Annotated in this window: 30 protein-coding genes and 3 pseudogenes; 18 read left to right on the top strand and 15 right to left on the bottom strand. The window is 60.7% G+C overall.

From position 1 onward, the window contains the following. From A985_RS28890 to A985_RS0103740, 5 genes and pseudogenes are all read right to left on the bottom strand, one after another. Window positions 1–265, bottom strand: a pseudogene (locus tag A985_RS28890) (nucleoside deaminase); the annotation flags it as partial. Between the two features lie 225 nt (window positions 266–490). Beyond that, window positions 491–1,294 carry a 2,5-didehydrogluconate reductase DkgB gene (gene dkgB / locus A985_RS0103755; protein WP_017232075.1) on the bottom strand — a complete coding sequence of 268 codons (804 nt, stop codon included), beginning with the start codon at window positions 1,292–1,294 and terminating at the stop codon, window positions 491–493. Between the two features lie 186 nt (window positions 1,295–1,480). Then, window positions 1,481–2,152, bottom strand: coding sequence for a GntR family transcriptional regulator (locus A985_RS0103750; protein ID WP_026131622.1), 672 nt, complete (start codon window positions 2,150–2,152; stop codon window positions 1,481–1,483). Window positions 2,153–2,154: 2 nt separating this feature from the next. Continuing rightward, window positions 2,155–3,024 (bottom strand): hypothetical protein, encoded by an 870-nt coding sequence (locus tag A985_RS0103745; RefSeq protein WP_026131621.1) that lies wholly within the window; start codon window positions 3,022–3,024, stop codon window positions 2,155–2,157. Window positions 3,025–3,171: 147 nt separating this feature from the next. Further along, entirely contained in the window at window positions 3,172–3,786 is a 615-nt protein-coding gene (locus A985_RS0103740) for an LON peptidase substrate-binding domain-containing protein (protein ID WP_026131620.1), read from the bottom strand. Window positions 3,787–4,040: 254 nt separating this feature from the next. Here A985_RS0103740 and A985_RS0103735 point away from each other — a divergent pair, with 254 nt between their 5' ends. Further along, window positions 4,041–4,745, top strand: a complete 705-nt coding sequence (locus A985_RS0103735; protein WP_026131619.1) for an SDR family oxidoreductase — start codon at window positions 4,041–4,043, stop codon at window positions 4,743–4,745. 193 nt (window positions 4,746–4,938) lie between these two features. On the opposite strand, the gene A985_RS0103730 is transcribed toward A985_RS0103735, so the two are convergent. After that, a complete protein-coding gene (locus tag A985_RS0103730) occupies window positions 4,939–5,811 on the bottom strand; it encodes a LysR family transcriptional regulator (RefSeq protein WP_017232070.1) in 873 nt (290 codons plus the stop codon). Between the two features lie 169 nt (window positions 5,812–5,980). On the opposite strand from A985_RS0103730, the gene A985_RS0103725 reads away from it, so the two are divergent. The 3 genes from A985_RS0103725 to A985_RS0103715 all read left to right on the top strand — a co-directional run bounded on the left by A985_RS0103725 (window position 5,981) and on the right by A985_RS0103715 (window position 9,754). Then, window positions 5,981–7,306, top strand: a complete 1,326-nt coding sequence (locus tag A985_RS0103725) for an MFS transporter (RefSeq protein ID WP_017232069.1) — start codon at window positions 5,981–5,983, stop codon at window positions 7,304–7,306. A gap of 156 nt (window positions 7,307–7,462) precedes the next feature. Continuing rightward, window positions 7,463–8,653 (top strand): M20 aminoacylase family protein, encoded by a 1,191-nt coding sequence (locus A985_RS0103720; RefSeq protein ID WP_017232068.1) that lies wholly within the window; start codon window positions 7,463–7,465, stop codon window positions 8,651–8,653. Between the two features lie 6 nt (window positions 8,654–8,659). Then, the gene (locus tag A985_RS0103715; protein ID WP_017232067.1) at window positions 8,660–9,754 is read left to right on the top strand and encodes a M14 family metallopeptidase; all 1,095 of its coding nucleotides are present in this window, start codon (window positions 8,660–8,662) and stop codon (window positions 9,752–9,754) included. Window positions 9,755–10,692: 938 nt separating this feature from the next. Here the strand turns inward: A985_RS0103715 and A985_RS0103710 are convergent. Continuing rightward, window positions 10,693–12,669: a TIR domain-containing protein gene (locus tag A985_RS0103710; RefSeq protein ID WP_017232066.1), complete on the bottom strand. Its 1,977-nt coding sequence runs from the start codon at window positions 12,667–12,669 to the stop codon at window positions 10,693–10,695. A 620-nt stretch (window positions 12,670–13,289) separates the two neighbouring features. Here A985_RS0103710 and A985_RS24080 point away from each other — a divergent pair. After that, window positions 13,290–13,536, top strand: a pseudogene (locus A985_RS24080) (helix-turn-helix transcriptional regulator); the annotation flags it as partial. 15 nt (window positions 13,537–13,551) lie between these two features. Here the strand turns inward: A985_RS24080 and A985_RS28885 are convergent. Beyond that, window positions 13,552–13,918 (bottom strand): annotated as a pseudogene (locus tag A985_RS28885) (helix-turn-helix transcriptional regulator); the annotation flags it as partial. A gap of 119 nt (window positions 13,919–14,037) precedes the next feature. Between A985_RS28885 and A985_RS0103700 the strand changes: the two are divergent. The 6 genes from A985_RS0103700 to A985_RS0103675 all read left to right on the top strand — a co-directional run bounded on the left by A985_RS0103700 (window position 14,038) and on the right by A985_RS0103675 (window position 22,070). After that, window positions 14,038–14,667: a DUF6088 family protein gene (locus tag A985_RS0103700; protein ID WP_232424504.1), complete on the top strand. Its 630-nt coding sequence runs from the start codon at window positions 14,038–14,040 to the stop codon at window positions 14,665–14,667. Continuing rightward, entirely contained in the window at window positions 14,660–15,697 is a 1,038-nt protein-coding gene (locus A985_RS0103695; RefSeq protein ID WP_017232064.1) for a nucleotidyl transferase AbiEii/AbiGii toxin family protein, read from the top strand. The genes A985_RS0103700 and A985_RS0103695 overlap by 8 nt, the downstream gene beginning before the upstream one ends. A gap of 99 nt (window positions 15,698–15,796) precedes the next feature. After that, window positions 15,797–16,600 carry a restriction endonuclease gene (locus A985_RS0103690; RefSeq protein WP_017232063.1) on the top strand — a complete coding sequence of 268 codons (804 nt, stop codon included), beginning with the start codon at window positions 15,797–15,799 and terminating at the stop codon, window positions 16,598–16,600. 11 nt (window positions 16,601–16,611) lie between these two features. After that, on the top strand, window positions 16,612–17,391 hold the full coding sequence (locus A985_RS0103685) for a Hachiman antiphage defense system protein HamA (protein ID WP_017232062.1): 780 nt from the start codon (window positions 16,612–16,614) through the stop codon (window positions 17,389–17,391). Between the two features lie 7 nt (window positions 17,392–17,398). Continuing rightward, entirely contained in the window at window positions 17,399–20,896 is a 3,498-nt protein-coding gene (locus tag A985_RS0103680; RefSeq protein ID WP_017232061.1) for a DEAD/DEAH box helicase, read from the top strand. 7 nt (window positions 20,897–20,903) lie between these two features. After that, complete coding sequence (locus tag A985_RS0103675) at window positions 20,904–22,070, top strand: DUF4238 domain-containing protein (RefSeq protein WP_017232060.1); 1,167 nt, start codon at window positions 20,904–20,906, stop codon at window positions 22,068–22,070. Between the two features lie 140 nt (window positions 22,071–22,210). Here A985_RS0103675 and A985_RS0103670 read toward each other — a convergent pair whose 3' ends face one another. Continuing rightward, the gene (locus A985_RS0103670) at window positions 22,211–25,504 is read right to left on the bottom strand and encodes an NERD domain-containing protein (protein ID WP_017232059.1); all 3,294 of its coding nucleotides are present in this window, start codon (window positions 25,502–25,504) and stop codon (window positions 22,211–22,213) included. A 569-nt stretch (window positions 25,505–26,073) separates the two neighbouring features. Here A985_RS0103670 and A985_RS0103665 point away from each other — a divergent pair. Then, window positions 26,074–26,799 carry a dsDNA nuclease domain-containing protein gene (locus tag A985_RS0103665; RefSeq protein WP_017232058.1) on the top strand — a complete coding sequence of 242 codons (726 nt, stop codon included), beginning with the start codon at window positions 26,074–26,076 and terminating at the stop codon, window positions 26,797–26,799. On the opposite strand, the gene istB is transcribed toward A985_RS0103665, so the two are convergent. Together istB and istA are read right to left on the bottom strand one after the other, a co-directional pair. Next, window positions 26,770–27,552, bottom strand: a complete 783-nt coding sequence (gene istB, locus A985_RS0103660; protein WP_017232057.1) for an IS21-like element helper ATPase IstB — start codon at window positions 27,550–27,552, stop codon at window positions 26,770–26,772. The genes A985_RS0103665 and istB overlap by 30 nt on opposite strands. A 9-nt stretch (window positions 27,553–27,561) precedes the next feature. Beyond that, the gene (gene istA / locus A985_RS0103655; RefSeq protein ID WP_017232056.1) at window positions 27,562–29,085 is read right to left on the bottom strand and encodes an IS21 family transposase; all 1,524 of its coding nucleotides are present in this window, start codon (window positions 29,083–29,085) and stop codon (window positions 27,562–27,564) included. Between the two features lie 239 nt (window positions 29,086–29,324). Here istA and A985_RS0103650 point away from each other — a divergent pair, with 239 nt between their 5' ends. The 4 genes from A985_RS0103650 to A985_RS0103635 all read left to right on the top strand — a co-directional run bounded on the left by A985_RS0103650 (window position 29,325) and on the right by A985_RS0103635 (window position 32,761). Then, a complete protein-coding gene (locus A985_RS0103650; protein ID WP_017232055.1) occupies window positions 29,325–30,125 on the top strand; it encodes a hypothetical protein in 801 nt (266 codons plus the stop codon). A gap of 58 nt (window positions 30,126–30,183) precedes the next feature. Beyond that, window positions 30,184–30,759 carry a hypothetical protein gene (locus tag A985_RS0103645; RefSeq protein ID WP_017232054.1) on the top strand — a complete coding sequence of 192 codons (576 nt, stop codon included), beginning with the start codon at window positions 30,184–30,186 and terminating at the stop codon, window positions 30,757–30,759. Between the two features lie 58 nt (window positions 30,760–30,817). Further along, the gene (locus A985_RS0103640) at window positions 30,818–31,510 is read left to right on the top strand and encodes a hypothetical protein (RefSeq protein WP_198288641.1); all 693 of its coding nucleotides are present in this window, start codon (window positions 30,818–30,820) and stop codon (window positions 31,508–31,510) included. A gap of 72 nt (window positions 31,511–31,582) precedes the next feature. After that, window positions 31,583–32,761 carry a hypothetical protein gene (locus tag A985_RS0103635; protein ID WP_157211339.1) on the top strand — a complete coding sequence of 393 codons (1,179 nt, stop codon included), beginning with the start codon at window positions 31,583–31,585 and terminating at the stop codon, window positions 32,759–32,761. 184 nt (window positions 32,762–32,945) lie between these two features. Here A985_RS0103635 and A985_RS0103630 read toward each other — a convergent pair whose 3' ends face one another. Genes A985_RS0103630 through A985_RS0103620 form a run of 3 tightly spaced genes read right to left on the bottom strand, consistent with a single transcriptional unit; the run spans window position 32,946 to window position 36,773 of the window. Further along, window positions 32,946–35,141, bottom strand: a complete 2,196-nt coding sequence (locus tag A985_RS0103630) for a hypothetical protein (RefSeq protein WP_026131617.1) — start codon at window positions 35,139–35,141, stop codon at window positions 32,946–32,948. After that, the gene (locus A985_RS0103625; RefSeq protein WP_039829833.1) at window positions 35,138–36,286 is read right to left on the bottom strand and encodes a hypothetical protein; all 1,149 of its coding nucleotides are present in this window, start codon (window positions 36,284–36,286) and stop codon (window positions 35,138–35,140) included. Before A985_RS0103625 ends, A985_RS0103630 begins: the two co-directional genes overlap by 4 nt. A 46-nt stretch (window positions 36,287–36,332) precedes the next feature. After that, window positions 36,333–36,773, bottom strand: coding sequence for a hypothetical protein (locus tag A985_RS0103620; protein WP_017232049.1), 441 nt, complete (start codon window positions 36,771–36,773; stop codon window positions 36,333–36,335). A 1,332-nt stretch (window positions 36,774–38,105) separates the two neighbouring features. On the opposite strand from A985_RS0103620, the gene A985_RS0103615 reads away from it, so the two are divergent. Both A985_RS0103615 and A985_RS0103610 read left to right on the top strand, forming a co-directional pair. Then, a complete protein-coding gene (locus tag A985_RS0103615) occupies window positions 38,106–39,032 on the top strand; it encodes a hypothetical protein (RefSeq protein WP_017232048.1) in 927 nt (308 codons plus the stop codon). A 529-nt stretch (window positions 39,033–39,561) separates the two neighbouring features. Further along, complete coding sequence (locus A985_RS0103610; RefSeq protein WP_017232047.1) at window positions 39,562–41,214, top strand: hypothetical protein; 1,653 nt, start codon at window positions 39,562–39,564, stop codon at window positions 41,212–41,214. 165 nt (window positions 41,215–41,379) lie between these two features. Here the strand turns inward: A985_RS0103610 and A985_RS0103605 are convergent. Beyond that, a partial coding sequence (locus tag A985_RS0103605) for a RidA family protein (protein ID WP_017232046.1) occupies window positions 41,380–41,666 on the bottom strand: 287 nt, incomplete at its 5' end.

Here is a 41,666-nt window from a genome sequence, read left to right as displayed (position 1 = left end):
ACACGACGCGCTTCACGCGCGCATGCATGATCGCACCCGCACACATGACGCACGGCTCGAGCGTCACATACAATTCGCATTCCGGCAGACGATAGTTGCCCAACGCCTGTGCCGCCGCGCGCAGCGCCTGCATTTCGGCATGAGCCGACGGGTCGTGGCCGCCGACTGGACAGTTGTGCCCAACGGCAATCACCTGTCCGTCGCAAACGACGACGGCACCCACCGGCACCTCTCCCTGCACCATCGCGGCACGGGCCTGCTGCAGCGCCAGGCCCATGTAGGTCTCGTCGGTGGCGGGTAAATCTCGATTCATGAAACGTTGACGAAAAGCCGCCGCACGTCGCCCGCCCCATTTCGGACGCGCTACGCACAGCGCAATTGGCCGCTATCGGCAATGCGCTATTCTCGCACACGCCCCGCCACCGTCACACATCGGGCGCGCGCTCCGCAAGCCCCCGCCGCACCCGCAATCCCCCGACTCGCGCGTATTTCAGTCCCAAGCGGGCGCGAGCGACGCCGGATTGGCCTGACGCTCGTTGCGATCGAGCGTGGCGATCCGTGCCATGTCGTCATTGCTTAGCCTCAGGTCGCACGCCTTCATGTTGCTCGCCAGATTCTCGCGCTTGGTGGACGACGGAATGACGGCGTATCCCTGCTGCATCGCCCAGGCAAGCGCGACTTGCGCCGTGGTAGCCTCGTGCGCCTCGGCAATTTTCACGAGCACCGGATCGTTCAAAACTTTTCCGTACGCCAGCGTCATGTATGACGTGACGTGAACGCCCTGCGAACGCGCAAATTCCGCCAGTTTGCGGTTCTGCAAGTATGGACTCAGCTCGATCTGCAAGGTCGCCAACTCGCCCGGCCCAACAATGCCAATGGCCTGCTGCAGCAGCGCAATGGTGAAGTTGGACACGCCGATGGCACGGGTCAAGCCCTGCTCGCGGGCTTCGCGCAACGCGCCAAGATATTCCGCCATCGGCACTGCATTGGCCGGCGAGGGCCAGTGAATCAGCGTGAGATCGACCCGGTCGGTGCCGAGCTTCGAGAGACTGTCCTTCAGGCTCGGAATCAACTTGTCACGGGAAAAGTTGTCGACCCAGATCTTGGTGGTCAGATGCAACGCGTCACGCTTGACGCCCGATGCCGTCAGTGCGCGCCCGATGTCGGCTTCGTTCTCGTAGATCTGCGCGGTGTCGATCGCGCGGTATCCCAGCGCGAGCGCCTGGGTAACGGTATCGACGACGGTTTGCCCCTTCAAACGGAACGTGCCGAGGCCAAAGGCGGGAAGACTCATGAGTGCAACTCCTGTCAGATGCGTCGCGCCAAGGAAATCAACGCCCGTTGAACGGCGCGACGGAAGCGCACAGTGTCCCGGATTCGCGCACGCACAAGAAGCCCCCTCAGACGAACAAGATTCGTGCACTGAATTCACAAATAAGCGCGAATCGGGGCGTCGACCGCTGTGATCGACAGGGGCGACTCAGACAGCAGCCTGCGGGAGGAAGCTGGCGTCTTCGCGCGCCATCGCCTTGATTTCGTTACGGGTGGCGAGGATATGCGCCTCGAGCAGGGACACGACTGCCCCCACGTCGCGACGCCGGCATGCCGCGAGAATTTCGTAGTGATCGTGCTGCGGGTTCTCTTTGCCGGTCGCCTGCGACATCGCCAGATGCGAGTAGCGGTCGGTGTTCAGGCAGTAGGCTTCGACGAGCATCCGCAAACGGCGGTTGTTGGCGGGCGCCGACAGCGCAAGATGGAAACGTCGGTTGTATTCGGCCCATTCCGAGACGGCTTCGGACGCCGAGTAGTCCGCCAGGATCTGTTCCATCCCCTGGAAGTCGCGCTCCGCCATGTTGGGCACGGCAAGCTTCGCGGCATGGCATTCGAGCGCGACACGAATGTCGAGCAACTCGCACAATAGCTCGAGGTTCATGCTCGTCACGGTCGCGCCACGGTTCAGAGGGTGGGTAACCAACCCCTCCGCTTCCAATTGCCGCAACGCTTCGCGCACCGGCACCCGGCTTGCGTTGAAACGCTCAGCCAGGGCTTCCTGACGCAGTTGATACCCACCCGGGAGCACGCCGCGCAAGATTTCGTCTCGCAGCGTGTCGCGGATGGCCTCATGAAGGGCTTGGGATCTGGGTGTTCGCATACTTACTTGCCCGCTCGCGCCTCCGCCAGCGCAATGGTCAGATGGGCCACCCGCTTCTTGAGCGCATCGCGCTCGGCGGTCATGGCTTTGAGTTCCTTTGACAGACGCGTGAGTTCGTCGGTCGGCTCCGCAGTGGTATCCCACGGCGGCGTGCCGTCGTCTTCGTCAGCGATCTCGTCGTCCTTCCGCTTGCGTGGCTTGACGGGACGCGCCTCACGCACCTGACGCGCCAGCTCACGCAACTCCTGCTTGCCAGCGACCACCGCGGCCACCTGTGCCGCCTGCGGCAAGGTCGAGACGGCCGCGGCCGCGTTGATCGACACCTCCCCACGTTTGACGGCATCCACCAGCTCCGGCGCCGCCGCCGTGTGGATCTGCTCGATCTGCCCCAGCGTATTGCTCGACAATCGCGCCGCACGCGCCAACGCCGCGCGCGTGAGCGCCATCGTATGCGCGGGGATCGACGCATTGGTCCCCATTGCCTCAGCCGCATCGCTCGCCGAAGCGGCCGGCGGCGCCTCGGCTTGCGCCGGATTGTCGCTACCGGTGCGGGCTTCGAGAATGGTCTTCTTGCGCAACGCCAGCACGCCGCGCTGGTAATCGGACACGCTGCGCCGGCCCAGGTGATTGTCAATCATCCACAGGCGCACGTCGTCCATGGACTTGAACGAGAGGTTCTGCACCGTACGGAATTCGATGTTGTGCTTGCGGCAAATCGCGTAGCGATTGTGGCCGTCGACCAGCACGTCGCCCCACAGTACAAGGGCGTCGCGGCATCCCTCGGCCAGCAGGCTCTGTTCGAGCGCCGCATATTCATCAGGCGTGAGCGGATCGATGTACGCCTTGAGTTCTTCGTTGATCTGGACTGTCATGGATTTCTGTGACGATGCCGCCGCCCCCGGCGCCGCTGGCTGCGGCACGACGCGGAACGTCGGCATGGAAAGACGTTGCAGGCGGCATTATCGCCTGTCTGGCCGGCTTTGACGAAACGAACGCCCGGACCCTGCCCGGGTCGGCGCTCAGGACAGCACGCCGTGATCGGTCAGGAACGCCTGAATGCGCGACAGACGCGCCGCCGGATCGACGATGCCCAGCAGGGCCTCTTTCTCGTGCGGCGGCAGCGGCAACAACTCGGCCCATCGATCCGCGACCCAGCCGCACTCGTCCAGACGGTACGGCGGTGCGAGCGGCAATTTTGCCGCGCGTGCCGGGTCGCGCTGCAAGCCGGCAATCAGCTTGCCCAGTGTGTCGGCACTGATCTGCAAGTTATCGGGGATGGCGATGTTGACATCGTCCGGCAGCATTTGCGCTTCGCCCGTCCAGAGACCGTACTTCCCCTGCTCGACGGACGCGAGCCGAAACTTGGTCGTGCCACGGCACACGAGCTCGAGCAGCGATGGCATGGTCGCGCGCCAGTCGTCGATGCGCGCCATCGTGCCGATCATGGCGGGCTCCTCGACGCCGTCGGGCAAGCGTACCTCGCTGCCCTTGCGCAGGACGACCACACCAAATTCGGTGCCATCGGCGAGACATCGCTTGATCATGTCGAGATAGCGCACCTCGAAGATGCGCAGATGCAACACCCCAGCAGGAAACAGGGCGTTGCCAAGCGGGAAGAGTGGGATCTGGACCATGCCATATGATGACACGAAGTCACTCGCGGTATGCGCCATTGTCTTGCCAGGGCGCATAGCGCCTACCCGCTCGCAAGCGACGCAACACGATGACCGTTTGTCGCAATCCCCTGTGGCCGAGCGCGCGGCCAGCGCCTCATCGAACTAGCGAGACGGTGTGTCATCGGGGATGCGCCGAGATGTTACGCTTTCAGACGCGAATCGTAATGCGGGCTGCCGTTGTGGGCATGCCGGCGTCTCTGGAGGTTATCGGTATGACAGTGGAAAAAGTGGCGTTGATTACGGCGGGCGGCAGTGGCATGGGCGCTGCCGCGGCGCGGCGTCTCGCGGCAGATGGCTTCAAAGTCGGCATCCTGTCGTCGTCGGGCAAGGGCGAGGCCCTGGCCACGGCGCTGGGTGGCGTGGGCGTGACGGGGTCGAATCAATCGAACGAAGCGCTGGCGACGCTGGTCGAGTTGGCCGTCGAACGCTGGGGACGTATCGATGTGCTGGTCAATAGCGCAGGTCACGGTCCGAGAGCGCCGATTCTGGAGATTACCGACGACGACTGGCATCGCGGCATGGACACCTATCTGATGAACGTGATCCGCCCGACGCGGCTGGTGACACCGATCATGCAGAAGCAAGGCGCGGGCGCGATCATCAACATCTCGACAGCGTGGGCGTTCGAGCCGAGCGACATGTTTCCGACTTCCGCGGTGTTTCGCGCCGGTCTGGCATCGTTCACGAAGCTGTTTGCGGACAAGTACGCGAAGGACAACGTCCGAATGAACAATGTGCTGCCGGGCTGGATCGACAGTCTGCCGCAGCAAGAAACACGCCGTGAGAGCGTGCCGATGCAGCGCTACGGCACGGCGGAAGAGATCGCTGCGACCGTGGCGTTCCTCGCGTCGGAAGGCGGTGGGTATATCACCGGCCAGAACATTCGCGTTGATGGCGGACTGACGCGCTCGGTGTGAGCGTCGCGCGCCTGCCTTCACCGGACCCATTCGGTCTGGCCGCCTCCCTCACCCATCGCGCACAAGATTGGAGCGGCCCTCCCCCTCGGGTCCTATCGGTTCAGGCACGGCCACGATCATCAGGCCGACATTCCGATCGATGCCCCTTCGTCCGGGGCTTGCTTGACAACGCGACTCGTGGTCGCCCGCAAACTCACGCCTGTGCGAGAACCTGCTGGGCGATGACGCTCGTAATACCGGTCTTGTCGTCGCGGGCGCGCGCCAGCAGACCAATGCTACGTTGCTCGGCCACGTCGGGCAGCGCGACGACGCGCAGGGTGTCTTCTTGCGCCCACGTGGCGTTGCGCAGCATTGGCACGACGGTGACGCCGAGCCCCTGGCGCACCAGTCCCACAATGCCTTCAATGGAACTCAACTCCAGGAATTCATTGACCTTGATGCGCTGACGCCGCAAAGCGCGATCGATCAGCGCCCCCGTGCGTTGTGTGTGGTCGAATCGCAGGAAGGGTTCCGTCGCCAGCAGCCGCGCGCTCAACGCCTGCTTCATCCCGGAAGGGGCAAGCATCACCAGAGGCTCGCGATACAGGGGCGTCCAGCGCACCCCAGCGGGCCGACGCCCCGGCGGCTCGACCAGCACCGCGCAGTCAATATCACCGGCGTCGAGCTGGGCCGTCAGTTCCATCGAGCGCGCGGTCACGATCGAGACCTCCAGGCCCGGGCGCGCCTGCTTGATTTGCAGCACGGCGGGCGCCAACGCGCTCACCGCAGACTCGATCGCACCAATCGCGACAGGGCCGACGGGCGACTCGATGCCGGACGCCAATATGCGCATGTTCTGGTATTGCGCCAGCAACAACTGCGCGTGCGGCAGCAACGCCCGGCCCATGGCGTTGAGTGCAATCGAACGCCCCACCCGATCGAATATTGCGTGACCGAACTCCTCTTCCAGCGCGCGCATTTGCATGCTCACCGCCGACTGCGTCATCGCCAGACGTTCGGCCGCCGAAGCGAACGAGCCGTACCGCGCCACCGCTATGAAAGTGCGCATGAATCGCAGGTTGCTCACGGGTTTCCTCGCAGGTCGTGTCGAGATCCCGTCGACCGCGAATTCATCAAAATATTTGCGATGACGGATCACAAATTCTAGCTTTTATTGCTTTTTTTACACAAGCAGAATCAGCCGGAGCAAGTAAATCCGGCTTGCCACGGTCAAACTTCGAAACAGGAGCCTCTCCATGGAAGTTTCAGTTGAGCGCGACAGCGCCGCTACCCCGACAGCCCCGGAACGATCGGGCAAACGTATCGACGTAGGCGTGATTGCGGTATCTACGATCGGCAATGCGCTCGAATGGTTCGATTTCACTGTTTTCACGTTTTTCGCGGCGAACATCGCCCGCCAGTTCTTTCCCAGCGATAACCCGACCGCCGCCTTGCTCGCCACCTGGACGACGTTTGGCGTGGGGTTCCTCACGCGGCCGCTGGGCGGCATCGTTTTGGGTAACGTCGCCGACAGGCATGGCCGCAAGTCAGCCCTGCTGCTGACCATCTCTGTCATGGCGGTCGGTGTCGCGGTCATCGCCTTTGCGCCAACCTATGCGTCAATCGGCATGGCCGCGCCGGTACTGATGTTGATCGGCCGTTTCCTGCAAGGCTTTTCCGCCGGCGGCGAAGTGGGCAGCGCCACCGCCTTCCTGGTCGAGCATGCCCCTGTCGAACGACGCGGCGTGTACGGCAGCTTCCAGATGATCGCTCAGGCCTGCAGCATGTTGCTCGGGGCCATCGTATCGGTAGGTATCACCCAAACCCTGACCCCGGAGCAGATCGACGCATTCGGATGGCGCATTCCCTTCGCGATCGGCCTGCTGATCGTGCCAGTCGGCCTGTATGTGCGCTCGCGCCTGGACGAATCCCCGGTATTCAAGCACGCCACCCAGCATGCCGAGCCCCGGCGCTCGCCTTTCATCGAATCGGTGACCACGCACTGGCGACAGGTGCTGGCCGGCTTCGGCCTGACGGTGTACGGCACCATTGGCACGTACATCTTTTATTACTACATGCCGAGTTACGCCACGAAGTCGCTGGGCATTCCGTTCAAGAGCAGCGTGATCGCGTCGCTGTGCGCGGCCGTCGCGTACATCGTCGGCACCTTTGCATCGGGCCGGATTTCAGACGTCATCGGCCGCAAGAAGCCAATGGTAGCGTCCGGCGTGATCAGCCTGGTCATCACGTATCCGCTGTTCCTGGCCGTGAGTCACACGCCGACACTGCCGATGCTGATCCTCGTGCAGTGTTGCCTGATGCTCTCACTGGGCTTGTTCCAGGGCTCGTATTGCGCCTTCGTCTGTGAACTCTTCCCATCGCGGGTACGTGCCACGTCGATGGCGATTGGCTATAACTTCGCGGTCATGATCTTCGGCGGCTTCGCCGGCGCCATTGCCACGCTACTCATCAGCTGGACGGGGGACAAGCTCGCTGTCGTGTACTACGGAATGTTTGGCGCGGCGGTGGGCCTCATCACGATCCTGATGCTGCAAGACCGCTCGCGCATGCCGCTGCAGTAACAATTCGCGCATCGCTCCCCATGCGCGGGACGTCGTCTCGCGCATGTCTAACTCACTTCAGTCCCACAACACGCCCCATGGCCAATGTCGCGCCCCGGCTTTCTTGACGATCGCCGGCGGCGGCGCCATCGGGGCCTCCATGGAGAACCCGCTTACATGTCCATCATTCCCGAAATCGCTGAACGCACCACCGAGTTGCAGGCCATTCGCCGCGACCTCCACGCCCACCCGGAGCTGCGTTATGAGGAAGCGCGAACGTCCGACATCGTTGCGCGTCTGCTCGAATCCTGGGGTATCGAGGTCACCCGCGGCCTCGGCAAGACAGGGGTCGTCGGCGTGTTGCGCAACGGTACCGGCAAGAAGACCATCGGTCTGCGTGCCGACATGGATGCCCTGCCCATCCAGGAACTCAACAGCTTTGCGCACGCCTCGCAATATGCCGGCAAGATGCATGCGTGCGGTCACGATGGTCATACCGCCATGCTGCTGGGCGCTGCGCAGCAGCTTGCCACGCATCGCACGTTCGACGGCACGATCGTGTTCATCTTCCAGCCCGCGGAAGAAGGCGGCGGCGGCGCCAAGGCCATGCTTCAGGACGGCCTGTTCGAGCGATTCCCGGTCGACGCAGTGTTCGCGCTGCACAACTGGCCGGGACTCGCCGCCGGTAGTTTCGGTGCGCGCGTGGGTGCGACGCAGGCGTCGAGCAATGAGTTCCGGATCGTCGTCAAGGGGACGGGGGCGCACGCCGCCATGCCGCACGATGGCATCGACCCGGTCCTGACGGCCATGCAGATCGGTACCGGCCTGCAGAGCATCATGACGCGCAACAAACGTCCGATCGACGCCGCCGTGCTATCCATCACACAAATGCAGGCGGGTGAAGCGATCAACGTCATCCCCAACACCGCCACGTTGGCCGGCACCGTGCGTACGTTCTCCATCGAAGTGCTCGATCTGGTGGAGACTCGCATGCGCGAGTTCTGCACATCCACGGCGGCCGCCTATGGCTGTACGGCGGAATTCACATTCGTGCGCAATTACCCACCGACCGTCAACACGGCGACCGAGACGCAGTTTGCCGTCGATGTCATGCGAGAGATCGTCGGACGCGACCACGTTGTCTACCCGATCGACCCGACCATGGGGGCGGAGGACTTTTCATTTTTCCTGCAGGAGCGTCCGGGGTGCTACGCGTATATCGGCAACGGACTGGGCGATCACCGCGCACACGGACACGGACTCGGCCCGTGCATGCTGCACAACACGAGCTATGACTTCAACGACGATGTGCTGACGCTGGGCGCCACGTATTGGGTTCGTCTGGCTGAAGCCTTCCTGGTCGCGTAACGCATCATGGCCAACGCATGCTTTTCCGCGACCTATGCCCAGGCACGCACGCGCTTTGCCGCCGCGGCACGGGCTGCTGGGGTCGCCGTGACGAGCCATCTCATTCCCGGCATCGCGGGGCGTGAAGGCGAGGAACTGGCGACCGACGTTGTGCGGCTCGGGGCACCGCGCACCCGTCGGCTATTGATCCTGACGTCGGGCACCCATGGCGTGGAGGGCTTTAGCGGCAGTGCGGCGCAAGTCGCACTGCTGGGCGATGCAGGGCTACAGGCACGCCTGGCGGCGGCTGATGTGGCGATCCTTGTCGTGCATGCCATCAATCCTTACGGCTTCTCGTGGCTGTCGCGAACCAACGAGGACAACGTGGACTTGAACCGCAACAGCATCGACTTCACACAGCCGCTGCCGACCAACGATGCCTACGCCGATCTGCACGCCTTGCTGGTGCCACCGACGTGGCCGCCCTCGGACGACAATGTCGCGGCGATCACGCACTATATCGCCGCGCACGGTGAACCCGCGTATCAGCGCGCGCTGACCCTTGGGCAATATCGATTTGCAGACGGGTTGTTCTATGGCGGGCGTGCTCCGGTGGCAAGCACCCGACTGATGGACGCGCTCATTCACGACCATGCGCAGGCGTGCGAAGCGGTGGGTTGGATCGACTTTCATACCGGGCTCGGTCCACCCGGTCATGGAGAGAAGATCAGCGTGGGACGAGTCGACGCCGCCGAACTCAGGCGCGCTCGTGCCTGGTGGGGTGCCGATCTGGCCAGCCCGGTCGACGGCACGACGGTGGCATCCAACGTTGGCGGGCCATTGCTCGACACGTTGCGGTTTGCGTGTCCGGATGCGCAGGTGACCGCCATGGCCATCGAATATGGCACGGTACCGCTCATCGACATGCTGCACATGCTGCGGGCGGATGCCTGGCTGCGCCAGCATCCGGACGCGCCGGCGGCGCAGGCGGCGGCGATTCGAGCAGCGGTGCGCGCGGCGTTCTGCTTCGAGGACCCGATTTGGCAAGGGCAGATTCTGGGCCAGGCGCGTGTGGCAATCCTGCAAGCCGTAACGGGGTTGGGGCGCGGTGCTGTCGACTGAGCGCCGGGGTGAGCGTCGGCGTCGCCCGTTCCAGCGCGTTCTGCCAGTCGATTGAAGTAAAGATGCTGATCGAAGATTGACGGCCTCACTACGACGAAGTGCATCCGCATTCTGGTTTTCAGTCCTTGGTTCCTCGGATTTTCGCTGCGTTACCGAACGTATTTCAACCACTGGGGTAGTGAGTCTTTGAACACGATTGGCACGAGAAAACCAGTCGTGTCATTCACGCCACGCATGACAGAATACCCCGCGTCAGGCAGCGCAACAACAGCGACTGCAGCGCTCATCGCACACGTGCGCGGGGTGCTAGAGTTGGCATTATGCGTTGCTCAAGGCGTTGACATGGGCCGACCCAGCATTCTCAGGGCCAGAATTGACTTGCATGACGGGCCGACACGGATTCGTGTTGGCGGGAAATGGGTCAACGACACGGAGGGATCGTTTCAACTTGAAGGCGATGATTGACGTTCGTGAGTGAATGCCCGGGACACCAGCCATTACCGGACAGGAATACAAAAAAGCCCGCAAAATCGCGGGCTTAGATGTGTTTTACTGCCAGTCGATGCCGGCCGGTGCCGGACGTCAATTCACTCCCACTCGATTGTCAACCCGTAGGCCGGAGCCTTTATATGACGGCCGTGCCGCCAGTTCCTGTCTCAACGATACCGTCAGAGATACCGAAAAATACCACCGGTACTTGCCGCCGCTCCGCGGACCGCAACGGAGATCCAGTACTAACTCTGTTAAAACAGTCTCAAATATGAATTACCTCGAGACCACTGCTGCTGGCAATACCGTCACTGATACCGTCAAGCATTTTCCAACGCGGCCCAACCAAAGCCGGCCAGCGCCGAGGTCTCAATTCACAGAGCCTGATCCTGCCGGGATGCAATGGGCTTGAACTCAACTGCGCCCCTGCGATGCCGCAGGAAAGTACACTATGACAACAGATCACTTATAGCGATTCGAAGTCCCTCTTCGCTCCGCACCGAAACGGCCGGCAGCTTCCGCGCCTGGGTCGGTACAATGGATGAATCGTCCAAATTGAACAACCAGACTTTCATCCCACCAAGTGCTTCCAGGTTGAGCGCGAGGGCAAGTTCATCATAGCACCAGGGGCTCTGGGCATAGGATCGACTCCAGAGGACCGCAACGATGTCGCTGCGGCGGAGCGCGTGCTCTATCGTTGCTGGGATCATCTGGTCAGGTACGATCTCGCTTTCGCCCAACACCACCTCAATGCCATGACTCCTCAGCACACCTTCCAAAGCTGCGCCCATGGCAGCATCTTGCCTCGCAACGCTAATGAAGATGGTCTTGGGCTGGGCACCGCCTGCTGTAGACCGCCTGACGCGGTCACGTACCAAGCGATTGGCGATTGACACTGCCTGGTCGACGCCGCGTTCGCTATCCAGAATAGCTGCGTCAAACCCGGGATTGAGCCGCGCCCAGTTTCGACGTTGGTAAATACGGCCTGCCGCCCCTCCCAAGAATGCAAAAGGAATGATCGGCAAGCCCTTCGCATCGGCCAGATGGAGTAGCGTGCTTGCGGTCTTTGACACTTTGCCGCCGAGGGCGACAACGACGTCGGCCTTTTCGAGAGCCTGAAGCTGCGCAAGGAGCCAAGCCTGTGACCAAGAATCCTGTTCGTCGGTCTCCGGCGCTGGATAGTCCCAATCCTGGATCGTCAAATTAGGCTGCCCGAGTGTCCGCCGAAAAAGCTGCCGCTTTTCCTCGACCTTTGGATGAATTGGACTGTGAAAATGAATGATGCCGCCAGCCTTGGCGTCTGCATAACCCATTGCAACATAGTAGTCGGCGGAGTCAGGAAATGGACTACAGACAACAAGGTGAGCGCCGGCCCGCGCCAATGCGGTTCCTAGCTTCATAGAAGCACGATGCAGTCGAGGCAGTTCAGCGTCGACATCGGAAGTCTCGCCCGTTTCTCCCCCGATGACGAACACCGACCTTGCTCGCGAATCTAGGCAGTCGGAATCTGAGGATCCATTCGAGTTAGCCCCACCAAAATTTTCGACTTCAAATAGCCCCGCTTCCACTGCATGTATGAATAGCGCAACAGCGTTCTTGGCAGACAACGCTCGGAACATGCCCTTGGCTGTTGCCTCAATCCTCTCTTTGCGGGCGTCGGCATAGTCTGAGATGCCACGGATCGCAATGGTTCTGGGTGCAGGTGTTGGAACTAGTGCGGCATCGTAAACACCCGCTGTCTCCATCTCCATCGCCGCCGCCTTTCGGTCGACCTCCCTTGTGATCCACTCCATGAAGGCCTTGCCCTTACCTACGGCCGGACCGCTGGCGAGATTGAGATCATCGCCCGCATAGAGCTTGCACACTCCGCGCATTTCCAAGCCTGCGTTCGCAAGCGCCGTTTCGGTCGCAGTTGAGATTAGCGCGGATCTCAGTTCGCGCGTGCTGTTCTGCCAAGCCTGATATTGCGACTTGCTGGTATGTGCAAAAAACTGGAAGCGGTTCAGTAGCCGCCGGGAAGTCAGGAAGTGATTTCCCGAAATTCGGAATGTCCAATCACCGTCTTCGCCATGGGTGGCCGAATTAGCGAGGTACTCGTTGATGCTGTCGGGGATAAAAACATCGCCCGGCTCCATGTCGTTGGAGAGCGATCCGGCGATCCCGACTACAACCACGTCCGCAGGTTTAAATTTTTCGATCAGAAGTGAGACAACTGTGGCGGAGTGAGTGTTCCCCATCTTGCCAGCGGGAACCATCGCCACGTTGAAATTTCGGCCAGGAGTGGGCCCAGGGAGAGTCCCGAAGAAAGCAGTGAGGTTGGCATCCTTGAGTTCCCTGGGCAGGAATCGGTCTCCCAATACTTCAAGCACTGATTCGGCTTCTTCGCTCAGCGCCACATAGAGGAGAATATCAACGCGGTTGGTCATGGTTTTCGAGATTCCGGAATAGATAGATTCGCGCAAACAGTGAGTGGCATCCAGCGTTGCGAAACTTATGTTCCTATCGCCGTTCCCACGTGCCGATTCAAGCTCGTACGTTTCATTACCGTACTGGCGCTCGTTGAGCGTCCTTTAGAGCGCGAAGCCGTCGTACCTAAGGCTGTGCATAGTTTAATCCCTGTCCCTTGAGATTCTGTGCCGCTGGCAATGAGAGAGCTCGCTTGGCTTGAAGCCACTACACCCGCCCAAAAATTGCTTCCGAGTTTAACCACAATCGAAGGACGAAGGCCAATCTCCGAGCGGGGGAGAAGACATTCAATAAGCCTGCTGCTCAAGGATGCATGTTTCACCAAAGAACCCTCGACAAAACATGCCGAACCGCCCATGTCCGCGGTACCTTGTTGCGCCTTGGACCGCGGTTCTCGCGTTGTAAGCCGACTTGCGTCGACCGGGCGCCACTCGCGGCGGGGCTGCAACGTTGAAGACTGCTGCTGACCGTCGAATCTCATGGCCGCGATGTCGGCTCTGGGTCGAGGCTGTGAGGAAGCGGGTTTTCCTCCTATCAGGGCGAGGTCGTTGCAACGCCGGTCTCATCGATGGCGCTTCCCCGCGCCATCCGCCGTCAGGAACTGCGGCAGATCGTCCCTCTCGCTGAAACGACAATCTACAAAATGGTGCGTCGCGGCGAGTTTCCGCTCCGCTTCAACTTGACGCCGCGCTGTGTGGCGTGGGACTGGCCGGAGTGGAAAAGCGTGGATCAAGCAGCGCAAGCAAGCCCATCGTAGCGGCATCTCCAATCCAGATGCTTGCCAACGAAAGAACCGCCCAGTCCGGGCGGGTTCGAGTGCGGAATGAGCCAGGCGACGACGCTCATCCAACCAAGGCTTGCAACTCCATGGACGCCGAGCGCGGTAGCCGCTGGCATTCCTTAGCCACGTTAACTTGCCATGCGACCCTCGCCACATCCAGCACGTTCCCGGCCAGCGCGTAGCTGCCATGGCCTGCAACCACGCCAGCACATCCGCCGGATGCCGGATCGACGCGCTGCCCTCACGCACCGAAGCCGGGAAGTTGCGCGGATGGGCCAGCATCAGCTTGCGCATGTTCTGCGTCGATACGCCCGCAATATCGGCCACGTCGGTCAGTCCGACCGGATCCCGCGTCACCTCGATCAGCCGCGCCGATGGCACGGCTCGGTGTACGTCGCCCCCAGTGCGCTGCGCACGGTAACGTCGGCGAAATGCCGGCCCAGAACGCGACAAGTTTCGCTCAAGTGGACCATGCTGAGCGCGCCGTGCCCAGTACTCATCCGCGTCTTTCTTGAATGTCAGAAAAATATGTGGTATTTTCTGACACATGAAGGCGACCATCCCATCTGTTCCTGATCGAATCATGAGGCGCGCCCGCGGCACCGGGCGCGGCGGCGTCTTCACGTCCAGTGATTTCCTGGACGTGGCAGCCCGTGCGGCGGTCGATCAGGCGCTTTCCAGGCTGGTCAAGAACGGCAAGCTGCGCCGTCTGGCCCGCGGCCTTTACGATTTCCCCAAGGTCCATCCGAAGCTCGGCCCGCTTTCGCCGACGCCAGACGACGTCGCGCAGGCGTTGGCGCGTGAGACCGGGTCGCACGTTCAGATCTCTGGTGTCCGCGCCGCAAACGCCCTCGGGCTCACGACTCAGGTGCCAGCAAGAAGTACCTATCTGACCGATGGTCCATCGCGGCGCGTTGTGCTCGGAAAGCGCGTCGTCGATCTTCGCCACGCCTCGCCTAAGCACTTGATCGCACCCGGCAGCGCCGCCGGTACGGTCGTGCAGGCTCTCCGCCATGTCGGCCCCGTGCGGGCGGCCGACGTTGTGCAGGTTGCCGCGCGTCGGCTTTCGGCCGACGACAAAAAGACCCTGGCCTCGTCCGCCGTTCAGGCCCCTGCCTGGATGAGGCCGACACTCGTCTCGATCGCCAATGCAGCGGTAGCGGATATCGATGGATAAGGTTGCCCGCCTCCCCGCCGGTGATCGCGCCGCCCTGTTCGGAGAGACGGGTGCCGGCCGAGGCGTTGCCGACACGATTATTGAAAAGGACTTCTGGGTCTGTTGGTGCCTGAAGCGCCTTTTCGGTCTGCCGAAGGGGACTACTGCAACCCTTGTCTTCAAAGGCGGCACATCACTCTCCAAGGCGTTCGGTGCTATCCGCCGCTTCTCCGAGGACATCGACCTTTCGTTCGACCGCGCAGAACTCGGCTATACCGGCGATCGCGATCCCGAGAAGGAAGCGATCAGCAAGAAGCAGGCGGCTCGCCTGATCGAGGAACTGGTCGGCGACGTCACGCGACACATCGCTGAGAAGCTTGTCCCGGCGCTGCGCGCCGCGATCGTCGAGGAGCTCGGCGAGCCGGTCAACGGAGAGTGGTCACTGGAGATCGACGCTAGCGACGCCCAGACAGTCAACTTCCATTATCCGACGGCGCTGCCCGCAGCCGAATATGAGGGCATGGCCTACATTACGCCGCGCGTGAAGCTCGAACTCGGCGCGCGGGGAGATCCCTGGCCAACCGAGGTGAAGATCATCCGCCCTTACGCGGCCGACGACTATTCCAACTTCTTCGAGGATCCCGACACCAGCGTGATCGTCCTGTCAGCGCGGCGCACCTTTTGGGAGAAAGCCACCGCGCTCCATGCGGAAGCGCATCGCCCGGCCGGGTCGCCAACGCCGCAATATTTCTCGCGACACTATTACGATCTCGCGATGCTGCTCGACACCGACGAAGGCAAAGCCGCGGCGACAGATTTTGATCTGCTCGCTCAGGTCGCCCAGCACAAGACGACGTTCTTTCGCTCCGGTTGGGCGAACTATGACACCGCCAAGCCGGGCAGCCTGCTGCTGATGCCGGACGAAGCGCGAATCAAGGACTTGCGCGCGGATTATCGCGCTATGGCGCCTATGATGTTCGACGAAAACCCGCCTTCGTTTGACAATCTACTTGCGAAGATCGCGGCGCTCCAAGAAGCCATCAATAGATAGATTGCGGTCCGTCGGGGAGGACAGACTATTAGCTCGATACGGTCCATCGACCTACGCCTTGTAGATGACCTCGTTGACTTCGTCCGAGGCCCTGGGTTCGTGCTCGACTTTTCCGACAGGAGCTTCGCGGATTTTTTCGCCTCGGAGCTCAAGGTCAATATCGACGATCCCAAATTCTTGGCGAACGGTGGCTCCAAGGGAAAGCGGTTGCGCTACTTCCTGCAGACCTGCGACGACGCCAGCGCAGTCCGCGCACTCACCGCCCTTTGGGAGCATCGCTGCGAATACCTTGCTCGAAGCGGCGGGAAGGACCCTGTCGTCGACGCGCAGTCTCGCTATCAGGGTTTGATCAACCGCCTCTGCGGTGGCGCACCTCCGAAACCCGCCCAGTCAGTATCCGCTCCTACTGCCGATCGCCAAAAGATCTCATCTATCAAGACTGAACTGTTGCAGGTCTCTTTGCTAAGCGCGCAGGCACGCGGTTTCGCCTTTGAGGGATTTCTCAAGAGCCTGTTTGACGCGTTCGGCCTGGCAGCTCAGGAACCGTTCCGATTGAGGGGCGAACAGATCGACGGCAGCTTCCAGCTCGGCAGTGACACTTATCTGCTGGAAGCCAAATGGCACGGCCAGCCCATCGGGGTTGCAGACCTCCATACCTTCCGCGGCAAGATCGAACAGAAGGCCGCCTGGACGCGCGGCCTGTTCGTCAGCAACAGCGGCTTCTCGGAAGATGGCCTTGTCGCCTTCGGCCGAGGCAAGCGCGTCATCTGCATGGACGGCCTCGATCTCTACGAGATGCTCGACCGAGAAATACCGCTCAACCAGGTTCTTGAACGCAAGGTGCGCAGGGCTGCCGAAACCGGCATGCCCTTCCTTCGCGTTCGCGACCTCTTTCCGAATTAGGGAGGAGGCGCATGGTACAGTTCAACGATTGGTGCGATTCCGCCGACACCTCCGTCGGCAACCACTACGTCCGCGTGATGAAAGGCAGACCGGCGGACTCGGCCACCGGCGTGCAGGTGACGGCCACGGCCGTCCCGGCCCACTATGCCGCCGAAGAACGCATCGCCGGAGCACTTGCGCGTCTCGGTAAGACCGCTGCGGCGAAGATGATCACAGACCTCCTCCCGCAAACACCGCAAATCCGCTCGGGTGACCTCGGCGAGATTTACGCGACCGAATGGATCGACGCCCACAGTGGCTATCGGGCGCCCATCAAGCGACTGCGCTGGAAAGATCACCGCGACATGGCGATGCGCGGCGACGACGTGATCGGCATGATCCTCGATCCGGCGACGCAGCGGCTCCGCTTCCTCAAGACGGAAGCGAAGAGCCGCATCGACCTGCGCGCCCAGACGCTAGCGGACGCGCGGGTCGGCCTCGATAAGGATGGCGGCCTCCCATCCTCACATGCGCTGTCCTTCATCTCCGCCCGGCTTATGGAGCTCGGTACTGACGCGCCGCTCGTCGATGCGATTGACGAGGCGCTCTATCGGCACGGCATTCCAAACGAGAGCGTCAGACACCTCCTTTTCACCTTCTCAGGAAACTCCCCGCAGGCGCTGCTGACGCAGGCGCTGCAGGCCTACCCCGGTCCGATCGGACAATGGGGTGTCGGTTTGCACGTCGACGGCCATGCCGCCTTTGTTGGGGCGGTCTACGCTCAGGTCATCGTCGATGCCAACAAGCCCTGAAGCGATCATGGCCGCCATTACGGACGCGGCAACCACGGGCTTTCGCGGCAGACTTATCGCGAGGGGCCAAGCGCGCGCCATGATCTGGCGTGACGGTGTTCTGCCTCCTGGCGCCCCAGACTTCTCCCCGCAGCTCAGCTTCGATCTCCACAGTTACGCCTACGGCCTGCTTGGCCTCGGGCTGCGCCTCCTCGAACTTGGCGGTGACCCAAACCAGGCTCGGATCGCATTCGAACAGGCGGCGACTGCCCTCGAGGCGGTTATGGCCAAAGGCAATCGCGCTGAGGCCGACCGCGAGTTCCATTTCGTCATGGCGGCGGCGAGCTATCATCTCGCTCATCTGTCAGCACGGGCCTATTCGCTCCTCGCAGTCGTCGCAGCCGACGAGAATTTTTCCTCGATCGAGCAGGCGCTCGCGCTGTTGATGCGCCGAGACATTACCGCGCTGCGGGCGCGTGTGTATGCCTTCCGTCTGGACGGACGAGGATCGGACGCAAATATTGCCGCGCTCTTTCAACAGCGCCTCGCCGAGCCGGCCGCCGCCAATGCGGCGGACCGAGATGGGCAGGACTTCCTCTTCGAGGGCCTGGATCTCGCTCTGACGGATGCCTTCTTCGGCGCCTTCGCGACTTTCCTGCTCGCGCTGGATCGCGGCGAGCAGGCCCTTGTCGACCGGGCAATCGCGCAACTTCGCAACGGTCTGGATATCTGCGCCGAATTGAATCTGCTGCCCCAATGGTGGGTGCATCGGGTCGCAATCCATCTACTCTCTGATCTCTGGTCAAACACCTTCCACCAGAAGGTGCCGGTACTCCCCGCCGGTGGCGCCGCGGCTTCATGGCCCGGCCTTCGCGAGCTCTTCATCGCCGTGCTCGCTCGCCGTCCCAGAGCCGAGGTCGACCTCTGGCCGTCGCAGACCGAGGCAGCATCGCGCGCCGTCGATCAGACCGACAATCTCGTTGTTTCGCTTCCGACCAGTGCCGGAAAGACCCGGATCGCCGAGTTGTCCATCCTGCGGTGCCTAGCCGGCGGCAGACGGGTGATGTTCGTGACGCCGCTGCGCGCCCTCTCGGCTCAAACCGAAACCACGCTCCAGCGCACCTTCGGACCGCTCGGCAAGACCATCTCCGCTCTTTATGGCAGCATCGGCGTATCTGGCTTTGATCAGGACGCTATCCGCGAGCGCGACATCGTCGTCGCGACCCCTGAAAAACTCGACTTTGCGCTGAGGAATGATCCGTCGCTTCTCGACGACGTTGGCCTGCTCGTGTTCGACGAAGGCCACATGATCGGACCTGGGGAGCGCGAGGTTCGATACGAGGTTCAGATTCAGCGCCTCCTGCGCCGACAGGACGCCGATCAACGCCGCATCGTCTGCCTCTCAGCGATCCTTCCTGACGGAGATCAGCTCGAAGACTTCTCGTCCTGGCTGCGTCGCGATCAACCTGGCGGCCCGATCAAGCGTAACTGGCGACCGACTCGCCTGCGGTTCGGTGAGGTGATCTGGAATTCCCCAACGGCACGTCTCAATCTTCGCGTCGGTGATGAAAGGCCCTTCGTGCCTCGCTTCCTAAGCGGCGCTGTGCCGCCATTGTTCGTGCCGCCGAAGAGGCTGCGCACCCGGCTCTTCCCGGATAACCAACAGGAACTGAGCCTTGCCACGGCGTGGCGGCTCGTCAGCGACGGCCAGACCGTTCTGATCTACTGCCCGGAGCGCCGGAGTGTTGAACCCTTCGCCAAGGTCATTGTCGACTTGCACACGCGCGGCGCACTCGCGCCGCTGCTCACGGTCGACCCGGCCACGCTTCAAACTGCTATCGCGCTTGGCGAGGAATGGCTCGGCCAGGACAGCGATACCCTAAAATGCCTACGTCTTGGCGTGGCGCTTCACCATGGAGCCTTGCCGACCGCCTATCGCAAGGAGGTGGAGCGACTGCTGCGGGATGGTGTGCTCAGGGTCACGATCTCATCGCCGACATTGGCTCAAGGCCTCAACCTGTCAGCCACCGCGGTCGTTATGCATTCGCTCTACCGCCACGGCGAGAAGATCAAGGTTTCAGAATTCAAGAATGTCATCGGCCGCGCTGGCCGCGCCTACATCGATGTCGAGGGCCTTGCCCTCTTTCCTATCTTTGACGACGCGAAGAACAAGAAGCACGACGAGTGGGTTGGGCTGGTCGAGGATCTCGGCGCGCGCGAGATGGAGAGCGGGCTCATCCAGCTCATCTTCTCTCTACTTACGCGCATGCATGCTCGGCTTGGTGGCAAGCTTGACCAGTTGATCGACTATGTCGTCAACAATGCGGCTGCATGGACCTTTCCAGAAATCACCGGAGAAAAGGCCGACAAGCGCGAGCGGGCACTTAACGAGTGGGATCGCCACCTGGCAACGCTCGATACGGCCATACTCAGCCTCATCGGCGAAGCCGACGTGCCGGATGATCAGATCGAAGCCGCGCTCGACAACATCCTTCAATCGTCGCTGTGGCAGCGCCGTCTGCTCCGCGTGAACGACGCATCGCGGGCTGCTTATCGCAACACCCTGCTCACCCGGAGCCGCTATATCTGGGCGAATTCAACGGCCGCGACACGGCGCGGCTATTTCCTTGCGGGTCTTGGCCTCGAAGGCGGTCATGCTCTTGACGCCGTCGCGGCCGAGGCAAACGACCTCCTGATCCAGGCCAACGCGGCAATCATGGTGTCGAACCATGATGCGGCAATCGCCGCGATCACCGGGATCGCGGAGCGCGTGTTCGCCTTCTACCCATTCGAACCTGATCCATTCCCGGCCAACTGGCGCGACATCCTGCGCTGCTGGCTGCTCGGGCAACCACTCTCCGCGATCGTTTCTGGTCAGGAGGGCGACGCATTGCAATTCATCGAAGGCGGACTGGTCTATCGCCTGCCTTGGGCCATGGAAGCGCTGCGGGTTCGCGCCGCCGCCAACGGCGATGTCGTTGGTTTGTTCGGCCTGGCGCTGGAGGACCACGAGCTGGGCTTGGCCGTGCCGGCCGTGGAAACCGGCACGATGAATCGCTCCGCGTCGATTCTGATCCAGGCAGGCTTCAATTCGCGGCTCGCGGCCATCAACGCCGTCACCGATACCGGCGCCACGTTCACGACCGGCGTGGGACTACGCGCTTGGCTGCGTTCGCCCGGCCTCGCGGCCTGGTCGGCCCAACCCAATTGGCCCACGATCGAGACTCGGGCCATGTGGCTCAAATTCGTGCAGGAATTCGCACCGGCTGATAATCGGACTTGGACACGACGAGACTATCTTGGAAACGTCCAGTGGTTCGCAGCACCCGCGCCTCCAGGGGCGCCCGTCAACCTCTACCATCGGAATGGTCAGCCGCTGGTGCTGGCACCCGACGGACAGGCGATCGGTTTGCTGCAGCACCCGCTCAATCCAAATCGGCGTGGCCTCGTACGCGCGACTGTCGCTCAGAATGTCGCCCAGCTCGATCTGAGCTATCTCGGCCCCGACGACCTGTGGGGGGCCTGAAGCGGAGATGACAACGCCATCCACATATTTCGGTACATGGGGCAACGTGCCCGTCGATGACGATGTGCGGCCGTTTAGTACCCTCAATCCCTCGCACGGCGACGTGAACCGCAACAACCGTCGGCATCACTTCATCTCGGCCGTCTATATGAACGGCTTCGCCGACGATCGGGGTCGAGTTCAGGTCTACCGCTGCGAGGCGCCGGAAGACCCGCACCCGATGAAGCCACGGGCGATCGGGTTCGAGCGAGACTACTATTCGCAGAGGCTGTCAGAGGGCGACCAAGAGAACCATCGCTTCGAGGATTTGTGGAACACGATCGAGACCGTATGGCCTGAAACGGTCCAAGCCCTCGCAGCCCGCCGGCTGACACCCGCCATCTCCTTCAACGTCTTGGGCATGGCAACGATTATGCGCGCCCGCGTTCCGGCGACCCGCGATCGTCGAGCGCTGATGCTTGAGGCCAAGTTGCGCGCCGAGCACAAGATAGCTGAAGAGATCGGTGCGCTTCCCCCGGAACTCGAGCGCTACGCCGGACAGTTCGACACCGTGCCGGTCGGCATCAATCCGCACGAGACGCTGCTGGCGATGAAAGCCGAATTCAAGGACTTTGGTGATCTTTGCTTGCGGCTTGGCTTCGAGGTGCTGCACAACAAGACCAGCGCGCCTTTCCTCACCTCGGACAATCCCGTCTGCAGTTATGATCCTCGTCAGGCGTTCCATGCGCGGATGCCTTATGACCATTCAGGTGAGGTCGAGCTGATCTTTCCAATTTCCGCGCGCATGCTTCTTCGCGGCTCCAGCAAACTCAGGCCAGTGAACGTGATCTCACGTCACCGTGACATCTTCGACACTCGGAAAGTCCGGCAGCTCAATCGGACTGTCGCGCAGTTTTCCTATCGCATGACGATCGGCCATGATCGATCAAGCGACGACCTGATACGCCTCCATGCCGGACTCGTACCCACTATCACCACGGAAGTGCGCCGACATGAGAAGAAGATTTTGATTATCTGCCGGAATGTCTTCGGTCCCCGGCCAACGCTGTCGCAATATATCGATACGCCTGAGAAGGCCGCGCGACTCGAGGCCAGCATGGCAGCCGCTTCGACCCAACAGACTGGACTCCCAACTGTCAACACGACGCCCGGCCAAGCTGAGGGGGAGGTTTGATCAGATGACAGGGCAGCCAGCACCGTCTCGGCGGGATCTCTATTACATCAAGCACGGCCGGGCCGGCGATTAGGAGGCCGAGCGCCTGCGAGACGGAGTGCCAAAGAACAACCGACAATGAAACTTGGCTATCACAGTCATCAAACACTCCTGTCCGCATTGTCCGCCCCGTCGAGGCGCCGGAGAGCCGCCAGCGCATGACGCGCGAAATGGTGAGTTCGGCTTCGCAGGCGAAGTCTCTCCACATCCCCCCGGTCGCCGTACTCCCCCACTACGTCGAACGCAAACGATACGCCTCGCTCCTGATCTGGGACTTGGTGATAAAACTCCGCAAAAGCTCCATCGTCGATGAACTTTCGGACAACGGCCAGACATTCATCCGGGTAGACAGCCACCAAATCCAGTGGCGGATAGGATTCCACGCCGTCCCGACGATAGGGCCGTTCGCGCAGCGCCCTCTGTATCTCGCTGAGGCATCCCACAACGAGTTGCGGCCGCAACTCACCAAGCCGTTGCCAGGCTTGCCGCACCGCGGCGACGCCGACCTCCCCGCCGGCTTCAACTAAATAGATCAAAGAACGGACTTCGACCAGGCAAAGCTCTTCATTAGTCGCAGCCTCGATCGGTTCAAGTTCACCGTGGTGCCGGCCGAGGAAACGCGTCGCGGCTGCGAATGCCCCCCACTCTTCCTGAGGAAATGGATTGATTCTGCTGGGCAAGCCCGTCAAGGGCCGAAGTAGTGCGACATCCAAGGGATCCCCGAAAGACGCCACCTTTTCAACGAGCCAGTCAAGGCTCATCGAACGCCTGGCGTCAGGAGCTTGAATCGCGCGACGAAACAGGCGTCGCTGCTTCGCCTCGTCAAGATCGTGGATCTCTTCGGCATAGATCGAGTCGTATGGATGGTCGAACATCCTCACGCACAAAGCAAGTGCCAGGTCGCAATCGACGTTACGCTCGTCGTCCACTAGCACGGACGCAATCTCGGCCCTGATTTCCGTGCGCGACTCCTCTGCACCTTCATCCAGCGCACCCAGTATCTTCAGAGCATCGACCATGCTTGAGCTGATGCCCCAGTTCCCGGGACTCACTTCGATCGCACCGATAGCCTCAACGAGGCGATCCTTGATCTCCTGGGATGCCACGCGCGCATAACCAACCGAATCCAGCATGACCAGTTGGACGTGATACGGCTCCCAACGAAACCGCTCGCGGAAGAGGTAAATCAGATGCTCGGCAAGGCACTCGTCCTCGCGATCGAAGAAATGACGCCGGCCCTGCAAGAAAAAGTGAAGCTGGCCGGAAGTGAGCTCGTCAATATTCGGCCGATAGGCTATTTCTTCTTCAGAAACAAGATCGAAACCGCGCTGCGTCGATCCGGCCACGTGAGTAAAGCCGATTGATTCACCGAAGCCGTAGTAGACCAGAGAGAAACTTTGACTCCGGAGCGGGTACTTTTCCTGACGAGCGAACTCCACCCACCGACGGCGCTCGCTCGCCAGTCGAGTGTCCATTTCAGCACAAAGTTGAAGGAAAATTTCCATCCCGGGACCAAGAACCGCACGTCGACCAATGGCCCGAAGTCGTGCCCTTTCAGCTGTGGTCCAGTCTCGTCGACACCCAGCCTCCCATCCGACCTTAACGATGTTCTCTTCTTTACACAGTCTGAGGCGAGCACCACGGATCTCGGCAACACAGGCTTCCGCCGTCTCACTCAGAAGGGCCTTCGCCGCTGACGCCGCGATCGCTCCAAAGTACCCTCTCGCGGAATCGACCAGCAGCGACGTACTCGTTGCTGCAGAGAGTACGGCATGACAAACGGCCGAATCGTCGATCGCAGCAACAATGTCACCGGCATAGGGCTCCATGAGAGGAAGCGATAGTCGCTCCCCCAGTCCCGTCGCGTCGGTCGTCGCTGTCTGCGCCATGCTCAACGCCACGCACGAGTTGAGGAGCATTTCGTGAGAAAACGATACCCGCCCGGCCCGGCTTATCAGTATGCCTGCCGAAAACAGCGCATCGCACTGCGCGAAGCTGAGCCCTTCGGCATGCATCAGTTCATCGAAGCTGGCCTCGGCCATGGAGAATGCTACCCGCTCGTGGAGCGCGCCAGCAAGTTGTCTCAGACCAAAGAGTCCTGCTCGCGCACCCGGCCCCAGACGCTTGCGAATGTACTGCTCAATCAAGAGCAGGCGTGTGGCGTCAGCTTTCAGGTCGGCGCCGATCTGTCCCACGAGGCCGGCCTCGATTCCCGATCCTATCGCGCGAAGTACGTCCCGCGCGACCGGGCTCAAGCTTCCACCCGACGACATTGCGATCCGCTGCTTGAGATCGAGCGTCGGGCGCGCAACCTCGATGACTCTCAGGCCACTCAACTCTGCGGGCCGGGCGTCCTGCCCGGTGATGACGAGCCGCGCCCCCATGCGTCGCGCCAGCGCCCGAACACCCCGAATGGCCTCCGTCACCGATGCGCCAAATTCGTTGATCCCATCGATCACCAGGAAAACCGGCTGGTCGGAGCGGGCTACGGCGCGATACAGACCCCCGGGCAAGTCATCGACGAGCAGGCCAACCTCCCGACGCAGACTATCAGCCCACGAACCGGTAAAATTCTTGGCCGCAAGGAAGAACACCGGGTCTCCCTGCGCAGCCAGTTTGCTGACTAACCACTTCGCCATCAACGACTTGCCACAACCTGATGGGCCATGGAAGTAGCACCCTGCGTTGGCGGCAACAGCCTCCGATAGCTCGTCACGCTGGCCTTCCGCCTCCGGCAACCATTGCCTGCCGGCAGGCCCGTGCTCTGACACCATCGCGTCGCAGTAGCGTCGCAAGAGTTCGGACGTCTCCTGCATCTCTGCACTGCCTGTGACCTCCGCCAAGGTCGTCGCCGTCAGCCTGAACTTTCGCGCGAACGCGTGCCAGTCAGCTACCGTCCAGGGTGATGTTCCCGTCAGCTTGAGTTGGTCAGGAAACCGGTCGATTGTCGTCACACGAGCCTTGAAGTTACCAGGCGTGACATTGGACCCCTCCGGGAGAGGGCTCGTGAACACCACGTGTCCATCGGGGTGGAAACTCCCCACAGGTTTTATTGCCTGCATCGCGTCGCGAACGCGGTTTTTTGCCCCGACCGCCTGCTGGTAAGCGTTCGTATAGCCGGTCCACTCACCGGAAGCTGACAACCGCGTCCAAGCGCCGTTCAGATCACCGCGAAGGGGAAGTTGACTGGCCTTGACCTCCACGACGGACACGAAATTGTTCGTCGCGACTATGCAATCTACCTGCCGTCCATCGATCTCGATATTGGCAAGAACAACCGCATGGAGTCTTTGAGCACTCAACCATGACAGGACGGACGCAATGAACTTGCGCTCTGACGCATACTCAATCTTCCCGCCAACGTAGATCTCGGTTTTCGTTAAATTCTCATTCATAGAAAACGCCAGCAGACGCACCGCCGTGTCGGCCCAACTTACGTGACCGAGACGTCATCCTGACCCACACGGCCATCAGTATCCCAATCGACTGCCCCCGTGCCGATAAACAAGACCTGGGCGGATGGGTTGCGCCTCTTGAAGCCTCCTGTCAGATACCCTTGAGCCTCATTGAACTCGACAATGAATTCCTCGTCTCCCTACCGTTTAAGACGATAAAACGTCAGCCCGCCGGCAAATGAGATTTTCACGTCGTCGCCCCCCTCTAACTGGCGTTTCAGATCACCAACCGTCAGTTCACTTATATTGTTCCCAGTTTAAACGCTTGATTGGAAGAAATCCGCTAGCTGGCAAATAGCACCGCAATACTCGTTTTCGGCCTTCGAACGGCGTGGAGCGTTGGTTGCTCCCGTCGCGTTAAGGCGCCCAGTCGTCGCGTCCTGGGTCCGCCTTTCTTTCGGAAACGAAAATGACGGGATCGTATGCCCAACGGATACGATAACGTCGTCGCCAGCACGACGGGCTCTGCACGGCAACACGTTCGTATGACTGTGGAATACTAAACCGGATTGCTCGACGGCTTCTTTGGCATCATTGCCGCATTCGCTTGTTTCCTGATAATGTTCTGCGCGAGAGCGACGAGGTTTACCCAATCAAAATACAGAATTCCTATGGGACCGAGCGGCGAGGCCAAATCCACCGTGCGTGCACCGAGCGCGCCTAACCCGGCAACGAAACGCAATACCAGCGACCCAGGCGACGCCACGGAGCGCAATTTCCGGTATCAGCACGCGTTCGGGGTCATGCTTATGGTTGCGACCGGGCTCGGAACGCGACCGTACACCGCGCTGTGGTGCGAACATCATGAGGACTTTCTCGCCGAGGACAACCAGGGCGTCTTTGATGCATACCAGATCAAGACATCACGCCCTGAACGCGGCGCCTGGGACCTGGCCGAAGGCGAACTAACGAGGTCGATCGGGCGTTTCGTTGACCTCATAGCGGAATTCGGCGATCGGATTGGTCAAGTCTACTTCGTCTCCAATACAGAGTTCGACGAGCCAACGCCGGCGAGCACCAACCAGAAACGACGCGGGCGCAGCCCGCGTCTATTCCTTGAGCATATCCGCCAGCGTCCGAGCAGGGCTGAAATATCATCGCCCTTTGATGCTGTCACGGATCGGCGTAATGGAGCCGGGGAAGATCGGCGTAAAGGCGCCACCTGGAAGGGTTCGGAAACGCGGTTTCGAACGCCGTCAAGAATGCTAGTTTTTGGCCCGTTTTTCAATGCCTAAAACGGGTGCTTGCGGCATGTTTTTCGGCACGCGGTAACTGTCGCCCTCGAGGATGATCCGGTAGGCGCCGTGACGCAGCCGATCGAGTGTGGCGGCGCCGAGCATGCGGTTGGCTGGAAACGCGTTTCCCCACTCGCTGAAGTCCAAATTGCTCGTGAGGACGAGCGAACCACGCCGCTCATATCGTTCGGCGACGAGGTCATGAAACGCTTCGTCGTGAGGCGCCGTAATGGGCTTCAGGGCGAAGTCGTCGACGATGATCAGCGGCACGCGTACGAGTTGCTGCAAACGACGCTCGTAATTGCCGACGGCACGCGCGGCGTGCAGCATGTTGAGCAACTTGGTTTGCGTGAGGAACAGGACGTCATGCCCCTGGCGAGCTGCACAATGGCCCAATGCCTGCGCTAGATGCGACTTGCCGACGCCGGTGGGACCTGCGATCAGCACGTTGGCGTTCTCTTGCAGGTAGCGGCCGGTGGCCAGATCCTGGATGACGGCGCGATTCAGCTTGGGAAGCCTGTCGAAGTCGAACGATTCGAGCGTCTTGCCAGGCCGGAAGCTGGCACGCGCCAGCCGCGTGTTCAGCTTTTTGTGCTCGCGCCGGGCGAGTTCATCCTGGATCAGCAGCGCGAGGAAATCGGTGTAGGCGAGCTTGCCGTCGATGGCCTGACGATTGCGTTGCTCGAGCGAATCAAGAATGCCGGACAGCCGCAGTTGTTTGAGCATCGGGCTCAGTTCGGGAATCGGGTTCATAGTGGGTCCTCAGTGGCTCATCATGGAAGGCAGGTCACGGCAGAAGCGGCCGCCGCGGGCGTAGGTGTCGCCAAGGTCAATTAGTTCGGGCTGCGCGGACTCGGTCAGTTGATCCAGGCCCTTATCGAGGATCGTCTTGATGGTGCGATATCTAGGACTACTAAACGAGATCGCGCGGTGACAGGCGGCTTCGAGTCGAGCCGCACCGACCTTGGCCTCGAGCCGCAAGATGCCCTGCGCACCGCGCAGGTTGACCAGCACCTGATCGTTGAACAACGCAAGGACGACGGCGTGGCAAGCGGCGCCGATACGCTTCGCTTCGGCCAAACACCACTGCGGGTCATGCATCTGCCAGGCTTGAGCTTCGGGCGGCAGATGATCGCGCACGGTCGAGCGAGCGCCGGCGCGATGCAGCCGTGAATGTGCGGCAACCAGTTCATGCTCGCGGAACAACTGCACGGTGGTGTCCGTCGCCTTAAGCCAAAGCGTCTGCCCCACGAGCTTGCAGGGCGCCGAGTACAGCCCCTTATGGAATTGCACGTGGCAGTCGCGATGTACGCCGACCTTGGCCCACTCGGCCAACACCGGCGGCACGTCGGGCAACGCGTTCAGCAACGGCTTCTCGAGCGCAAAGCGCCCCAACGGCTGTTCGCGTGTCGTACCGTGCACTCGGTTGCCCGCCTCGCTCATGACCCACTCATGCAACTGACGGTTGGCGTCGGGCAGGTCACGGAACGTACGCAGTGGTAGGAAGGACTTCTTGATGTACTTGACGCCCGATTCGACGATCCCCTTCTTCTGCGGGTCGTGCGGCGGGCATGGGTCGATCTTGAAGCCGTATCCCTCGGCCAGCTCGGCGTATGAGCGCTGCACCTGCGGGTCATACATGCAGGCTCGCGTGATGGCGCACTTCGCGTTGTCGATGATCAGCCGTGCGGGAACTGCACCCCACCAGTTGAACGCCCGGCGGTGGCAAGCGAGCCACGTCGCCACGGTTTGATCGAACACGAGCTCGGCGTATTGATGGCGAGACCAGCACAGTGTCGCGACGAAGAACCACGTCTTGACCGGCTTGCCGGCGGCGTCGAGCAGTGGCGGTCCGGCGCCGAAGTCGATCTGCGCGGCGTCAGCCGGCGCGAAATCGAGAACAGTCGTAGCCTTTACGCCGCGCTCAACGCTCAGCGCCTGTAGGAAGCGGCGCACGGCCGAGTAGCTGCCGGTATAGCCGTGATTGCGCTGAAGCGCGCTATGGATCGTGGTGCCTTGAATGTCGGTGTTGAACCATTGCGTGATCAACTCGCGAAATGGCTCCAGCGTCGATACGCAGGTGCGCGGCAGTTGCGGATTGCGGCCGAACATGGCGGCCAGCACGGCGTCTTCCGGCATTGGCCGCGCGGGGTTGAGCCAATCGTGCTGGAGGGCGGCGTCGCGGATGGTCGCTAACTTCTTGCGGCCCATCAGCCCGGCGCGGGCGATGTCTCGGTCGGAATCGCCCTGACGCATGCGCGCGAGGACTTGGCGGTACTCAAACACTTCGAACCTCCTGTTACCCACGGCCCCTCCGAGCAAAAGCTCGAAGGGTAACCAGTTGATGGAAGTTCGAAACGCGTTCCGATTACGGCGTCGGTGGCGCCATTACGCCGATCATCGGCTGGCGCCTTTACGGCGATCCTGAAGTGGCGCCATTACGGCGATCATCCGCTGGCTCTATTACGCCGATCCTGAGGTGGCTCCAATACGCCGATCCCGGTTTGGCTCCATAGCGGCGATCATTGACAGATGCTGCCTTCGACGAACTACTGGCCACCTGCGGCTGTGAGGTTGACGAATTGCTGCTCACCCTGCACCGCATGGATTTGATTCTCGGTCCGTCGCGTGGCGAGTTCGATGCCGCGTTGTCACACGAACACATTGCCCGGCTGCCGATCTGTCGCAAGTTTATCGCTGAAGAGCTCGATACATTCAGGGACAGCCTGGTTGCACTTGTTCATCGGGCTGCGTCCCTGCAGGTGAGCGACCCCATCAGGCATCTGCGTGCACTCATCGATCCGGTAGATCCCGATCCAGTCCTGCTGGCGAAGCGTATCGACATCGAACAGGCGCTACTGGCTGTACCTTCGTCAGCCGGGAGGCCTTCCTTCAGGTTTCCGGGCAAACCAACGATCGATCTCAATGTCGGCCTGAAAACCAGCGTGCTTGAACAAAAGCTCGTTGCCGCTGGATTGTCTGAGGATGTTGACTACATGCTTGCGCGAGCACGTGCGGCCGAATATAACCTGCTCGAAGAAGCAACCCGATACCCTGAAACATTCCCCGAGCGACTCCAGCAGATTGAGCAGCGCGTGCATGGCGAACTGTCTGAAGCCAATCTTCGCGCGCGCCAGCGAGGGATACCGTACGGTCCCCCGATGCTGATTGACGTTCAGGACCGTCTGCGACACCTTGCCTCGCAGCACGCGCGCGAAGTCTGCAACCAGAGCTACGAGTGCCTTGTCGGCGTCGCAGGCCTGCTGACCGGGGAATGCCGGGCATGGTGGAGTCCACGGTTTCCGGTCAGTTCGGACACGCCATGAACGAAGGCGATCCGATACAGCGCCGCCGTGATGCTCCTCCTTATGCCGAGCGATTCCGATGAGTCTGCGCCTGATCAAAGCGGTTGCCGAAACCGAAAATATGGATGATTTTCATCTCGCGCGCCTGCTGGTGTTACTGGGGAGCGCCGATGCCAGAAAATCAACGGCACTCACGAAAGCGAAAGCCGTGGAAGGCATCACCAAGCTCGCCAAACTTGACTTCCTGCTGCGCTACCCCACCCGCCTGGAGCGCGCATTATCCAAGCTCGGGCTGGATGCCAGCGTCGCAGATGTCCACCCGCGTGAGCGCACCTCAATTGAGACGAAGATGGTCCGATTCCGTTACGGCCCCTGGGATGGACGCTATCGGCGCTGGCTCGGCCTGCTGGCCGCACGCGGCCTCATTACCCTTGGCCTGCAGGGTAATACCGTGCAAATTGGACTCACGCCCGCTGGCCGCGAACTTGCCGAAGGATTTCGCACCGATCGCATGTACTCGGACCTGTCTCGACGTGCCGACATCGTCCTCAAGTCAGTTGGTGCCATGTCGGCAACCCGGCTCAAGGATTTCGTCTACGAGGCGATTCCTGAAATCGTGGACATGAAATGGGGCGAAGAAATTCAACCCTATTGATCAACTCCCCATGAACGCTTGCGTTTGATCCAGGACGTGTACAGGCATGAAATTCCGCTTGCTATCTCTCACCCTCGCGTTGCGGCGAGACACCGTCAAAATCGAATTTGCCGACGTCAGCTACTTCTGGGGGCAAATGGGCGCGGGCAAGACCAGTATCGTTCGACTGGTCGACTACTGCCTCGGCGGTAACATCCAGTTGACGCCCGCCATGCAGAATGAATTCGAGGGCGCGACACTCGAGTTGATTCTGGCAGGCGGCACGCTTCTCATCGAGCGTCCTCGCGACGCAGACCGAGTCATCGCAACATGGAGCGAAGATGGCAGCGACTACCAGTTGACCCTCCCGGCGCGCAAGGCGGAAGGCGAAGTACTGCCCGGCACCGATGTCGAGAACCTCTCCGACCTCCTGTTCAGGTTCTCAGGCATCAAGCCGCCCAAAGTCCGCAAAAGCAAGCTCAAGGAGGACAGCGACAGCGCTCGCCTCTCGATACGCGATCTGCTGTGGTACTGCTACCTGGATCAGGATGAAATCGACAGCTCCTTCTTTTATCTCGACGAAGATGCGCCGTTCTACATGCGTAACAAGAGTCGCGATGTGTTGCGATATGTGGTCGGTTTCCATGACGAGCACGTCGCCGAACTCGAGGCACAACTCGATCAGCTCCGCGGCGAGCGACAGGCACTGAATGCCACAATTGGGGGACTTGCCGGCGTACTGGCGGACACAGGAGTCGAGTCGGAGCACTAGATTCAGACCCGTATCACCCACCTTCGCTCACGCGCCGCCGATCTCGGCAATCAGATCGACAGTGCCCGCGCGTTGGCCGACAGCGAAAGACAGACGACGCACGCTGCAGACACTCTGCGTGAGCAGGCGCGCTCACTCGGCGAGGAACTCGCGCGCATCGATGAGCAATGCGCAAGTCTTTCTGAAACACGGGAACGTGACCAGCGACATCTTCACGAGATCGAAACCCTGACGCTGAAATTTCGACGATCAGTCTCGGCGAAAGCCATCCTCACCGGTGTCGCGTTTCATTCCTGTCCACGCTGCACACAAATGCTGCCCGAACGTGCAATCGGATGTTGTAGCGTCTGCGGACAGACGGACAACGTTGACGCCATCGACCCAACTGAGATGGCGCTCGTCGAGCGTGATGTCAGGGCGCGGATCACAGATTTGACGGCTGTGCTGGCGCACACCGACAATGAACTGTCGACATTACGCATCAGGCGGGACAACATCCTGAAGCGCAAGGACCACATTGAGCGTGAACGCAATGAAGCGCTGTCCCGTTATGACACGGCGTATCTTTCAACCGTGATCGCCTACGAGCGCGAACGAGCCGCCTTTCTGCAGGAAGCGGATAATCTCGCCGGCTTTGCGCGACTGCCCCGGATGCTCGAACAGCAGCGTGCCCTGCTTGCGGACATCGTCGCGCGCGAACAAACCGTCCGGGAGCAGCTCAAGGCTGCACGCGCTGCGTCCCAAAGCGATACGACCAATCTCGACCGGCTGAAGGTTCTCTTTCTCGACTGCCTGGTTCGCGCTGGTGTACCAGGCATCACCCGGGAAGATCGCGTCGAGATACCGTTGCCCTCATTCTTCCCCGCAGTGTACGGATCAGAACCGGGAGATCATGCTGTTACCAGCTTCGCAACACTGAGCAGCGGCGGCAAGAAGACGCTGTTCAAATGTTGCTTCGCCGTTGCCGTGCATCGACTGACTGCCGAGCTCGGCGCGCCATTACCTGAGCTCCTGATCATCGACTCACCGATGAAAAACATCAGCGAGCGTGAAAATCGCACGCAGTTTGAGGGGTTCTACCGCATGCTCTATGAGCTTGAGCAGTCCGAGTTTCGCGGCATCCAGCTCGTACTGATCGACAAGGAGTTCTCGCCTCCCGCACTTGCGTACGACTTCACGCTTATCGAACGACACATGCGCCCGGCCGACCGCGAGTTCCCGCCGCTCATCCCATACTACAGCGGTAAATAACCCGCCCGTGAAGGCGTACGCCGCGATGCAATGCGGAGCGCCCCTGGCGGGAGGCACCGGAACGGTCAGTGCCAACGATTGAAACACGTCCTACGTCTATCCTGCCGCGCAGACCTGGTTCTGGATTTCCGGCGATCGCTGCGACATCGCCTCATACCTAACCGTCGCAGTTGGTCGACGCGTTTTAACCGCCTACCATCAAGAGCAGACCCAGCAACGCTGACGGCTGTCCTTGCAGCTTCTCGACCGCGACGGTGACCACGTCCTGAGCGTCCGCTTTCTTCAGCTTCAGCCGTCCGGTCGCAAGCGCGGCGGCAAACTCCAGCGCGGCCGCACCATAGGGGTGAGCATGGCGCGCAAAAATCTTGATGAGAAACTCTTTCATCAAGGTACTCAGGTGCGGGCTGGCAGAGTAATCGAGTTCGGACGGGTGTGCCGCCCGTAGTATGCATGCCTGCAGCAGGTTGTCGTTGAACCTCAGGAAGTTTTCGGGCGCGAGCACGACGGACTCGTACCCTGTAGGGCGAAGCTGGTTCGATGCGATCTTCAGGTCACGTGCAGCCTGAAGCACGGACGACACGGCGAGGTAGGTCGTCGCGGGCGTCACCTCGGCAAGCCGGTCCTTGAAGGCATCACCAAAAAACAGAAAACCGTCTGAAAGACCCAGCGCTGCCCCGTCACTCTTCGGTAAAAAGTCGTTATAGGCCACGTCGACGGCCTTGGACAACGCAGTCAGCGCCTCCTCAGCGGTCGCGGCGTCGAGGCCTGTCGGTAGAGCAGCCAGTTCAGCTCGCGCGGTAAGTTCGACCAGATCGCGCCAGGCACTGTCGCTGCCATCCGGACCTATTGGCAGGACCAGCCAGGATGAGAATCCATAACGGCGATGCGTCGTGTTCCGTTCGAGGAACTGACGTAACCTCTCCCAGGCTTCCCCGGTCTGCGGCAGCCCAACACCGACGAGAAAATGACGGGGAAGCGCCGGCGATACAAACTCTCGCAGATCCCGGCTGATCTCGCGCAGCAGCCCACCGTCGCCAGCGACCGCAGTGACCACGAGTACCCCTTGCGCAGCCGAAAGCGAAGCGGCATCCAGATCGCGATATCCAATGATTCTGGGGCGCGCTCCTTTGGCCCGTTCGATGATATCGGCGGCCAGCGCTGCTACTGACTCCGATCCGACGTCGTTTGTGAAGACGATGTGATCGGTGGCAATTGAAACGCTCCACGGAATTTCAGCTTGGAGCCAGTCATGAAAATTTTGACGTGCGGCGACCCGGTCAGCATCGATACATACCAGCTTGGAAGCGCTTCGCCCCGCCGGCACGTGATTGATGGCTCGTGTGCCGCCGATACCGAACTCTTTGAGAACCCTGATCAGATCCTTCGGCGTATGCGGTTGCCCCAAGGTCACCGCACGCGGCGGTTTCGCCTTGGAGGAAAAGTGCTCGCCAACAAGCTCGATTTCAGTTTCAGTGCCATTGGCGAGATGTGCGCCGTAGATGTCATCGACCATATCAAGCGGTATCAGCACCGTCCCCTTCCGCTCCGCAGCGCTTACATCGATAAGCGTCAGCACCCGCTTGTCATCAAACCCCTGATTCTCGCAAAGTTTCCGCGCCATCCCCCCGGTGGTCGACGCCGAGATGACTACAACATACGGCTCGCTCGGAGGGGAGAGCTCGCTCAAGGCACCATACGAGTGAAAACTGTGAATACGTGCGGTTGCACCGGCAAAATCCAGTGCCTCACGGACGAACGGATAGATGCTCATCGTGTCCACGAACACGGTTTGCACGTCGCTCAGCAACCCGGGCGAGAGCGCCCGGCTCAGGGACCGCCCAAGGAAGCACAGTTCGGGTTCACTGACGGGCAGTTCGCGCGCCTGGATGAACACCTTGTTGATCGTGCCGGAAGGATGCTTGAACACGTGCCCCGCCGGCGCCACCTGGACCACCGGATTGTCCTTTACCAGTTGCCGCAGCCCCTGCTCGCAAAAATCGTCGACAGGCAGGTCGAACGGAGACGGAGACGGCTGCGCATGCTCCGATGTTTCGAGCCTCAGCCCGTGCGCGTCCCAAGCGAAGAAGTAATAGCTCTTGACGTAGTGAACACCTTCCCGCGCACCACGCGCCATGAAGTTATTACGCTGGTCAGTCGAAGTCGACCAGTATCCGCAGAGACGCTGGGACATAGTGGGACTGGACAGGATGACCACGCAATCTGGCAGCGTCTCGGACAGCTTCAGTGCCGTCTGCAGTTCATCGAAGAATTCCAGGTCAGTGATTGGCGACCGGTCATCGAAAACGATGCACCTCGCGTCGATCGCCGCCCCCGAGCTTCGACACGTCCCCGAAGCCATAAAGGAATATGAATTTTTCATGGAGTTTTGCGCAACGGAACAAGCAGCGTAATGACGGCGCCTGTTACCGGGGCGAGTTCATCGCGCGCCCAGTCTGAAAACTCGAAAAGGTCGCGGTCTTCGCCCTGATCGAATACGTTGAACACCGCGTGTCGCCCCGAACGGATCCTCAGCAATCCCCCAATCTGCTTCAGCTCGGACAGCACCGCTGGCAAGCCGCCGCCCGCGCCAGCCTCGCGTTTGGTGGTCACATTCTTCCGCAGACAGCTCAACAGGGCCACCCGCTCATCGGCACGGGTGAGTTCTTCGGTCGCGCGCCCCGTCGCCCGGCTGGCAAAGCCGGGGCCCGAATCAAAGAAACTCAGCTGAAGGCAACGCAAGGCACGGGATGCACCGCCACGGGCCGGTGCCAGTTCCTCGTCCCAGAATCTCGCCAGCCTCGGATGCCCGTGAAAATCCCGGGCAAACATCGCTTCGTCCATCTGTGTCCAGCTGACGATCAATCCCTCTACATGTGCAGGATAGAAAGCGCCGCGATGGTCCCGGATCGCGTGTTCCTGGGTGTTTCCAAACAGTTCACTTGCAAAAATGCTGCAGGCCTTCAGAAAGCTGTCCGGCACCAGGCTCGCGTCGTCCTTGCTGATCTGCTCGCTAAGCGCGCGAAGCAGCTGATGCATTCCCTCGCTCTTCTTCACGGCTTCCGGTCTGCGCGCCGAAAAAAGCGGGCGCAGGTACTGGACCCGGGATCCACTCACGCAGGTCAGGTCGATACATCTCCCTTTGATGATTCGAGACAATTCCTGGGCGTCCGAATCTTGCATCTTCTCCGCGGCACGCGCCAGCGCGACCCGTCGCGGCACAACAGTTTCCCCAACCTTGACCCCTTCGGCCAATCTTAGTGCTGCAATACCGGGAGCGTAGTCACACAGCTCCGACAACACCGTCTCGACGTTGTTTGCTGAATGAAAATGAAGATAGGGATTCTGGGAAGAACGCGCCCAGGTCAGCAGCAATTGAAGGCGTGCGGCATCATGCATTGCCCCCTTACGCTTTCCGATACTGTCCTTGTTCAATTGCAGCGGAGCGCCGGCACTGTCGCGCACAAGGCGCAAAGCCGCCTCCATATCGCCAAGCGTGTCCAGCTCCGAAATGACCAATGGATTCATCTGATGTGCACCAAGCAAGAATGTGTCAGCCACTGCCCGCCAGCCATCAGTCGCTACCGGAGCGAGCTTCGCTGGCGGCAAACAGTTGCCTGATTTTTGGCTCTGGTTTCCAGTAGTTCGGGCCTTTAAGGAATTTCCCGTTAGCGTCGTAGATGGGATTACCATCCGCGCCGAGCTTGCTCTCGTTGCTGTCCATGATGATATCCAGCACCTGCTCCAGGGGGATTCCGTATTTGAGCGCCTCGGAACGACAGTAAACGATCACGTCACCCAGCAGATCGGCGATGGCGACAGCGATATCGAGTTTGTCCCCGCCACTGTCGGCTGCGTTGACAATGTCATCGATCTCATGCACCTCGTCGAGCAAAGTCGCCTTGAATTTTTTCAGGCGATCGGATACATCCTCGGGAACAACGGGTACGTCATGCGCCGGAAGTCGATACATGGCGTTCATCAGGGCTATTCTTTGCGCGAAAGTCTTCTGCATGATACGGCTCCAGGATTCTGAAATCTGTCCGCATAGCGGGTGCACCGGGTCAACAATATCCGGCCAGTTGAGCATCTTACAATGCCGGCGATTGACCACCACAATCCCGCCGTGGCAGATCCGCCGCACGTCTGTCCCGGGTGACAATCGGCGCTGCGCCCCCAACCCAGATGGCGGCAATGCCGCATCGGCCGCCTTTCGCGTTGCGGCTGCCGGCGGTCGAACCTAGATCTTCCTCGTCCCAGCCTTGGATGCGGAACCGGAAGTCCATGCGCGGCATCTTGCTGCTCAACGCGTCTCCCCTCGTCGGACGTCAACCCATGTCGTACATTGTCAGACACCCGGTCAGATGGCGCGAGGCTCGGCACTCAATTGGCACCCAGCACGCGGCATTTCAATCCGGTCTGTGATATCACACACAGTGGCCTCCACCACGGTCACAGTTCCGACACCTAACCGTCGCCAACACCCCATCAACGCAATGACATCAGATTACTCTGCTACGTGACGTCTCGTCCCCTCCTTCCCATCGGCAGTCTCACCCGCGGGTTGGATTGTGCGCATCCGCTCATGATCAAAGCGAGGGCGCCCCCGACCGCGATCGTGCGCCTCCCGATGCTTACGCATAGAGATCGGGCTTTCATGCTGCGCGTCGAGCCGCGTCCCCACGTCTCGCCCCTGTCGGGCGTCAATCCCTGGCGCAGCAGTCAACCCGGCTCAACTCCCAGTCTTCCAGTCGTGCCCCTGCCCGGTCAAACTCGCACAACGGCACCGGCAGTTATCAGATGCTCGCGGGCGTGTTCCGGCTATGTTGAGCTGGCAATAGGCGGAACATCCCGGCCAGCATCTGATAGCTGCTCGCGCAGGTGCAACCGAGGACATGGCCCGCACACCTTGACGGCACACGGCCGCGGGCAACAGTTGCGGACAAGGGGATGAAGTCAGGGAATACGGCCGGACAGGCAACGGCCACCTCGATGTGCCGACCCCACGCAAGCGAAGCGCGCTGGCCCCGATCGGGAATCCGGGCCGTAGGCGCCAGCGATGGAAGCCCGGAGGGGGCGAAACTCGCACAGCGAGGTTCGATGCGAAGCACGAGACCACGACAGGCTGTACCGGTAACGCCCTACTCGACTGTTTTTCCAAGTGCTTGCTCTTAATCGGTTTTTTGCGGACAATGAGGTCAAGGCTTCGTCCGCCTGAGCTTCGAGCGGCTCAATCAAGACTGCATCTGCTTCGCCCCATCTTTATTCTTGCCACCACCATGCGATGTCGCCTGGGCGTTGGCCAAGTAATCGCTCGATTGGCCTGCGCTGAGATCAGGAGAATCGTATGCCTATCGGCATTTCCAACCTTGCCCATGCTGTTCGCAAGAACAGCGTCGCTGCGGGTGTACCCGTGCAACTTGGCCATGCGCAACAGCTCGTCGTTGCCGCACTTGGCTACAAGAGTCTTGCTGCCTATCAGGCTGCGCAAACTGCTGCACGAGAACCCCGGCATCTGGATGACGTCTACCACGTTGTGCCCGACTATGACATGCTCGATCGCCGAGCCAACGAACTGGATGCTGCTCCGGCCTCAAGCCAACTGCACGACTTGATCGCAGGAGCATTCAAGGAACGGGCACCTCATGCACGCCCCCATACCTCTCACGCAGACTTCGGCATTTACGTGCGAGAGCATGTGGATCAAGTGGTCCTCGAAGATGGTGGCGTGAACAGCGAGATGGCCAATGCCAACTACGACGGTATTGATGAGGTCTATTTCGACTTCGAGATCGAGTCTCAGACCATCCCTGTTGGCGGGACGCGGAACATCGACCTTGACGGCCATGTGGCCCTGGGCATCGACACCGAGCGCCCCTATTCCGGCCACATGGTGAATGTGAAGGGAACCCTGAGCCTGGAACGGCTGGGTCTTCAGTGTTACGGATCCGTGGACTGCCAAGTCGCCAAAGCGGAACTCGATACCAACTGGGCGGGCGACGATCATGATGCAGAACCGCCTTCGCGCAGCGTGTCCGAAGCCTACGCTGAACTGCTTGGCCTGGAACTGCATGAGGTAGGCGATCTGGTCGATGTAGAAGCGATGGAGCTGGACGGAAACAGCGGTGAAATGACCTACGGCTACCTCCTCGATTTCACGGACTACGCCTCACCCGAGGTGGCGAAGAAAATCTTGCAGCGTCATGCTTCGCTGCGTATCGAAGTCGGCCCCAGTTTCTTCGATCATGTACGCAGCGACGACTGGCCTCGCTGACCAGCAATAAGCGGATCCCGAACGGGATACGCTGTCGGGGTGTCCCGCGACGCCCCGACGCGGGGTTAGACAATCCGTCCTGCCGGCCGCGCACCGCGCGAGTATGCTTCGCTTTCAAGTGACCATACCTGCTGGCGACATCGCCAGCCTCATTCGTGACAACCTGCGAGCACTGCCCGGAAAGCTGGAAGCGGAATGCCCCGAGCGGAGCCTGCAACCGTTTGCGTGTTTTCCAACCCGCTTATCGCCACGTGATGCAGATCTGGACTGACTACATTGAGGGGCTATGCGGAACAACGCTCGCAGCTGGCGCAGTCGATTAAGCTGCTGCTCGGCAAGCTTCCTGCTTTGTCCTCCGTGCCTCCGCTTGCCATAATATGATTCAAACTTTCGACCTACGGATTGAGCCGTGCACTCTGCCCCAGTAAACATACACTCGGCCTCCTCCACAAGCGCCGCACAGCGTGATGCGAGCGCCAGCCAACTGCCCGAGTCTCAGCGATCACTGTTAAATCGACTGCTCGAACAGATGCTGCTCCTGGATGCGGGTGTACCCGCGCTCAAGTTCCGTGCCGAAAACTACCCGGAAGTCGCCACGCTTGATCAACTCGAAGCGGGTGATCTGATCAGACGAGAGAACGATAACTATGTTGTTCGATCGTCTGCCCTGTCTTTCCTGGACGCCGAACCAGCACAGCGCCTGCTGTCAAACATCGAGCGTGTGTATGCCGCTCTTCGTCTGCAGTATCGGCAAACCCAGCAGGCACAGGTTCCCGTTACGTCATTGGCTGCGCAAGCTCGACTTTCAGTCCAGGAAGTGGCTTCAGCGCTGCAGATGATGCTGGATACCTCTTGCTGGTGCGCCGGTTGGACGACCGATATCCGGAAAGAGGACGCCTATGTCTGCCCGGGAGAAGGCATCCTGAAAAACGAAACCTACGCGCAGCTTCTTGATGAAGTGCGTAGCTGGAGCGCACCTCGCGCCTCCTTCGAATCGTTTGAGATCATTCCAGCGATTGACTTCCGCGACCGCGAACCGGAGCGTGACGTGGAGCGCGCGCTGCCGGCGGCACAGGCTGAAGCACTACTATCTGTGAGTTCGGACCTTGAAGGCATGAACTTCGCCCTCAACGAATACTACGACGACCTTGAACCCCAAGGCGTCATCGACTCTGTACTCACCGGGAAAATCAATACGCTGCGCATGTACTGCGAAACAATCGGTTGGCGCGGCCTGGCTGGACGACTGCGAGCGTTGACGCCTCTGCGGGGCAACGCTGTTGAAGCGATGGAGCTCGTCAAAAGCTTCATCGTTCCTGAGGTTCGTCGACTCACCGTCGTGCAGGTGTCGACAAAACCCACGGAGATCAAACAAATGGATGGCGTCATTCGAGCGTGGCCTGCGGCTCGGGCCTGCCTGCAGGAGTTTCGTTTCGATGACATCAAGGAAATAGCCGGTCTTGCCGGATTCGATGTCACGGCCACTGCTCATCTGGTCCAGAAGTCGCAGGGTGGCGCTACCAAGGGCCAGTTGATGTCGGCAATAGACGAGCAGGTCGGAACGATGGACTCAGATGCCAGATACCACTTTCTGACAATCCTGGTCGAAGAAATACTTCGACGACGCTCAGAGATGCAGGAGAAGCTCTCCGAGTATTTGAGCCGACTGGGCTGGTCATTCGTGAATCAGACGCTCGTGCCGCTGAACGTATTTGACACCGGTACGCTGGCAGACACACCCGGCGAATCCCACAAGGACCTTTTGAAGGCAGCGCAACGCCTGCGCGACGGCGACCTGGGCGGCGCCATCTCTGCCGCATGCGGTGCAGTGGACGCTGCCACGTCTAAAGTCTACGAAGAGCGAAGTCTTGGGGATCCGACAAAAGCATCCTTCCAGGAACGGTGCAAACGAGCCGCCCTGGCCAAAGGAGTGATGATTGAACTTGATCGCCAGCTCACTGCGCTAGGATGGACACAAACGGAGGTTTCTCCGTTCAGGAAGAACCTTGAAGGCGCGCTCAACCAGGGAGCCTATGTGATGCAAACACTTCGCTCTCACATGGGCGATGTCCACGGCACCAAACCGATCTTGAGGTCGCTGGTGTTCGACTGCCTGCGATGGGCGGAGCTCATCGTCGGCTCGCTTGTGGAACGCCCACACGCTTTGCAGAAACAGCAGTAGAGGACTCGTTCGTTGGGTCGTCATCGTGCGAGGAACCTGCTTTGGCAGGACACCACCCTTGTCGGGATGGCAAAACCGGCGGCGAACGTCTCCAGCTGCTGTCTGTCAAAATTCATATGGTTTCGGTAGCTGCTATTGCCCGGCGCCTCAGCTCAACAATTTTTGCTACACTTCGGCGGCCGTGATTGTTACCTCGAACAAGAGTTCCGCGTCTGCTAGGCGTGCTTCAACCGTCGTTCGCGCCGGTGCCATCCCAAAGGGTATCCACGACTCCCAGACTTCATTCATCGCCGAGAAGTCGCGCATGTCTCGAAGATGAATCAGCGCGGACAGGATCCGAGAACGATCGCTCCCCGCCTTCTCGAGAAGCGAATCTACACGCGTTAGCGCTTCGCGTGTCTGCTGAGCGACATCGGGAGCGGCAGCTCCCGTTGGACCGGCCAGCCTTTCGT

It is taken from the genome of Pandoraea sp. B-6, assembly GCF_000282835.1.
Classification (GTDB): Bacteria; Pseudomonadota; Gammaproteobacteria; order Burkholderiales; family Burkholderiaceae; genus Pandoraea; species Pandoraea cepalis.
The sequence above is the reverse complement of the archived record's forward strand: the minus strand, read 5'-3'. Positions and strand labels throughout refer to the sequence as shown.

Coding starts and splice junctions, on each gene's coding strand:
- dkgB (WP_017232075.1), bottom strand. CDS start 1,294: ATGAGTCTTCCCGCCTTTGGCCTCGGCACGTTCCGTTTGAAGGGGCAA.
- A985_RS0103750 (WP_026131622.1), bottom strand. CDS start 2,152: ATGCGAACACCCAGATCCCAAGCCCTTCATGAGGCCATCCGCGACACG.
- A985_RS0103745 (WP_026131621.1), bottom strand. CDS start 3,024: ATGACAGTCCAGATCAACGAAGAACTCAAGGCGTACATCGATCCGCTC.
- A985_RS0103740 (WP_026131620.1), bottom strand. CDS start 3,786: ATGGTCCAGATCCCACTCTTCCCGCTTGGCAACGCCCTGTTTCCTGCT.
- A985_RS0103735 (WP_026131619.1), top strand. CDS start 4,041: ATGACAGTGGAAAAAGTGGCGTTGATTACGGCGGGCGGCAGTGGCATG.
- A985_RS0103725 (WP_017232069.1), top strand. CDS start 5,981: ATGGAAGTTTCAGTTGAGCGCGACAGCGCCGCTACCCCGACAGCCCCG.
- A985_RS0103720 (WP_017232068.1), top strand. CDS start 7,463: ATGTCCATCATTCCCGAAATCGCTGAACGCACCACCGAGTTGCAGGCC.
- A985_RS0103715 (WP_017232067.1), top strand. CDS start 8,660: ATGGCCAACGCATGCTTTTCCGCGACCTATGCCCAGGCACGCACGCGC.
- A985_RS0103710 (WP_017232066.1), bottom strand. CDS start 12,669: ATGACCAACCGCGTTGATATTCTCCTCTATGTGGCGCTGAGCGAAGAA.
- A985_RS0103700 (WP_232424504.1), top strand. CDS start 14,038: ATGAAGGCGACCATCCCATCTGTTCCTGATCGAATCATGAGGCGCGCC.
- A985_RS0103695 (WP_017232064.1), top strand. CDS start 14,660: ATGGATAAGGTTGCCCGCCTCCCCGCCGGTGATCGCGCCGCCCTGTTC.
- A985_RS0103685 (WP_017232062.1), top strand. CDS start 16,612: ATGGTACAGTTCAACGATTGGTGCGATTCCGCCGACACCTCCGTCGGC.
- A985_RS0103680 (WP_017232061.1), top strand. CDS start 17,399: ATGGCCGCCATTACGGACGCGGCAACCACGGGCTTTCGCGGCAGACTT.
- A985_RS0103675 (WP_017232060.1), top strand. CDS start 20,904: ATGACAACGCCATCCACATATTTCGGTACATGGGGCAACGTGCCCGTC.
- A985_RS0103670 (WP_017232059.1), bottom strand. CDS start 25,504: ATGAATGAGAATTTAACGAAAACCGAGATCTACGTTGGCGGGAAGATT.
- istB (WP_017232057.1), bottom strand. CDS start 27,552: ATGAACCCGATTCCCGAACTGAGCCCGATGCTCAAACAACTGCGGCTG.
- A985_RS0103645 (WP_017232054.1), top strand. CDS start 30,184: ATGAGTCTGCGCCTGATCAAAGCGGTTGCCGAAACCGAAAATATGGAT.
- A985_RS0103630 (WP_026131617.1), bottom strand. CDS start 35,141: ATGAAAAATTCATATTCCTTTATGGCTTCGGGGACGTGTCGAAGCTCG.
- A985_RS0103625 (WP_039829833.1), bottom strand. CDS start 36,286: ATGAATCCATTGGTCATTTCGGAGCTGGACACGCTTGGCGATATGGAG.
- A985_RS0103620 (WP_017232049.1), bottom strand. CDS start 36,773: ATGCAGAAGACTTTCGCGCAAAGAATAGCCCTGATGAACGCCATGTAT.
- A985_RS0103615 (WP_017232048.1), top strand. CDS start 38,106: ATGCCTATCGGCATTTCCAACCTTGCCCATGCTGTTCGCAAGAACAGC.
- A985_RS0103610 (WP_017232047.1), top strand. CDS start 39,562: ATGCTGCTCCTGGATGCGGGTGTACCCGCGCTCAAGTTCCGTGCCGAA.